Source organism: Pseudomonas flexibilis (assembly GCF_000806415.1).
Taxonomy (GTDB): Bacteria; Pseudomonadota; Gammaproteobacteria; order Pseudomonadales; family Pseudomonadaceae; genus Serpens; species Serpens flexibilis.
Genome location: NZ_JTAK01000004.1, coordinates 622,732 through 678,940, shown reverse-complemented (window position 1 = coordinate 678,940; position 56,209 = coordinate 622,732). Strand labels below are relative to the sequence as shown.

51 protein-coding genes and 2 pseudogenes (2 of these 53 running past the window's edge) are annotated in these 56,209 nt (G+C 66.5%); 19 read left to right on the top strand and 34 right to left on the bottom strand.

All coding sequences use genetic code 11. The features are described 5' to 3' along the window. The 21 genes and pseudogenes from PT85_RS12270 to PT85_RS12175 form a co-directional block, all read right to left on the bottom strand. On the bottom strand, positions 1-728 hold the 5' portion of the coding sequence (locus PT85_RS12270) for a PP2C family protein-serine/threonine phosphatase (RefSeq protein ID WP_027590245.1). It extends 13 nt beyond the left edge of the window; 728 of the gene's 741 nt are visible here — the first part of the coding sequence; it begins with the start codon at positions 726-728; its stop codon lies off the left edge, out of view. Continuing rightward, positions 728-4,192, bottom strand: coding sequence for a type VI secretion system membrane subunit TssM (tssM, locus tag PT85_RS12265; RefSeq protein ID WP_039606797.1), 3,465 nt, complete (start codon positions 4,190-4,192; stop codon positions 728-730). Before tssM ends, PT85_RS12270 begins: the two co-directional genes overlap by 1 nt. Before the next feature lie 7 nt (positions 4,193-4,199). Next, positions 4,200-5,072, bottom strand: coding sequence for a type IVB secretion system protein IcmH/DotU (gene icmH / locus PT85_RS12260; protein WP_039606764.1), 873 nt, complete (start codon positions 5,070-5,072; stop codon positions 4,200-4,202). Between the two features lie 5 nt (positions 5,073-5,077). Beyond that, on the bottom strand, positions 5,078-6,409 hold the full coding sequence (gene tssK, locus PT85_RS12255; RefSeq protein WP_039606763.1) for a type VI secretion system baseplate subunit TssK: 1,332 nt from the start codon (positions 6,407-6,409) through the stop codon (positions 5,078-5,080). A 1-nt stretch (position 6,410) separates the two neighbouring features. Then, the gene (gene tssJ, locus PT85_RS12250; protein ID WP_027590241.1) at positions 6,411-6,878 is read right to left on the bottom strand and encodes a type VI secretion system lipoprotein TssJ; all 468 of its coding nucleotides are present in this window, start codon (positions 6,876-6,878) and stop codon (positions 6,411-6,413) included. A 5-nt stretch (positions 6,879-6,883) separates the two neighbouring features. After that, positions 6,884-8,044, bottom strand: coding sequence for a type VI secretion system-associated FHA domain protein TagH (gene tagH, locus PT85_RS12245; protein WP_039606762.1), 1,161 nt, complete (start codon positions 8,042-8,044; stop codon positions 6,884-6,886). 13 nt (positions 8,045-8,057) lie between these two features. Further along, positions 8,058-8,186: a type VI secretion protein gene (locus PT85_RS18055; protein ID WP_139182011.1), complete on the bottom strand. Its 129-nt coding sequence runs from the start codon at positions 8,184-8,186 to the stop codon at positions 8,058-8,060. Between the two features lie 27 nt (positions 8,187-8,213). Further along, positions 8,214-8,864, bottom strand: a complete 651-nt coding sequence (locus PT85_RS12240) for a DUF2931 family protein (protein WP_027590239.1) — start codon at positions 8,862-8,864, stop codon at positions 8,214-8,216. Then, a complete protein-coding gene (gene tssI / locus PT85_RS12235) occupies positions 8,861-12,358 on the bottom strand; it encodes a type VI secretion system tip protein TssI/VgrG (protein ID WP_039606761.1) in 3,498 nt (1,165 codons plus the stop codon). The genes PT85_RS12240 and tssI overlap by 4 nt, the downstream gene beginning before the upstream one ends. A gap of 14 nt (positions 12,359-12,372) precedes the next feature. Continuing rightward, positions 12,373-13,845, bottom strand: a complete 1,473-nt coding sequence (locus PT85_RS12230) for a sigma-54 interaction domain-containing protein (protein ID WP_039606796.1) — start codon at positions 13,843-13,845, stop codon at positions 12,373-12,375. Positions 13,846-13,864: 19 nt separating this feature from the next. Further along, positions 13,865-16,411 (bottom strand): type VI secretion system ATPase TssH, encoded by a 2,547-nt coding sequence (gene tssH, locus PT85_RS12225; RefSeq protein ID WP_039606760.1) that lies wholly within the window; start codon positions 16,409-16,411, stop codon positions 13,865-13,867. A 4-nt stretch (positions 16,412-16,415) separates the two neighbouring features. Next, positions 16,416-17,414, bottom strand: coding sequence for a type VI secretion system baseplate subunit TssG (gene tssG, locus PT85_RS12220; protein ID WP_039606759.1), 999 nt, complete (start codon positions 17,412-17,414; stop codon positions 16,416-16,418). Continuing rightward, the gene (gene tssF / locus PT85_RS12215) at positions 17,378-19,162 is read right to left on the bottom strand and encodes a type VI secretion system baseplate subunit TssF (RefSeq protein WP_039606758.1); all 1,785 of its coding nucleotides are present in this window, start codon (positions 19,160-19,162) and stop codon (positions 17,378-17,380) included. The genes tssG and tssF overlap by 37 nt, the downstream gene beginning before the upstream one ends. Before the next feature lie 16 nt (positions 19,163-19,178). Beyond that, positions 19,179-19,448, bottom strand: a pseudogene (locus PT85_RS12210) (PAAR domain-containing protein); the annotation flags it as partial. Between the two features lie 14 nt (positions 19,449-19,462). Then, the gene (tssE, locus tag PT85_RS12205) at positions 19,463-19,873 is read right to left on the bottom strand and encodes a type VI secretion system baseplate subunit TssE (RefSeq protein ID WP_039606757.1); all 411 of its coding nucleotides are present in this window, start codon (positions 19,871-19,873) and stop codon (positions 19,463-19,465) included. Positions 19,874-19,876: 3 nt separating this feature from the next. Next, positions 19,877-21,355, bottom strand: a complete 1,479-nt coding sequence (gene tssC / locus PT85_RS12200; RefSeq protein WP_039606756.1) for a type VI secretion system contractile sheath large subunit — start codon at positions 21,353-21,355, stop codon at positions 19,877-19,879. Between the two features lie 22 nt (positions 21,356-21,377). Next, positions 21,378-21,863 (bottom strand): type VI secretion system contractile sheath small subunit, encoded by a 486-nt coding sequence (gene tssB, locus PT85_RS12195; RefSeq protein ID WP_039606755.1) that lies wholly within the window; start codon positions 21,861-21,863, stop codon positions 21,378-21,380. A 16-nt stretch (positions 21,864-21,879) separates the two neighbouring features. Next, complete coding sequence (gene tssA, locus PT85_RS12190) at positions 21,880-23,388, bottom strand: type VI secretion system protein TssA (protein ID WP_039606754.1); 1,509 nt, start codon at positions 23,386-23,388, stop codon at positions 21,880-21,882. Positions 23,389-23,660: 272 nt separating this feature from the next. Beyond that, positions 23,661-24,557: a D-hexose-6-phosphate mutarotase gene (locus PT85_RS12185; RefSeq protein ID WP_039606753.1), complete on the bottom strand. Its 897-nt coding sequence runs from the start codon at positions 24,555-24,557 to the stop codon at positions 23,661-23,663. A gap of 91 nt (positions 24,558-24,648) precedes the next feature. Further along, positions 24,649-26,025 (bottom strand): TRAP transporter large permease, encoded by a 1,377-nt coding sequence (locus PT85_RS12180; RefSeq protein ID WP_039606752.1) that lies wholly within the window; start codon positions 26,023-26,025, stop codon positions 24,649-24,651. Beyond that, on the bottom strand, positions 26,018-26,572 hold the full coding sequence (locus PT85_RS12175) for a TRAP transporter small permease subunit (protein ID WP_039561356.1): 555 nt from the start codon (positions 26,570-26,572) through the stop codon (positions 26,018-26,020). The genes PT85_RS12180 and PT85_RS12175 overlap by 8 nt, the downstream gene beginning before the upstream one ends. Before the next feature lie 195 nt (positions 26,573-26,767). On the opposite strand from PT85_RS12175, the gene PT85_RS12170 reads away from it, so the two are divergent. Beyond that, entirely contained in the window at positions 26,768-27,865 is a 1,098-nt protein-coding gene (locus tag PT85_RS12170) for a TRAP transporter substrate-binding protein (RefSeq protein ID WP_027590227.1), read from the top strand. 116 nt (positions 27,866-27,981) lie between these two features. On the opposite strand, the gene PT85_RS12165 is transcribed toward PT85_RS12170, so the two are convergent. Continuing rightward, the gene (locus tag PT85_RS12165) at positions 27,982-28,380 is read right to left on the bottom strand and encodes an acyl-CoA thioesterase (protein ID WP_039606751.1); all 399 of its coding nucleotides are present in this window, start codon (positions 28,378-28,380) and stop codon (positions 27,982-27,984) included. A 171-nt stretch (positions 28,381-28,551) separates the two neighbouring features. On the opposite strand from PT85_RS12165, the gene PT85_RS12160 reads away from it, so the two are divergent. From PT85_RS12160 to PT85_RS12135, 6 genes are all read left to right on the top strand, one after another. Beyond that, entirely contained in the window at positions 28,552-29,520 is a 969-nt protein-coding gene (locus PT85_RS12160; RefSeq protein ID WP_027590225.1) for a phosphate ABC transporter substrate-binding protein PstS, read from the top strand. Positions 29,521-29,673: 153 nt separating this feature from the next. After that, complete coding sequence (locus PT85_RS12155; protein WP_039606750.1) at positions 29,674-31,956, top strand: ABC transporter permease subunit; 2,283 nt, start codon at positions 29,674-29,676, stop codon at positions 31,954-31,956. Between the two features lie 9 nt (positions 31,957-31,965). Beyond that, positions 31,966-33,654, top strand: a complete 1,689-nt coding sequence (gene pstA / locus PT85_RS12150; protein ID WP_162172921.1) for a phosphate ABC transporter permease PstA — start codon at positions 31,966-31,968, stop codon at positions 33,652-33,654. 58 nt (positions 33,655-33,712) lie between these two features. Beyond that, the gene (gene pstB / locus PT85_RS12145; protein ID WP_039606749.1) at positions 33,713-34,546 is read left to right on the top strand and encodes a phosphate ABC transporter ATP-binding protein PstB; all 834 of its coding nucleotides are present in this window, start codon (positions 33,713-33,715) and stop codon (positions 34,544-34,546) included. A gap of 143 nt (positions 34,547-34,689) precedes the next feature. Then, positions 34,690-35,415: a phosphate signaling complex protein PhoU gene (gene phoU, locus PT85_RS12140; protein WP_027590221.1), complete on the top strand. Its 726-nt coding sequence runs from the start codon at positions 34,690-34,692 to the stop codon at positions 35,413-35,415. A gap of 50 nt (positions 35,416-35,465) precedes the next feature. After that, a complete protein-coding gene (locus tag PT85_RS12135; protein ID WP_051587396.1) occupies positions 35,466-35,894 on the top strand; it encodes a DUF2269 family protein in 429 nt (142 codons plus the stop codon). A gap of 80 nt (positions 35,895-35,974) precedes the next feature. Here the strand turns inward: PT85_RS12135 and PT85_RS12130 are convergent, their stop codons facing one another. Next, positions 35,975-36,628, bottom strand: coding sequence for a histidinol-phosphatase (locus PT85_RS12130; protein WP_039606748.1), 654 nt, complete (start codon positions 36,626-36,628; stop codon positions 35,975-35,977). Between the two features lie 207 nt (positions 36,629-36,835). Between PT85_RS12130 and PT85_RS12125 the strand changes: the two genes are divergently transcribed. Continuing rightward, complete coding sequence (locus tag PT85_RS12125) at positions 36,836-37,315, top strand: RNA pyrophosphohydrolase (RefSeq protein WP_027590219.1); 480 nt, start codon at positions 36,836-36,838, stop codon at positions 37,313-37,315. A gap of 18 nt (positions 37,316-37,333) precedes the next feature. Then, the gene (gene ptsP, locus PT85_RS12120; protein ID WP_027590218.1) at positions 37,334-39,613 is read left to right on the top strand and encodes a phosphoenolpyruvate--protein phosphotransferase; all 2,280 of its coding nucleotides are present in this window, start codon (positions 37,334-37,336) and stop codon (positions 39,611-39,613) included. A 59-nt stretch (positions 39,614-39,672) separates the two neighbouring features. On the opposite strand, the gene PT85_RS12115 is transcribed toward ptsP, so the two are convergent. Continuing rightward, entirely contained in the window at positions 39,673-39,882 is a 210-nt protein-coding gene (locus PT85_RS12115) for a hypothetical protein (RefSeq protein WP_027590217.1), read from the bottom strand. Positions 39,883-40,155: 273 nt separating this feature from the next. Here PT85_RS12115 and PT85_RS12110 point away from each other — a divergent pair, with 273 nt between their 5' ends. From PT85_RS12110 to PT85_RS12100, 3 genes are all read left to right on the top strand, one after another. Next, positions 40,156-40,416, top strand: a complete 261-nt coding sequence (locus tag PT85_RS12110) for a DUF4212 domain-containing protein (RefSeq protein ID WP_027590216.1) — start codon at positions 40,156-40,158, stop codon at positions 40,414-40,416. A gap of 6 nt (positions 40,417-40,422) precedes the next feature. Then, the gene (locus PT85_RS12105; protein ID WP_039606747.1) at positions 40,423-42,174 is read left to right on the top strand and encodes a sodium:solute symporter family protein; all 1,752 of its coding nucleotides are present in this window, start codon (positions 40,423-40,425) and stop codon (positions 42,172-42,174) included. A 224-nt stretch (positions 42,175-42,398) separates the two neighbouring features. Further along, positions 42,399-42,770, top strand: coding sequence for a hypothetical protein (locus PT85_RS12100; protein WP_197058170.1), 372 nt, complete (start codon positions 42,399-42,401; stop codon positions 42,768-42,770). Between the two features lie 15 nt (positions 42,771-42,785). Here PT85_RS12100 and mtgA read toward each other — a convergent pair whose 3' ends face one another. Then, positions 42,786-43,523: a monofunctional biosynthetic peptidoglycan transglycosylase gene (gene mtgA, locus PT85_RS12095; protein ID WP_051587395.1), complete on the bottom strand. Its 738-nt coding sequence runs from the start codon at positions 43,521-43,523 to the stop codon at positions 42,786-42,788. A gap of 42 nt (positions 43,524-43,565) precedes the next feature. Between mtgA and PT85_RS12090 the strand changes: the two genes are divergently transcribed. The 5 genes from PT85_RS12090 to PT85_RS12070 all read left to right on the top strand — a co-directional run bounded on the left by PT85_RS12090 (position 43,566) and on the right by PT85_RS12070 (position 47,316). Continuing rightward, the gene (locus PT85_RS12090) at positions 43,566-43,937 is read left to right on the top strand and encodes a DUF423 domain-containing protein (protein WP_027590212.1); all 372 of its coding nucleotides are present in this window, start codon (positions 43,566-43,568) and stop codon (positions 43,935-43,937) included. A 68-nt stretch (positions 43,938-44,005) separates the two neighbouring features. Further along, positions 44,006-44,206 (top strand): sulfur carrier protein ThiS, encoded by a 201-nt coding sequence (thiS, locus tag PT85_RS12085; protein ID WP_027590211.1) that lies wholly within the window; start codon positions 44,006-44,008, stop codon positions 44,204-44,206. Positions 44,207-44,282: 76 nt separating this feature from the next. Beyond that, positions 44,283-45,077 carry a thiazole synthase gene (locus tag PT85_RS12080; protein ID WP_039606745.1) on the top strand — a complete coding sequence of 265 codons (795 nt, stop codon included), beginning with the start codon at positions 44,283-44,285 and terminating at the stop codon, positions 45,075-45,077. A gap of 56 nt (positions 45,078-45,133) precedes the next feature. Next, positions 45,134-45,838, top strand: a complete 705-nt coding sequence (gene trmB, locus PT85_RS12075; RefSeq protein WP_027590209.1) for a tRNA (guanosine(46)-N7)-methyltransferase TrmB — start codon at positions 45,134-45,136, stop codon at positions 45,836-45,838. A gap of 137 nt (positions 45,839-45,975) precedes the next feature. Further along, on the top strand, positions 45,976-47,316 hold the full coding sequence (locus PT85_RS12070; RefSeq protein ID WP_039606744.1) for a DUF1329 domain-containing protein: 1,341 nt from the start codon (positions 45,976-45,978) through the stop codon (positions 47,314-47,316). A 48-nt stretch (positions 47,317-47,364) separates the two neighbouring features. Here PT85_RS12070 and PT85_RS12065 read toward each other — a convergent pair whose 3' ends face one another. The 7 genes from PT85_RS12065 to ilvA form a co-directional block, all read right to left on the bottom strand. Further along, on the bottom strand, positions 47,365-47,688 hold the full coding sequence (locus PT85_RS12065; RefSeq protein ID WP_027590207.1) for a DUF3392 family protein: 324 nt from the start codon (positions 47,686-47,688) through the stop codon (positions 47,365-47,367). Positions 47,689-47,873: 185 nt separating this feature from the next. Further along, on the bottom strand, positions 47,874-49,040 hold the full coding sequence (gene hemW / locus PT85_RS12060) for a radical SAM family heme chaperone HemW (RefSeq protein ID WP_039606743.1): 1,167 nt from the start codon (positions 49,038-49,040) through the stop codon (positions 47,874-47,876). Beyond that, entirely contained in the window at positions 49,037-49,630 is a 594-nt protein-coding gene (gene rdgB, locus PT85_RS12055; RefSeq protein WP_027590205.1) for an RdgB/HAM1 family non-canonical purine NTP pyrophosphatase, read from the bottom strand. Before rdgB ends, hemW begins: the two co-directional genes overlap by 4 nt. Beyond that, positions 49,627-50,043 (bottom strand): DUF4426 domain-containing protein, encoded by a 417-nt coding sequence (locus PT85_RS12050; protein WP_039561337.1) that lies wholly within the window; start codon positions 50,041-50,043, stop codon positions 49,627-49,629. The genes rdgB and PT85_RS12050 overlap by 4 nt, the downstream gene beginning before the upstream one ends. 26 nt (positions 50,044-50,069) lie before the next feature. Further along, positions 50,070-50,690, bottom strand: coding sequence for a methionine biosynthesis protein MetW (metW, locus tag PT85_RS12045; RefSeq protein WP_027590203.1), 621 nt, complete (start codon positions 50,688-50,690; stop codon positions 50,070-50,072). A 10-nt stretch (positions 50,691-50,700) separates the two neighbouring features. Beyond that, entirely contained in the window at positions 50,701-51,840 is a 1,140-nt protein-coding gene (metX, locus tag PT85_RS12040) for a homoserine O-succinyltransferase MetX (RefSeq protein ID WP_027590202.1), read from the bottom strand. 118 nt (positions 51,841-51,958) lie between these two features. Continuing rightward, positions 51,959-53,473, bottom strand: a complete 1,515-nt coding sequence (ilvA, locus tag PT85_RS12035) for a threonine ammonia-lyase, biosynthetic (protein ID WP_039606742.1) — start codon at positions 53,471-53,473, stop codon at positions 51,959-51,961. A gap of 148 nt (positions 53,474-53,621) precedes the next feature. Between ilvA and rpiA the strand changes: the two genes are divergently transcribed. Beyond that, a complete protein-coding gene (rpiA, locus tag PT85_RS12030) occupies positions 53,622-54,296 on the top strand; it encodes a ribose-5-phosphate isomerase RpiA (RefSeq protein WP_039606741.1) in 675 nt (224 codons plus the stop codon). 241 nt (positions 54,297-54,537) lie between these two features. After that, positions 54,538-54,873, top strand: a complete 336-nt coding sequence (locus PT85_RS12025) for a YegP family protein (protein WP_027590199.1) — start codon at positions 54,538-54,540, stop codon at positions 54,871-54,873. 67 nt (positions 54,874-54,940) lie between these two features. Here the strand turns inward: PT85_RS12025 and PT85_RS18595 are convergent, their stop codons facing one another. Together PT85_RS18595 and PT85_RS18590 are read right to left on the bottom strand one after the other, a co-directional pair. Beyond that, positions 54,941-55,654, bottom strand: coding sequence for a methyl-accepting chemotaxis protein (locus PT85_RS18595; RefSeq protein ID WP_407681094.1), 714 nt, complete (start codon positions 55,652-55,654; stop codon positions 54,941-54,943). A gap of 141 nt (positions 55,655-55,795) precedes the next feature. Beyond that, positions 55,796-56,209, bottom strand: a pseudogene (locus PT85_RS18590) (methyl-accepting chemotaxis protein); its annotated part runs 654 nt beyond the window's last position; the annotation flags it as partial.

Genomic DNA, 56,209 nt, shown 5'->3' with positions numbered 1-56,209 from the left:
CCCGATGGCATCTTGCGGACCACCACGGCACTCAGATTGTCGCGCGCCGGGCCCTGCATAACGAAGTCGATCAGAAGATCTGCCGCCCGCTTCGGTGTCGGCGCCTTCAACGCCGCACCGAGTACCGCAGCCGGCGATGCCTGATGGATGCCATCACTGCACAGTAGGAAGCAATCGCCCGGGCGGACGTCGAACTCCACTGTGTCCAGTTCCAGATCGTTCGTTGCGCCCACGGCGCGGGTCAGTGCTTGGGAGGCTGGATGCTGGGCGGCCTGTTCGGCGCTGTATCGGTGTCTGTCGATCAGTTGCTGGGCCAGCGAGTGATCTCGCGTCAGCTGAAAGAGCCGCTGGTCCCGCCAGAGGTAGCATCGGCTGTCGCCTGCCCAAAGGCAGGCCCCGCGTACTCCTTCGACCAGCAGCACGACCACGGTACTGCCCATGATCGAATCCTGCTGATCGGCCGCCAGGGTCAGATCCTGGCTCAGCCGCTGATTCAGTCCGACCAGCTCGGTACGCACCTGGGCAATGCGCTGTTCAAGCGTGCCGTTCAACTGCAGTGCCGACAGTCCCTCGATGATGCTGCGGCTGGCCAGTGCCCCATTGGCATGCCCACCCATGCCGTCGGCAATGGCCCACAGACCCTGATCAGCGGCCGCCAGCAGCGCATCCTCGTTGCGCTGGCGTACCTTGCCGGTTTCGCTGCGCGCCGCGCTCTGCCATCCGCTCATTACAGGACCGCCGGCAGCTTGAAGCTGCGCAACAGCGACGGATCGAAGGGATTAGGCGAGCGCTGGCTGTGCAGCAGATACTGAGCGCGGCGTTCTTCCAGATGCGCCTTGAGCAGAAGCACATCCCTCCCGCTGTGGTGCTCCACCTGCAACTGATCGATCAGGCGGAACAGCGACCAGTGACCACTGTTCTTCTCCACGGCGAGGCGGCGGCCCCCGATCTCCTCGATCAGCACACTGGCCCTGCCGTCCAGGGTATGGTCTGGCCAGCGGAACGAGGTTTGCGCGATCGGACCATGGCGGTACTCGTGCTGCTGATTGCCCAAGCGGAACTCCGCGCGGCGCATGTTCGAATCGAGCAAATAAGATTCCAGCTTGAACTGCAGGCTGGGCTCCTCGGGATTATCGGCGAAGAAGCTGCGGCGGATGTCCTCCGCCTTGCCCAGCTGAGCTAGGAAATGCGGGGAAATGGGCAGGCCACGACCATCGACCAGTCGCAATTTCAGTTGGTTGCCGCTGCCGGTCACGAAGGGGCGCACATAGCCCTCGAAGAAGCGGTCAGCCACCCCCTTGCTCTTGAAAAACTCGCGGAAGTCGGCCAGGGAGACTTCGCTCTGGCTACGGGCCTCGAACGGGTAACGCTGCCTCAGGGCGCCCTGGTAGAAGGCGTACAGCTCGGCCTGGTAGCGCTGGTTCAGGTGGTGCTGGGCTTCGCTGAGGATCAGCATCCAGCTGTCATCGGCCAGCAGTTCCAGCCAGCGCCCGATCGGCTTGGGCATCCGCGCCGCATTGCTGCGCAGCTGACTGAGGGCGTCGCTACGGCCGTTCATGCGCTGGCGAGCCAGTTCGAATGCGGTCTGTTCCGGCTGGCTGGCCTGAGCCAGTGTGCTGAGCAGGGTGTGCAGATCATCCAGGGCCTGCAAGCTGTTGGCGAGTTCGGGACCGGCTGCGCCGTCGCCGTCCAGCAGCCGATGCAGGGGCGCGAAGTGGCGTTCCATGGCCTTGCGAGCACTGTCCGGTACGGCGCTGGCGAGCGGTGTACCCAATGCTGTGGCGGCGGACAACAGCTCGCCGGCGGTTGCCGTGCTTGCCGCCAGCCCACTGAATAGCGTGTTTTCCCGTAGCTGAACCAGCAGCTGCAGCAGCGGCGAGCTGGGCGAGCCCAACCCGGCGACCAGACGTGCCCCCTGCGCGGCATTGCCCACGGGCTCTGGCTCCATTTGCTCCAGCGCCTGCGACCAGTGGTAGGCGTAGTCGCGGAAGTACAGCTGCTCCACGTCGGCCAGCAGGCGGCCCAGATCATGCGGACTCAGGCCCGCGCTCTCACCCAGCACCCAGTTGTCGCGCAGGATCTCCTCCATTCGGCGTGGCCCTTGGGCGAGCAGGTAGTGTCGATAGCCGCGTTGGGTGTAGAGGCCGGGTATGGCATGGTCGCTGCCATTGAGCAGGGTGGCCTGCGGGCCGAGATGCTGGTGGAAGCGGTACTCTGGCAATTGCTGGGCCTGTTCGCGCAGTGCGCGGTACACCACTTCGGCCAGCGACTCGCTGCGCAGCGTCTGGCGAGCCTGGGCCACCAAGGCCGCGTCGATCGGTTGTGCGGCAAACGGCTCGGCCAGCAAACGTTGAAAGTGACCGTTCAGGGCTGCCTGTACGGTCGCCTCCCCCGGGTGGCGCCGTGACCACTCCGCCGCCAGCCGGTCGGCGAGGAAGCCGGCGTCCCGCCGCTCGGGCAGATTGAGCATCAGGTAGGCGCGCAGGCTGGCCAGCAGGGCATCGCGGTCTGTCCGCTGCACCAGCTGTGTTTCCAGAAGCTGGCGCACCCGAGGCAGCAGCAGGCGTTCCAGGTCACGTCGATAGTTGTCGGTCACCACCGGCTCCGCCTGGCTGCGCTGGTACAGGCCGCCGCGCTGCACCAGGGGCACCTCGCTGCTGTCGGGGAAAACCTGGGTAGCGGCATGACTGATGTCCAGTACTTCCAGCAGGCGATGGATGTCGTCATGGGCGTCCAGTTGCTCGCGGGCGGGCAGCAGGCTGTCGGCAGTCTGCCGCAGACGCTCGAGGCGAGCCTGGTTGTCCGAGAAGGCGTTGGCCCAGAGGACGGCCATTGCCAGCACACTGCCCAGCGCCGCGGCATAAAGCCCTCGTTGCCCCCAGGCCATGCGCCGCGCGGTCTGGCCGTCGAGGCTGGCCAGCGGCGCCTCGGGGAAGATCACCTTGGCAAACAGATCATGGATGAAGCGGGGCTTGCCGGTGTGCAGGCTGGGCAGCAGGCTGCCGGCCAGACCGAGCTGCTGGCCAATGCCGAGGGTCACCGGATCGAGCCCGCCCGCCAACTGCGGTGCACTTATGAAATAGAGGCCACGCAGCTGGCTGGCCCGCTGGTAGCGATTGCCGGCGAAGGCCAGCTCGACGAACAGGCACAGCTGCTCGCCCAGCTGGCCAAGCTGATGGGGAAAGTCGAGGATGCGCCCGCGCCGCACCGTATCCCGCTCTTGATGCATGCGTGGAATCACCTGGTGATTCAGCCGTCGCAGCAGTGTTTCGAGTTCCGCGCGTAGGGTCGCCTGCTCGGTGGCGGACTGCCCCGGACGGAAGGTCATGCCCAGTACCTGGTCGGCCTCCTCGCGTGACAGCTGATCGAAGGACTCGGCGAAGCCCGGCACCTTGTCCGCCTTGCCGAGCACCAGGTACACCGGCACGTCGACGCCCAGTTGCTGATGAATCTCCTGCAGGCGCTGGCGGGTCTGGCGCGCTAGGTATTCAAGCGCCAGTTCGTCGCCGCTCTGCAGCACATCCACCGGCAGGTTCACCAGCACGCCATTGAGCGGCCGGGTGCGACGCCGGCGCAGCAGGTGCAACAGCGTCTGCCAGCCCAGGCTGTCCACCGCCGGGTCGGGTTGGCTCAGATAGCGGCCGGCCGTGTCGATCAGCACCGCCTGTTCGGCGAAGTACCAGTCCGCGTACAGGGTGCCGGCGACTTCCCGAGTCAGACGCTGCTCCGCGCCCTGATTGAGCGGGAACTCCAGTCCGGAGAAATCCAGCAGGCTGGTCTTGCCGCTGCCCTGCGGGCCGATCAGCAGGTACCAGGGCAGCTCCTCGCGCCATTTTCCGCCGTGCCCCTTGAGCGTGCGCAGGGCCTCGCGATAGCGATGGCGCAATTCGGCCTGCTCCTCGCCGATGAGGCTTTGCTGACGTAGCGACTCCTGGGCTTGCTCGGCGCTCTGCGCGCGGCGCTGGCGCTGTTTGCCGCGCCAGTCGGCGAACGCCAGGGCCAGCCCCCACAGCAGCACCAGCAGGCCGATGCTGGCCAGACGGCTGAGCGGCGAGGCCCAGAAGCGCTGCTCGGCAATCGCCAGCAGCGGGCCGACGAACCAGATCAGCAGGCTCGCCAGCAGCACCAGCAGCAGGCTCCAGACCCAGGTCCGCGCCAGGAAACGGCCGATCCGGGCCGCGTATTGCTTGATGTCCATGTCACTTCATCCCTGACTGCGTGGAAAACTCAATTGCCGCGTCCGTGCCCAGGTAGGGCTGCAGCGCGTGGTCGCGCTGCGCCCCCAGCGCCCAGGCGAAGCTCACATACAGCACGCCCAGGCAGGCCACGGCGGCCAGCGCCACCTTCCAGGCCGGCACGTTGAACAGCGGCCGCCGCTGGCCGCCCGTCAGTCCCTCCCAGTGCGGCGAAAGCTCGCGCGGCACATCGCCGTGCAGCTGGCGAATCTGCCGGTACAGCCCGTCGCGTACCGCCTCCAGCTCGAGCATGCCGCGCGGCAGCACGCGATAGCGGCCCTCGAAGCCCAGCGCCAGGCACAGGTACAGCAGTTCGAGCATGGCCAGGTGCTTGACCGGGTTGCGCGCCAGGCGTTCGAGCAGCTGGAAGACCTTCTCACCGCCGAAGGTCTCGTTGTGAAAGCCGCTCAGCAGGCTCAACTGCGACCACTCGCCGGCCACGCCCCAGGGCGTGGTCACCACGGCTTCGTCCAGTACGCTGCACAGTACGTAGCGGGCCGCCATCACCTGCGCGCTTTCCACGCCGTCCTGCAGGGCGCGGTACTCGAACTGGCGGATGGCGGCGCCCAGTTGCGCCTGCAGCGCGTGCAGGTCTTCGCCGTGCGGATTGCTTCTGATACGTACTGCCTCGGACAGCAGCGGCGCGGCCGCCGCCACCAGCGGGTTGAGGCTGACGCTGAAGGACTCGGCCGGCCGCACGCGCGCGGCGAAGACCATGCGCGCCTCCAGCTCGTCGTACCTGGGGGTGGCCCCGGCGTCGCTCAGCAGGCTGTCCGCCGCCGGCGGCTGGCCGTTGTGGCTGAGCACGACCGTCCTGTCGCTCGCTGTGTAATCCATCTCTCTCAATCCCTGATCGCCCAGAATTTCAGTTCCAGCCCGGTGAATTCACCGGACGCATGCAGCGCGAAGCCGCCCGAACGCTTCATCTGCTCCTGCTCGTCGGGGGTCAGCTCCAGCGCGAAGTAGGTCTTGCCGGCATGGAAGGGGATCTGCCGTGGCGCCACCGGCAGCGGACGCAGGCGGATGCCCGGCAGGTGCAGGTTGACCAGTTGGCGGATGTGCTCGACCGGGCCGATCTTCAGATGCGCCGGCAGGCGCGTGCGCAGCGACTCCGAATCGCACTCGGCGCTGGCGGCCAGCACGAACACCGCGCTGTCCAGCAGGCTGGCATCGTGCAGCGGCGTCACCTGAATGCCGTACTGCCGCTGCTGCAGCGGCAGCTCGATGGCGTGCTGCTCGAGCACCATCGACAGCACCTGGCGCAACGCGTCCAGCAACTGATGGAAGCTGGCGCCCTGGTCGCCATGCTGGTAGCGGCCCTCCAGGCGCGGGCGTTTGCTCTCGGCTGAGAAGGTCGCCAGCTCGCCGAAGAGGCACAGCAGTTCCCGGTAGATCTGCACAGGATGCACCTGATCGACGCCCAGGTAATGGCGCAGCAGCGGCTCGTAGCGGTTGATCAGCTGCAGCATCATGAAATCCCCCACCTCCGCGCCGCCCACCTTGCCGGTGACGCGGATGCGCTCGGCCAGGGTGTCGCCCCGGTGCGCCAGCATGGTGATCACTTCCTTGAGGCAGGACAGCAGGTAATCGCTGGCATGGAAGTGCAGGAAGCTGGGGATGAACGCCGCATCCAGGCTGATCACGCCGTCGGGCGTGGTATCCAGTACCTGGCACACCTTGAGCTTCACGAACAGCGCGTCGTTGTGCTGATCGCCCAGCTGCAGGCGGAAATCCGGCTGGCCGCAGCCGACCTGGCCGAGGCCATTGTCGCCGGCGTTCGAGTCGGCCAGGTCGCGTTCCAGGGTGACGAAACGCGCCAGCACGTCCTTCTGCTCGGCCCGGCGGCTTTCGATGTGATTGCCGGTGGCCAGCGGCAGGGCCACATAGACCGGCGTGCCGGTGGTGTTCGGCGCGATGTCCAGCACCAGCGGCGGCTGCTCGGGGCCGATGTCGAACAGCGTGCCGTCGGGCAGCAGACCGCTGGCCCGGCTCAGCACCAGCTTGCCCATGTTGAGGAACTGCCGGTCGATCTCCAGGCCGAAGAAACCCCACGGATAGTGCCCCAGGCGCTGGGTGCGGCTCTTCAGCTGGTGGTCGTGATAGCGGTCGTTCTGCTGGAAGTGCTGCGGCTTGAGCAGCATGCCTTCCTGCCAGATCACCTTGTCCAGGGCCATGTCAGTCGTCCTCCGGCTCGGGGGTATCCAGGCGCCGCACGCCCTGGTCGTCGAGATGCAGGCGCACCTTGTGCAGCGCCTGCTCCTCGAGCGGAATGACCTGGCGCCAGCGGGTTTCCTGCAGGTCGCGATAGGCGGCCAACACGCCGACGTAGCGGCTGCCGGGCTGCACGTGCACCTTCAGCGCACGCCAGCTGCCCGGGCGCAGCTCGAACTCTTCCTGGGTGACGAAATCCGGCGCCAGCGCCTGGCGCGGGTTCTGGTAGAGGGCGAAGAAATCCGCGTTCTCGAAGGCCGCCGGATGGCGCAGCTCGATCAGCCGCACCACGATCGGCGACGGCCGGCCGCCGAGATCGGGGTTCAGGCTGTTGCTCGCGGTGGCGAACATATCCAGCTTGGTCAGCGACGAGGAGCAGCCGCCCAGGCACAGCAGGGCGCCGAGCAGGACCAGGGGAGCGAGGCGAAACATGGACATCATCCTTGCGAGTCGGTGTTCAGGGTGGCGATCAGACGGACCTGTTCTTCATAGGCTTGAGCGAAGTCACGGGCGAACAGGCGCTGGCCCCAGTCGCCGTTCTGGTCCAGTTGGCGATGCTCGTGGCAGTACGCGCGCCAGCGGCTGCCGGCCGTGACCGGCCAGGGCTTGCGTTCATGGTCGCTGCGCGCGGCGATCCGCTGCGGTGCGAAGTGCTCGAACATGGCCTGCACCGCGGCGCGGCTGGCGGCCAGCATTGCCACCTGATGGGCCTGCAGGTCACGGAAGGCGTTGGCCACCGCCTGCTCGCCCTTCAACTGGCCGGATTTGGGGGCGCGCAGCAGGGCCTGCATTGCTTCCTCGCTGTTGACCGCGTGCTTGAGCGGGTTGTTGCCGGCGCTCTGCACGGTGGTCTGTTGCAGGCGCAGTTCGCCCTTGAGCTCGCTGCGGGTGCGCAGGCTCTGCTGCAACTGACCGACACACTGGCGCAGCAGGCGGGCGGCCTGCAGTGCCACGGCCTGACGGGCCGGTTCGTCGAACGTCTCCAGCGGCATGCCCAGCGCTTCGCCCAGCTGCTGCCAGAAATCATCCCGGCTCGCACGGACCGGCGCCGGCGTAGCGGCTGGCGTGGCGGCGGTCGCCGGCACCAGCCGCGGCACCAGCAGGCTTTCCGCCTCCACGGCGGCGTAGTCCCGCTGCGGCGCCTCGCTGGCGGCGAGGGACAGCGACAGATCGAGGTCATGGGCCGCCGTTTCCGCTGCCGTGGCGTCCAGCCCGGCCAGCGGGTCAAGCTCCAGAAAGGCATCGTCCGGAATGATGCTGGCGCTCGTCAGCAGCGCGTCCTCCTCCATCCCGGGCACCAGGCGGGCACGAATCTCCACATCGCCCAGGCAGAAGATGGCGCCATGTTCGATCTTCTGCGGCACACCCTTGATCAGGCTGGCGCCGTTGTCCTTGAGGCGGATGCCGTTGCTGCTGGTGTCGGTGAGGAAATAATCACCGTCCCGGTGAGTCACCCGGGCATGTCGCCCCGAGATGACCCGCTTGCTGTCGGCAATCACCCAGTCGCAGTCCGCCGCCCGCCCGATCACGCCGCCGCGCGCGGTGAAGCGGGCGCTGGAGGCCGGCCCGGCCCCGACCCTTTCGAAAACCAGTTCCATGGTTTGCACTCCCTTACTTGCGTTGAGCCGCCTGGGGTTCGCCCAGCGGGCGGTAGTCGCTGTCGCTCCAGCGCGGGTTGGCGCAGCCGGCGAGGGTCAGCACGGCTAACAGCCAGACGATTGAACGTGCGCGTATCGACATGGGATTCCTCCTTGAATGGATGAGCGGCTACCAGGAGCCATAGGGCACTCCGTGCCGCTCGATATAGGCTTTGGAAATTTCGTTGAGCGGGCGGTGTTTTCCGCCGGACTTGCCGCCGTAAGGTCCGACCTTGCTGACCGAGGCCTGGTAGCGGGTGATTTCGATATCGCTCAGGCAGGGGCCGGTCAGCCACGCCTTGACGATGCCGCCGGGCGCCAGGCCGAGAGTGATGCTGTCGCGGTACAGCCCATCGACCTCCTGGCCATCGAATTGGCAATAGGCCCGGTGCGGCTTGAGCATTTCCTCATGCACCCACTCGGGAATGCGGATGCGGGCGTTGTAGGTCTGGGGTTCAACCAGCGACTGCCAGGTTACGAAGATCAATTCGGGCAGGTCGATGCCGGTCATATGGCGGCCGGAGCCGAGGCCGACCTGTTTGGGCCACCCAGCGGGCTTGCCGTTCAGCAAGGGCGGGCGGCGCATGGAACTCACCCCCCCGGACACGTCCTCGTATACCCAGCCGTGGCGGTCGACCACATCAATGTGCTCCACCCAGGTGTCCATGTAATCGGGGGCCATAGTTCCGACAAACCAGGCGTCGTAGGGAAGATCGGGGCGGCTGGGCAGGTTTGAGCAGCCCGCGAGCACGCAGGCTAGGAGTAGCCAGAGGGGTTTCATGCTGGGTGGTCCTTCTGAGGTTGGTTGCCGTAAACCAGGCGGCCTTTCGGAGCGGGCTTGTTGATTAGCAGGCCCTTGAGGGGTGTCCAATGCGCGGATAGGTGGATGTAGCGAGCGTACAAGTGGCGCTCCTCCTCAAACGACAGGTTGAGGGCGGAGCCTTGTGCCGCAGCCAGAAGTTTTTGAGCAATGGCACCCAGATCGGCCGAAATCGCAAGGCGGGTATCGGCTGGGTCCAGTGGCTCCAGTGGGACGTCATTTGCGGTGGCGATCTGGTGCATGGCCTGCAAATACACTCGCGCCAGCTCACCCCTGACCTGGCGGTTCACTTCCAACAGCACCAGATGCCGCTCGGAACTGGCCGTCGAGCGCTGGCGCGAGGGCGACAGCGGTCGGGTGCCGATGCGCAGGGAGCCGGCCGGCAATCCTTGCAGTTCCAGTTGCTCGGCCTCGGCGAGGGCTTCCTGCCAGGCTTTGCTCTGCTCGGGCGAGCGGCCCCAATAAAGCAATACGGGTCTGGGTTTGCCGATCAGCAGCCTTTCGGTCATCAGCGGCGGATAGCCACCGCCGATATCCGAATGGGCGCCCGGCAACTCGATCTCCTGATGACCTGGCGCAACGCTGTTGAGTGCAAAATTCCAGCGCTTCTCGTCACGGGCGGTCAGGTGCACCACCTTGCGCGCGCAATCGGGGGGCAGATACAGATTGAGTCCCGGATTGTCATCGTTGGCCGGGCTGAAATCGCCCTCCAAGGGGGCCACCAGGGCGGCCACGGTATCGAACAGGCCGATGAAGTTGAGGCGTACCCGGTTCCAGCTGAAGTCGGGAGCAAAGCCGGCAGTCTGGGGGCTAAGCAGCCCGGCGAGCACGCCTTTTTCAGCCTTGAGCACTTCGTTGGCGAAATGCCGGGCGGCGGCGCCGCCGCGGCTGAAGCCGAAGATGTCGAACTCAACTGCGTCGACCAGGAGCGCGGGATTTTTTCTCAACAAGTCCCGCAACTGGCGGCTGATGTGCGTGGGGCTGTCTTGCACCCTGGCCAGCACGCCGGTTGTCCCGCCCCCGGTGCCCTGGCCAATCAGTGAGTCCGCATCACCGCTGGTTGTACCGATACCTTCCAGATACGCCTTGATGCACGCCGAGGTCTCGCCCGCACTCAAGGCGCGGTTGGCATCGTCCTGATACAAGCGAAACAGTTCAGCCACATTGCTGTGGGCATTGCCGTAGCTGTTATCCGGCGTGCGACGAAACACGCCGTTTTCATCCGGGTCGTCAAAACCGAACCTGCGGCAATAGTCGATGGCGCCCTGCAGCGTGTCTGGATCGAGCAGCGTCTGGTCATCCCGACGGCATTGTTCGGTCAACCCGGAATTTGCTGTGTTGTTTCCAGTGCCATCGAAAAACACGCCAATGCGCAACGTGATGCGCTGCTCGGCGGTTTCTTCCGGTTGCACCCGCTCCTCTTCCTGCGCTTCGGTTTCTTCTTCCAGTGACTCGGCTTCCTCTTCTTCCCAGCGCGCTTCCTGCGCTTCGATCTCAGGCTGCGAGGCGGGAGGTTGAGCGGGGGCCTGCAGTGATTTGCTGGGCTGCGCCGTCCCTGGAATGCTCGCCAGCACCGGCATCAGAACCTGCGCGCCGGAGCCGTGGCCCGCATTGCCGCCCGAGTTGAGGCGAATCTGCACGCCGCTCAGGCTCACGCCGGAGGGGTCGAGTTTCAGCCAGCTGCCCCCGGCGGCGAGGCTCATTTCCTGGTCGGCATCGATAACCAGCTTCTTGCCCGCGAACAGATGGATTTCTCGCCCCGCGTCGACGAACCGGCCTTCGCCGACCTTCACATGCTGGCTGGCGCCCACGGTCAGGTGATCATCGGCCTTCAGCTCGGTCATGCGAGCCTGATGGACCAGGCGGTGCTCCTCGCCCTGCACCTCCAGAAGACAATTGGCACCGATATGCTCATGCTGCTCATGGCCCACGTAGAGATGATGGTCATGGCCGATGTGCTGCTCCCAATCGCGTTGCGCGTGCAGGTAGATCTGCTCCGCGTCCTTGCGGTCATCGATGCGTACCTCGTTGAAGCCTTCGCCACCGGGTGTGCTCTGGCTTCTGAACACGCTGCGGGTCTTGTGCTCCGGGAGGGGATAAGGAGCCGGAAGCTCCGCGTGGTAGAGGCAACCGGTGACCAGTGGCTGGTCGAGATCACCTTCGAGAAAACTGACCAGTACCGACATGCCCACCCGCGGCACAGCCAGGGCGCCGTAGCGGTCACCCGCCCAACCGGATGCGACCCGCAGCCAGCAGGAGCTGTGTGCGTCGTTCTGGCCGTCACGGTCCCAGTGGAACTGCACCTTGATCCGGCCCAGCGCGTCGCAATGAATCTCCTCGCCTACCGGCCCGCATACCACGGCGCTCTGGACTCCTGGCAGTCGCGGCCTGGAAAGTGCCTGGGGGCGGAACGGGGTATCCCAGGGTGTCGCCTTGAAGCGGTTGCGGTAGCCCGGAATGGCCCCGTCGCGCACCGCATCGCCATAGGCTTCCAGTACCTGTGGCTGACGCCCTTCGTGTTGTATTTCGGTGAGCAGCCACAGCTGGTTCCAGTCCCGGCGGGGATGTTCCTGCAGGTCGAGAAAATAACCGCTGGCCAGCTGCGGCTGATCGCTTTCGCCCTGGGCCAGCACGACATCATGGAGGTGTGCTTCCAGAGCACGTTGAGCCAGTTGGCGCCCGCGATCCCGGTCGCGGAATCCTCCCGGATAGCGATAGTCCTCGCGCTGCCCGCGTTGCGCGGTGCTTTCCAGGTGCAGGCGGGGCTGCAGGAAATCGTGATCGCGCAGGGCCACCGTCTCGGTGCGCGACTCCAGGCGCACCGAGAACGCCTGGATGGTGGGCTTCCCGCATGCCTGGCCCGAACCCGGGACATAGGGGGCCGGCTGGCCGAGGCAGGGAAAGGCAGTCTGATCATCGCCAAACACCAGCCGGTGGCCATCCGTGCTGTGTTCGAAGTGATAGTGCAGGCCTTCCTCGGCACACAGGCGCTGCAGGAAATCGAGGTCCGTCTCGGCGTACTGCACGCAGTACTGGCGCGCCGGGTAGTGGCTGCCCAACTGGAAGCCCCGGCGATCAGCCGGAATACCATGCTCGTCGAGCAGCGTTTCCAGGATCTGCGGGACCGTGCGCTCCTGGAAGATGCGGCAGTTGCGGCGCAGGGCGAGCCGCAGCAGGTGGGGTCCCAGGTCGAGTCGATAGTGACTCAGCGCCGGGCTGCACGCCGTCTGCTCGATGCGTTGCACCAGGCCGTGAATGCCCCTGCCCTGCGCCGTATCCAGGCACAGAAAGGCTGGCTGCTGCAGCAGCGCCGCGAAATCCACATCAGGGTTGGGGCTGACCAACTCCAGGCTGAAGCGGTAGGGCTGGCTGACGCCTTCGTGTCCGACGAAGGCGAGTACCTGCAGGTCGTCGGCACCATTGGCAAGGTGCAGGGTGAAATCGGGGTGGGCCATGACTCCTCCGTGACTCACAGCCGCGCCGGGCCGATGCCTAGGCGTTCCATGCGATACAGCAGCGTGCGGCGCGGCAATCCCAGCTCCCGAGCCGCCTGGCTCTGGTTGCCGCCGGTGCGGCGCAGGCAGTCGAGGACCAGGCTGCGCTCCACCTGCTCCAGGCGCTCGCGCAGGGTCTGGGCGGTGCGCGGACTCGCCGGGGCCAGGTTGAGATGCTCCGGCCGCAGCTCGTTGCCCTCGCAGAGCAGCACGGCCCGTTCGACCAAGGCCTTGAGCTCGCGCACATTGCCCGGAAAGTCATGCCCGCTCAGTGTGGCCAGGGCATCCTCGCTCCAGCGGGAGGCATTGCGCTGCAGGAAGGCGCAGGCCTTGTCGGTGAAGTGCCGGGCCAGCTTGAGCAGGTCGTCGCCGCGCTCGCGCAGCGGCGGCAGGTCGATGGGAAAGCTCGCCAGGCGATAGAACAGGTCTTCCCGGAAGCGTCCCGCGGCCACTTCGCCCGGCAGGTTCCGGTGGCTGGCGGCGATGATGCGCACATCCACCCGGTGCGTCCGCGTGCTGCCCAGCGGGCGCACCTCGCCCTCCTGCAACACGCGCAGCAGCTTGGCTTGCAGGCTGAGCGGCATGTCGCCGATCTCGTCGAGGAACAAGGTGCCGCCATCGGCGGCATCGAACAGGCCCCGGTGGTCGCGGTCGGCGCCGCTGAAGGCGCCTTTGCGGTAGCCGAACAGCTCGCTTTCCAGCAGGTTCTCCGGCATGGCCGCACAGTTCTGCACCAGGAACGGCTGGCTGCGTCGCGAACCGTGGTCGTGGATGGCGCGGGCCACCAGTTCCTTGCCGGTGCCGGTTTCCCCGCGCACCAGCACGGTGATCGGCACGTGCAGCACCTTGCCGAGCAGCTGGTAGACGCGGCGCATGCCGGCACTGTCGCCGATCAGGCCGTAGGCGTTGCCGGTAACGGTCGGGCCGCTGGCGGCGGCCGCGCTGGCCGCCTCCGTGCGGACCGGCTCGGCCCGTTGCAGCAGGCGCAGCTGGTTGATGACGAAGCCGCCCAGCTCGGCCAGCAGCGCAGCGGCGGTCAGATCGCGGCGCTGGCGGCTGGCGCTGACCAACAGGCCCGCCACCTGCCCCTGGGCATCCGGCAGCGGCAGGCACAGCAGGCTGCGCCAGGGCCGCAGGCTGGCGGGCAGGAACCCTGTGGCGTGCAGGCTGGCGTCCAGTTCGTCGAGGGCCAGGGTGCGGTTCTGGCACAGGCAGTACTGCAGTAACTGCTCGCCGCGGTAGTCGCTGGGCAGGCTGGTGGCCGAGTGAACGGACACTTGGCCATCGAGGGATTCGGCGCTGAGCGTCAGGCGCGTGTGGCTGTCGTCGAGCAGGTACAACTGGCTCAGCTCGCTGCCGGCCAGCCGTGAGCTGGTGTCGACCAGCGTCTCCAGCAGCGCTTCCCGGCTGGCGCTGCGGGCCAGGCGGATCAGCGAGAGCAGCGGCATATCCGGCTGCGTCCAGGCTTCAAAGGCACTCACAGTTCAGCCCTCCGTCGTGGTCCAGGCCGACATGCAATTGTTGCAATGACGCACCGGTGGCCAAGGCCTCCAGCAGCTGGTTGACCACCAGCGGCTGCAGGTGCCGGTCGAGCAACTGATCGATCAGCCGGGCACCGCTGTCGCCCTGCTTGCAGCGCTCGGCCAGCTGCGTCACCAGCGCGGGGCTGTGGCTGAAACGCACCTGGCGCGCGGCCAGGCGTGCGCCAAAGCGCGCCAGCTTGAGTTCGATCAGCTCGTGCAGCAGCGCGTCGGACAGTGGGTAGTAGGGCACCACCTGCATGCGCGCCAGCAGCGCTGGCTTGAAGTGCCGGGATAGCGCCGGGCGAATGGCCTGTTCCAGGCTGTCGGCATCCGGTCGCTGTGTGTCGTCCGCGCACCGCTCGGCGATCTGCTCGCTGGCCAGGTTCGAGGTCAACAGGAACACGCAGTTGCGGAAGCTGATCTCCCGCCCCTCGCCGTCGTTGGCCATACCCTTGTCGAAGATCTGGTAGAAGAGGTTCAGCACGTCCGGGTGGGCCTTCTCCACCTCGTCGAGCAGGATCACCGAGTAGGGCTTCTGGCGAACCGCCTCGGTCAGCCGGCCGCCCTCGCCGTAGCCGACATAGCCGGGCGGCGCGCCGATCAACTGGGACACCGTATGGCGCTCCTGGAACTCGGACAGGTTGAGGGTGGTGAGGAAACGCTCGCCGCCGTACAGCAGGTCGGCCAGCGCCAGGGCGGTTTCGGTCTTTCCCACGCCGCTGGGACCGACCAGCAGGAAAACCCCGGTTGGCGCCTCCGGGTTGCTCAGCCCGGTGGCGCTGGCGCGCATGGCGCGGTCCAGCGCCTGTACCGCCTGTTCTTGGCCACGGATGCGCTGGCGCAGGTCGTCGGCGAAGCTGGCGATGCGGGTGTTGTGTTCCTGGGCCAGCTGCGTGGCGGGAATGCCGGTCCAGTGGCTGATCACCTCGGCCACCAGGCGCGGGCTGACTTCGTGGCTGACCAGCAACTGCTGTGCCTGGGCGACGGCCAGCTCGGCCTGCGTGGCAGCCAGCGCCGCGCGGGTCTCTTCATCCGGCGCTTCAGCGCACTGCTGGCGCAGGTCCAGCAGGCGACTGGCCAGCTGGCGTTGCTGTTCCCAGCGGTCGGCCAGCTGGCGTTCCTCCTCGGCCAGGCTCTGCAGCTGTTGCCGCAGACGCTCCAGAACGTCCGAATCGGCAACCAGGCCCGCCGCCTGGTCGCGCTGCTGCGCCTCCAACTGGCGCTGCCCGGCCGCCTGCTCGGCGCGCAGCCGCTCCAGCGCCTCGGGCGGCGTGGCCAGGCTGATGCGCACCCGAGCGCAGGCAGTGTCCAGCACATCCACGGCCTTGTCCGGCAACTGGCGCCCGGTCAGATAGCGGGCCGACAGCTCGGCCGCGGCCTGCACCGCATCGTCGCGCAGGTAGACGCCGTGGCTGCCGGCATACACCGGCGCCAGGCCGCGCAGGATGGTGACTGCCTCGGCGACGGTGGGCTCGTGGACCTGCACCGGCTGGAAGCGCCGGGCCAGCGCCGGGTCCTTCTCGAAATACTGCTTGTACTCGCGCCAGGTGGTCGCCGCGATGGTGCGCAGCTCGCCCCGCGCCAGGGCTGGCTTGAGCAGGTTGGCGGCGTCGCTACCGCCGGACTGGGCGCCGGCGCCAATCAGCGTATGGGCCTCGTCGATGAACAGGATGACTGGCGTGGGCGCGGCGGATACCTCGTCGATCACCGCCTGCAGGCGGCGCTCGAACTCGCCCTTGAGGCTGGCGCCGGCCTGCAGCAGGCCGAGATCCAGGGTCAGCAGCTCGACGCCGTGCAGCGCGGGCGGCACCTCACCCTGCACGATGCGCAGGGCCAGGCCCTCGACCAGCGCGGTCTTGCCCACCCCGGCCTCGCCGACCAGGATCGGGTTGTTCTTCCGTCGCCGGGTGAGGATGTCGATCATCTGGCGCAGCGCGGCGTCCCGACACAGCACCGGATCGAGCCGGCCGGCGCGGGCCTGGGCGGTGAGGTTGTGGGTGAAACGCTGCAACGCCGTATCGGCCGCGTGGCTTGGGCTGCTGGCCTGGGCCCGGGTGAACTCCAGCAGGCGCTCGACGTTCAGGCGCGCCAGCAGCGGCTGGTAACGGGTGCCGGCGTGGCGCAGCGGGTTGCGCAGCAGGGCCAGCAGCAGGGCCGCCTGGTCGATGTGCGGCCGGCCCAGCTCCAGGGTGGCGAGCATCAGCGCGTCCTGCAGCCATTGCACCAGGCTGGCGCAGAACACCGGGTTGCGGGTTTCCTCGCGCTCGCCGCGCGGTTGCAGGGTGGCGGCCAGCTCGCCGGGTTCCACCCCGGCATCCTGCAGAGCGCGCAGCAGCAGGCTGTCGCCGCGCTCCAGCAGGGCCAGCAGCAGGTCCTCCACCAGCACCTTGCCGCCGGCGCGGGCCACGCAGCGTTCGGCGGCCTGTTCCAGGTCGCGCTGGCTGTCGGCGTCCAGCGCGCGGATGAGTTGTTGCAGGTCGACGGTCATCATCTCTCTATCCTTGAGAAGGGCTTAGGGTCACTTCAGCGGCGGAGCGGGGCTGGCCGAGCCAGCTGGTCCAGCCCAGGCGGCAGGGGTTGTGAGCGCCCAGGCCGAGTGCCGGACGGTGGTCCGTCTGCAGTTCCAGGCGGATGTCGTAATCCAGCGGGTCGCGCAGGGTGAAGCGCACCAGCGCCAGCAACGGCGCGTAGTGCGGGCCGTTGGGCAGGAATTCGTGGAAGCGTTCCCAGGACAGCTGACGCACATGAATGCGGAACTTGCCGCTGCGGTCGCGCACCGAGTCGCCCAGCACCAGGTCGCTGCCCAGCCGGCTGTTGGCCTGGCCCAGGCGGCTCTGCTGCTCGGCGAGAATGCTCACCCGGCGCTCCAGACACTGCTCGATGTGCACCGCCGGATGCTTGAAGTAGTAACGCAGTACCGACTCGATCAGCGCCGCCGAATGGGCGCGCAGGCTGAGCAGGCCCAGGTAGGGCAGCAGGCGTTTCCAGTTCAGCGCGGCGCTGGCGCGGATCGGCTCGCCGCCCAGGCCGATCAGCGCGAACAGCCGGGCGGAGAAGGGGTCCGTGGCGCCGGGGCGAAAGCGCGCGTGGTAGCGGTACTTCTCCCAGATCGGCAGCAGCAGCCGGTACAGGCGCTCGTTGAACAGGTCGAGGAAGTCGCGGGTCGGGTTGTCCTCGCCCAGCGCCTGTTCCGCGTAGAAGGCCGGCAGCGGCGAGCCGCTGCCGAACAGCCCCGGCAGGTTCACCTGCAGGCGCGCGCGCAGCTCGCCGTGTTCCTCGAAGAACTGCACCTGTTCGATGTCGGCGCCCGGAAAGCCCAGGCTGGGATTGGCCTGGAATTCAAGGCGCTGGTACAGACCGTCCTCGTCCAGCTGCGGATGCTGTTCACGCAGCCGTTCCAGCACCAGGCGCACAGCCTGGTAGAGGCTGTACTCGCGGATGCCACGGCTGAGCGCGGTCACAGCAATGGCTGCTGACCCATGCGCGGCGTCCATTGATACACCTCTCCCTGTGTGCTCTGCACGCGCAGCTCGTGGTACGAGTTGAGGCTGGTGTACAGGGCAAAGAATTCGTTGAGCACGGAGGCGAAGAGGAACAGCTCCCCCTCGCCGAGAAAGCCGTCCGCATCGAGCGTCAGCTCGGTGCGCACGCCGCGCACCGGCAGGCCGCGCAGCAGGCGGTCGACGTGCTGGTGGCGGATCTGCTTGAGTCCTTCCAGGCGGCGCTGGCTGACCCGCGCGGCGTGCTGGTCGTAATGGCGCGGCAGGTCGTAGGTGTCCAGGATCACCCGCAGCGCCTGCACGTCGGCCAGCGACAGGTAGTTGAGCGACAGGTTGGAAATCAGCTTCCACAGGTAGTCGCCCTGCAGTGGCGGTGCGTAGCAGGGCGTCACCGCGCCGATGTTGCGGAAGGTGAGAAACTGCGGCGTGCCTTCGCTGGGCAGGCAGATGTCGCCCGGCGCCAGCTCGCGCGGCAGGTCCTGGTTGGTGCAGGTCAGCTCGACGGACAGCGTCTCGTGGCGGTCCAGCCGGCGCGGGCTGAAGGCCAGCCAGGTTTCCAGGCCGTCGCCCACCGGCGAGGGGTGCTGGCGCACGCTGTACCAGGGCCGCGCCGTCGGGCTGTCGAAGCTGGCGTCGTGCTCGAAGGACTCGAACGGCACGTAGTCCTCGTAACCCAGGCCGCCGGGTTTCCAGCCGGTGACCCGCTCCACGGCGAACACCCCGCAGTGCTTGGCGGCGAACTCGGCGGGGCGCAGCAGGTAGCGGTCCTGGCGGCCGTCCAGGCGGATCGGCATGGCGTCGTGGGCGAACAGGTTGACCACCGGTGTGCAGTACAGGCGCACGTTGTCCAGGCTCGGCCGGATGCGCTGCACGCCGGTCTTCTGGATATCGAAGCCGAGCAGCAGGCCGCGCGTGCGCTGGCGGGTCTCCTCGGGCAACTGGGCCAGGCGCTCGAGCCCGCCCACGTCGACGAACAGGAACTTGTCCGCAAAGGCGAAGAACTCCTGCAGGTGGCGGTAGCCGCGGAAGCTGTTGAGCGGGTAGGGCACCAGCGCCTCGTCCTCGCCGAAACCGGCCGGCTGCACGGCGTCGGTGTCCAGACGCACAGGCGGCAGCGGCTCGCCTTGCGCGTCCTGCAGCGGCTGCCCCTGTTCATCCAGCAGCACAACGTCGAGGCCGCCCAAGTGGCGCAGCAGGCTCAGGTACAGCAACTGGCTGATATAGCGTTCCCCGCTCAGGTGCAGGCGCAGGCGTTGCAGCGGCCATTCGCCCAGCTGGCCGGCGGTGAGGTCCAGACGCAGGTTGAGCCGCGCCCCCTGACCCTGGATGGCATAGTCGAGCCGGCTCAGGGCCAGCGGCAGCACCTCGATAGCCGCAGTGGTGCGAAAGCGACAGCTCACGCCGTGCAGCGGCCTGGACTCGACCGCCGTGCCAGCCGCCACCGGCTGGCTGGCGGCACGGCGCAGCGGATCGAACTGCAGCATGCTGAAGGCCGGCAGCGGACGCAGGTAATTCGGCCAGAGCAGCTGCATCAGCGAATGGGTCAGCTCCGGCAACTCGTCGTCGAGCTTCTGGCGCAGCCGTCCGCCGAGGAAGGCAAAGCCCTCCAGCAGCCGCTCGACATCCGGGTCGCGGCCACTCTGCCCGAGGAACGGCGCCAGCGCCGGATTGCGCTCGGCAAAGCGCTTACCGAGCTGGCGCAGGGCGGTGAGTTCGCTCTGGTAGTAGTGGTTGAAGGACATGGGCGTGGTCCGCTCAGCCGATGAGTACGGTGGGCGAGCCCGCCGTCACCGTATTGCCATGGCTGCCGATGGCGCCCTGCACGGCCGCCGGCTGCCCATTGATCAGTACGGTCGCCGAGCAGCCGGCCGCCAGCGTGGCGCCGCAACCCGTGGGATCGCCCAGGCGCGCGGCCGGCTGGCCGTCGAGCAGCACATCCGGCGAGCCGGCGTTGATCGGCGTGCTGTCGTGGCCCGGCAGCGGGCAGACGGTGGAGTCGCCCAGGCGGGCGGCGGGTTTGCCTGACATGTTCGTGTACTCCCTTACTCGACCTGCATCTGGCCGCTGCCTTCCAGGCTGGCGGCGAAGCGCACTTCGCGCTGCACCCCGGCCACGTCCAGGCGCGCTTCGATGGCGAAGGCCAGGCGCTGCGGATCGCCGTGCCGGGGCAGGGCGGCTACCCGCACCTGGCTGAGGCGCGGCTCGTAGGCGGCGATGAAGCGTTGGATGGCGATGCGCGCCTGCTGCAGCGTGTCGTGCAGCGACAGGCGTTGATCATTGAGATCCGGCAGGCCGTAGTCGGGCAGCGTCTGCACGCCACCGGCGCGGGTGCTGAGCATCCGCGCCAGATGGGCCGCCACGGAATCCATGACGGCTTGTTCCTGGCTCCAGCCGTTGCGACGCCGGGCGCTTTCGCCGTCCAGGCGCTCGAACAGGCTGCCGTATCCCGACATCGCTTAGTCCTTGTCCAGCTTGCCGACCAGCGACAGGGTGAAATCGGCGCCCATGTACTTGAAGTGCGGCCGCACATTGAGCGTCACCCGGTACCAGCCCGGCTCGCCGGCCACCTCGTTGACCACCACCTGGGCGGCGCGCAGCGGACGGCGGCTGCGTACTTCCGGATTGGGGTTCTCCTGGTCGGCGATGTACTGGCGAATCCAGGTGTTCAGCTCGCGCTCCAGGTCGGAGCGCTCCTTCCAGGCGCCGATCTGCTCGCGCTGCAGCACCTTCAGGTAGTGGGCCAGCCGATTGACGATGAACAGGTAGGGCAACTGGGTGCCGAGCTTGTAGTTGAGTTCGGCCAGCCGGCCTTCCTCGCTGGTGCCGAAGAACTTGGGTTTTTGCACCGAGTTGGCCGAGAAGAACGCGGCGTTGTCGCTGCCCTTGCGCATGGTCAGGGCGATGAAGCCCTGTTCGGCCAGTTCGTACTCGCGACGGTCGGAAACCAGCACCTCGGTGGGAATCTTGGTCTCGATCTCGCCCATGCTCTCGAAATGGTGCAGCGGCAGGTCATCCACCGCGCCGCCGTTCTGCGGGCCGATGATGTTCGGGCACCAGCGGTACTTGGCGAAGCTCTCCGTCAGGCGGGTGGCCATGGCGTAGGCGGTGTTGCCCCACAGGTAGTGCTCGTGGCTGCCGGCGACGTTCTCCTTGTAGACGAAGCTCTTCACCGGGTTTTCCTGGGGATCGTAGGGCGTGCGCAGCAGGAAGCGCGGCAGCGTCAGGCCCACGTAGCGAGCGTCTTCCTGCTCGCGGAAGCCCTGCCACTTGGCGAATTGCGGGCCTTCGAAGTGGTCCTGCAGGTCCTTCACGTCGGGCAGGCCGGTGAAGCGCTCCAGGCCGAAGAAGCCCGGACCGGCCGCCGCGATGAACGGCGCGTGGGCCATGCTGGCGACACTGGCCACGTATTGCAGGGTCTTGATGTCCGGGGCGCTGGGATCGAAGGAATAGTTGGCGATCAGCGCGCCGACCGGCTGGCCGCCGAACTGGCCGTACTCGGCGGTGTAGACGTGCTTGTACAGGCCGGACTGCACCACCTCGGGGCTGTCCTCGAAATCCTCCAGCAGGTCCTGCTTGGAGGCGTTGAGGATCTCCAGCTTGATGTTCTCGCGGAAGTTGGTGCGCTCGACCAGCAGCTGCAGGCCGCGCCAGGCCGATTCCAGCGCCTGGAACTGCGGGTGGTGGAGGATCTCGTCGACCTGCTGGCTGAGGGTGGCGTCGATCTCGGCGATCATGCGATCGACCAGTGCCTTCTTCACCGGCTCGTTTTCGTTCTGCGGCTTGAGCAGTTCGGCGATGAAGGCGGACACGCCGCGCTTGGCGATGTCGTAGGCCTCGTCATCGGGGCTCAGACGAGTCTGCGCGATGATGCGGTCGAGAATGCCGCCATCGGCGGACGTGGCGCCGTCGCGGACGGCGGCTGCGGGAGTGGTCATCGTGTGGCTTCCTTGTCGGTGATCAGGCGTCCAGGCTCAGCTCGTTCAGTACGCGGTCGCGGGCGTCCGGATCGGCCAGCACGCTTTCGATGGCCTTGCGAAAGGCCGGCGCGTTGCCCAGCGGGCCCTTCAGGGCGACCAGCGCCTCGCGCAGGGCCATCAGCTTCTTCAGCTCCGGCACCTGCTCGACCAGGCTGGCCGGGTTGAAGTCCTTCATGGAGTCGATGCGCAGCTGCACGGCCAGATCGTCCTCCGCGCCTTCCTGCAGGCGGTTGGGTACGCTGAAGGTCAAGCTCAGCTCCTGCTTGGCCAGCACATCGTCGAAGCTCTGCTTGTCGATGCTGATCGGCTTGCGGTCCTCGAGCTTGCGGTCGTCCGCGCGCTGGGTGAAATCGCCCAGCACCAGCAGCTTGAGGGGCAGTTCCTGCTCCTCCTGGGCGCCGCCGGTGGCGGGCTTGAAGGTGACGTTGATGCGTTCCTTGGGGGCTACCGAGCCTTCCTTGGCCATGCGTTTCTCCTTGTTTTCAATTCAGTGCCGCGTCTAGGTCGAGGCGGCATAACCGGCGATACAGCTCTTCCTTGCGTTCGCGCAGGCCCTGCTGCTCGTAGCAGCCATGCAGCTGGCGGGTGATCGCCAGGGCCAGCTCGGGCTCCCAGTGCTCCAGGCCATGGGTGCGCAGATCCTGATCCAGGGCTTCGAGCAGTGCCCTGGCCAGTTCGTGGCGGCCGGCCTGACGGCACAGGCGCGCCTGGGCCAGTTCCCAGTAGGCCTGCTCGCGCAGGCCGCGTGCCGTCTGCTGACCAGTCCGCAGCCACTGCACGGCAGCCCTGAGTCCCTGGTCGTGCAGCAGGGTCTGCGCCTGCCGAAGGCCGGCTTCCCAGGGCGCATCAGTGGCGGTGACGGGCGGCTCGCTGGCTGCGGGCGCGCTCGACAGCACATGCCCGCCCATCCAGGCCAGGGCCGCGGGGCCGGCGAACGGCGTGCCGTCGTGGAAGCGCAGCGCCTCCAGGCCCGGCAGGCGGCGCAGGAGGGCTGCGAGTTCGCTTTCCAGCGCCTGCATGGCCGCCTTGGCGTTGAGTGACTGCAAGCACTGCCAGGCGAGGTACTGGCCATCCAGCCAGAAGGGTGCACGTGCCAGGCTGATTTCCAGCTGGATCAGCAGCTCGGCATGGCGGCCCTGGTTGATAAGGTCCTGGAAGTGATTAAGCCGCTCCCCTGGCAGACCGCGTAGCGTGGTGACCTTGTCTTGGTTGCAGGGTGGCAGGGCCTCGATGGGCAGCCAGAGCAGACAGCGGGACAAGCGTAGGGCGCGTGAGTCGGTCGGGTTCCGGCTCAGCCACCAGTCGCACAGCACGCGGGCCTGTTCCTGCAGGGTGCGCAGGGTTTTCTGGGCGTCCTTGTCGTTCTGCGGTGCCCTGCCGGGGCTGGCTGTGGGGGCGGCTGGCGTGACAGGTGTGGGCGCCGGGCTCGCGGGTGGGGCCTGCCGGCGCAGTTCCTGAAGCTGACGACGCAGCGGCAGCAGCGTGGGCGCCTGATCGCCCAGCCGTTCGGCCAGGCAATCGTCGAGCTGCCGCAGCAGGCCGTCCAGTTGCTCCGGCAGGGCGGGATCGACGGCCGCGTGCGGCTCGCCAAGGGCCTGTTCCAGGCGTGGCAGCAGCCAGCCCAGGGCCGCCAGACGGGTGCGCGGCTTGCCGGGAAACAAGCCATCCCATTGCTGGCTGCAGAGTTCCAGCACCAGGCCAAGGCCCGCGTTCAGGCCGTCAAGCGCATGTAGCCGGTACAGCGCCCAGGTCAGCCAGGCGGCCACGCGCAAATCCTTGGAGTGTTCGCGCAGCAGCGTCTCGCAGCCGCTGCGCACCTGCTCCCAGTCGACTTCACCAGCGGCGTACAGGGCGCTGCTCTTGCCCAGTTCGCGTTCCAGCCGCTCATATTCCGGGGAATAACGGATATCCGTCCCGAAGGGATTTTCAGCCATGATGGGTATGCGAGCGAGATGCAAATAAGCATCCGCGCCAATGGGCAGGGGAGTCATTCCTTGACTTGCCTTTAATTGTCCAAAACAAACTTGGCTTAGTTGTGCAATTTCTTGCGCATAACAGGCGGGTGCCATGGCGCCCGCGAAGTTGGCGGGCATCCTAGGAAGAGATGTCGCACCGGGCAAGTTTGACGGAGAGAACCCGGTATCGTTTTTATCAATTGATTGGCCAGTGCACCTTCTATGGATAAGAGGGGTCTTGAAGTTGTTGTCTCGAATAAAAAATAAAGCCCGATAATTATCGGGCTTTATTAGAGTAATTATTCAAGTTAGTCGAGCGGACTTTCCCATAGACTCAAGCCGAGCGTATGTGCGCCTTGGGGGGGCAGCTCGATGCGATCCTCCAGCACGTTGGCCGTCTCGATGCACAGCATGCCGGTCCAGGCATCCTCGGCGAACTGCGATAAATATCGGCTTTTTCCTATCCACGGGTTCCACACCACCGCCGAGTGTGATCCGCTGCTCAGCAGGTGAATGCGACGCTGCCACCGGGGATCGCGAATGCTGAGCTGCGAGGGGACCCCCAGGTAGATGCGGTCGGTCTCCCCGTTGAAGGTCACCGGGCCCTGCTGCAGACGTGCCTGCCAGTCTTCCAGGGTTTCGATGTAGCGGCAGCCATGCAGGCCTTCCACCTGAACCTGGTGGATATCGCTGACCGCGAAGTAGCTGTGCAGGGCCTGGCTGATGAACAGGGGATGAGTGCCGTGATTGCGGCTGGTGAGCTGCAGGTGCAGGCGCTGATCGAGGCGGATCATCAGGCGCAGTTCCACGGCGTGCGGCCAGTCAGGCAGTGGCTGCTCGCGGCTGTCGAAGACGAACTCGATGCTGACCGTGTCGTCGTCCTGGCGGATGTCCTCCAGGCGCCAGTCGAGGGTGCGCACCAGACCGTGGGCTGGCGCGGAGCGGCCGCGATATTGCGCCTGGATCTCTTCGGGGTTGCGCTCCAGCGCGCCGAACCAGGGCCAGCACACCGGCACGCCGCCGCGCAGGCCCTGGCCGCGCCGGTATTCCGCCTGCTCGCTGAGCCAGATCAGCGGCGGCGCGTCATCGCGTTGGTAACTGAGCAGCTGCGCACCCTGCTCGGCGATCAGCAACTGTGCGCCCCGGTGGCGGATGCGCCAGCAGGCCAGCTCGCCAATCTCCTGATGTTCGATCTGTGCGGCCATGGCAAATCCTCTGGGGGCGGGGGTGGAACAGGATGGTTCCACAAAGCAAAACGCCCGTCGAGGACGGGCGTTTTGTGTGGCAGGCGCCTTTTTACGGGCCGTACACGGTTTCCGGCAGCCAGGTGATCAGCTGCGGCCATATGTAGGCGATCACCAGCATCGCCAGCTGTATGAAGATGAAGGGGATCACGCCCCGGTACATGGTCATGGTGGTCACCGAGGCGGGAGTCACGCTGCGCAGGTAGAACAGCGAGAAGCCGAACGGCGGGGTGAGGAACGAGGTCTGCAGGTTGATGGCGATCATCACGCCCAACCAGACCGGGTCCAGCCCCATGGCCAGCAGGATCGGGCCGACAATCGGCACCACCACGAAGCAGATCTCGATGTAATCGAGGATGAAGCCGAGGATGAAGATCACCAGCATCACCAGGAAGAAGGCGCCCATCACGCCGCCCGGCAGGTTATGGAGGACCTCCTCGATCACCGCCTCGCCGCCGAAGCCGCGGAACACCAGGGAGAACAGCGAGGCGCCGATGAGGATCAGGAACACCATCGCGGAGATCGAGGTGGTGCTGAAGGTGACGTCCTTGAGCTGCTGCAGGTTCAGCTTGCGCTTGCTCAGCGCCAGCAGGGTGGCGCCCACAGCGCCCACGGCGGCAGCCTCGGTGGGCGTGGCGAAGCCCATCAGGATGGAACCCAGCACCAGGCCGATCAGCAGCAGCGGCGGCAGCAAGGCGCCGAGCAGCTTGCCCCAGTTCACCGTGCCCAGCTCTTCCTGGGGCATGGGCGGCAGCTTGGCCGGCTTGATGATCGCCATGACGACCAGGTACAGGACGTACAGGCCGATCAGCACCAGGCCAGGGACCAGCGCGCCCATGAACAGGTCGCCCACCGACACGGTCTTCGGCGAGAAGATGCCCATCTTCAGCTGCGCCTGCTGATAGGCGCTGGACATCACGTCGCCCAACAGTACCAGCACGATGGAGGGCGGCACGATCTGGCCGAGGGTGCCGGTGGCCGCCAGGGTTCCGGTGGAGATCGCCGGATCGTAGCCACGGCGCAGCATGGTCGGCAGGGCCAGCAGGCCGAGGGTGACCACGGTGGCGCCGACGATGCCGGTGGAGGCCGCCAGCAGCGCGCCAACCAGGCAAACGGAGATCGCCAGACCGCCCGGCTTGGCGCCGAACAGGCGGGTCATGGACTCCAGCAGGTCATCGGCGATGCGCGACTTCTCCAGCATCACGCCCATGAACACGAACAGCGGCACGGCCAGCATGGTCTGGTTGTTCATGATGCCGAAGATGCGGTTTGGCAGCGCCGACAGGTAGCTGCCATCGAACGCGCCGATCATTACGCCGATACCGGCGAACAGCAGCGAGACGCCGCCCAGCACGAAGGCGACCGGGAAGCCGGTCATCAGGAAAACACAGATGCCCAGGAACAGCAGAAGGGCCATCGTCTCAGCCATGCTGCACCTCGGCTTGGTCTTCGAAGGGGAGGCGGCCGGCCAGACGGTAGGCGCCCTTGATCAGGTTGGAGATCGCCTGCAGCAGCAGGCTGATGACCAGCACCAGGATGATGCTCTTCTGCAGGTAAACGAACGGCAGGCCACCGGCTTCCGGCGAGCCCTCGAGGCTTGCCCAGGCGGCGCCGACGTAGCTCCAGCTCAGCCAGAGCAGGAAACCGCAGGTGGGCAGCAGCAGCACCAGGGTGCCGAACATATTGACCACTTCCTTGGTGCGCGTCGAAAAGCGCTGGTAGAGGATGTCTACCCGCACATGCGCGCCCTGTTGCAGCGCCCAGGCGGCGGCACCCATGAAGACCAGGGCATGGCCATACATCACCGCTTCCTGCAGGCCAGTGGCGCCGATGCCGAAGCCGTAACGCAGAATCACGACAACGGCGGTACCAACCACCAGGAAAACCGGTAACCAGGCACAGATGCGACCCAGCCAGGCGTTTATCGAATCGATAAGGCACGCGAAGGCCACGAGCGGGGGTGTTTTTGCGGACATGGCGAGTCCTTTATAGGAATGAAAAGCAGGCGGGGCGCGATTCTAGGCCTCGTGGTCGGCCAGGGGCAACGGCGGCGCGACTTTGGTCGCAGTGACGAAGCTGGAAACAAGGCGGCAGCCTATGCTAGTCGGGTCATAAAGCGCCTCGACGACTCGCCCCTCGCGATAGACATAACAACAACAAGGAGTTACTCCATGAAACGTCGTGACATTCTTGCCGCCGCCGGTGTTGGTCTGGCGGCCACCGCCCTGGCCGGATGCAAGCAGGAAACCGCGCCCGCCAGCACCGGCGAAACCACCCAACAGCAGCGTTTCAACTGGAAGATGGTCACCTCCTGGCCGAAGAACTTCCCCGGTGTGGGGGTGGGGGCGGAGCGCTTCGCCCAACTGGTCAACGAGATGAGCAATGGCCGGCTGACCATCAAGGTCTACGCCGCCGGCGAGCTGGTGCCGGCCATGGAAGTGTTCGACGCGGTCTCCCGCGGCACCGCCGAAATGGGCCATGGCGCGCCCTATTACTGGAAGGGCAAGGTCCCGGCCGCCCAGTTCTTCTGCGCCCTGCCGTTCGGTCCGAATGCCCAGGAAATGAACGCCTGGCTGCACCGTGGCGGCGGCATGCAGCTTTGGGAAGAAGTCTACAAGCCGTTCGGCATCCTGCCGCTGGCCTGTGGCGCCACCGGGGTGCAGACCGCCGGCTGGTTCAACAAGGAAATCAACAGCGTCGACGACTTCAAGGGCCTGAAGATGCGTACCCCCGGCCTGGGCGGCGAAGTGCTGACGCGCATGGGCGGCACCGTGGTCAACCTGCCGGCCGGCGAGATCTTCACCGCCCTGCAGACCGGCGCCATCGACGCCACCGAGTGGATCGGCCCGTACAACGACCTGGCCCTGGGCCTGCACAAGGCGGCCAAGTACTACTACACCCCCGGCTGGCAGGAACCCAACGTCACCTTCGAGCTGGACATCAACCTCAAGGCCTGGGAAACCCTGCCGGCCGATCTGCAGGCCATCGTCCGCGCAGCCGCCCGCGATGTGAACGGCGACATGCTGGATGACTACAACGCCAAGAACATGGAAGCGCTGGAGCAACTGCGCGAGCAGGGTGTGGAAGTGCGCGAGCTGCCCGAAGCGGTGCTGGCGCGCCTGAAGGAAGTTGCTGCCCAGGCGGTGGAAGATTCCGCCGCTGCCGACCCCGCCGCGGCGAAGGTCTGGGCGCAGCAGAAGGCTTACATGGAACGCCTGTACGCCTACGCCGAGCTGAACGAGAAGAAGGTCTACAACATGCGTGGCTGACGCCGGCGCCGGTAACGAAACGCCAGCCCTCGGGCTGGCGTTTTGGTATGTGCCGCACAGAAACCTGTAGGAGCGACTTCAGTCGCGAGTTTCTGGGTGGACCCGCACGAAAGGCGTCAGCGGCTCGCCGGAATCGCCCGGGTACGGCGGCTGTCATCGATGGCCACGAACACGAACACCGCCTCGGTCACCTTGCGCCACTCCTCGGACTGCGGATCGTCGCTCCACACCTCGACCAGTATGCGTACCGAGCTGCGGCCGATGTGCTGCGTCTGCGTATAGAAGGACAATTGCGCGCCGACCACCACGGGGGTCATGAACGCCATGCGGTCGATGGACACCGTGGCTACGCGCCCGCAGGCCAGGCGGCTGGCCATTGCCGTGCCGGCCAGGTCCATCTGTGCGACCAGCCAGCCGCCGTAGATGTCACCGAAGCCGTTGGTGTCGCGGGGCAGGGCGGTGATCTGCATGGCCAGGTCGCCCTGGGGGGTGGGGTCGAATTCTTCGTTCGTCATGGCGGGCTCAGGCGCGGGATGGGCGTGCCGCGCAGTATACCGGCCGGAGTAGCGCGGCGAAGCGGCATGCGTCATGGTCATCCAACTGTCACATGCGCTTCATAGACTTGTCATGGGGCCTGCCAATACTGGCCACCGTTGCACATCACACCCTCAGTCCAGGAGCAAGGAATGAAAGTGAAGCGTTTGATGGCGGCCATGGGCCTGGCCGCAGTGAGCGTCGCCTCGACCGGCGCACTGGCGGCTGTCGATCCGGCACTGCCGAGCTATACCAAGACCTCCGGCGTGTCCGGCAACCTGTCCAGCGTCGGTTCCGACTCGCTGGCCAACCTGATGACCCTCTGGGCGGAAGAGTTCAAGCGCAACTACCCGAACGTCAACATCCAGATCCAGGCCGCCGGTTCCTCCACCGCACCGCCGGCGCTGACCGAGGGCACCGCCAACATCGGCCCGATGAGCCGCCCGATGAAGGACAGCGAAAAGCAGGCCTTCGAGCAGAAGTACGGCTACAAGCCGGTCGAGATCCCGGTCGCCATCGACGCCCTGGCCGTATTCGTCCACAAGGACAACCCGATCAAGAGCCTGGACATCGCCCAGGTCGACGCCATCTTCTCCAGTACCCGCCTGTGCGGTGGTGAGCAGGACATCAAGACCTGGGGCCAGCTGGGCCTGACCGGCGAGTGGGCCAACAAGCCGATCCAGCTGTTCGGTCGCAACTCGGTGTCCGGCACCTACGGCTACTTCAAGGAAGTGGCGCTGTGCAAGGGTGACTTCAAGCCGAACGTCAACGAGCAGCCGGGCTCCGCCTCGGTGGTGCAGTCGATCTCCAGCACCCTGAACGCCATCGGCTACTCGGGCATCGGCTACAAGACCTCCAGCGTGCGCGCCGTGCCGCTGTCCAAGAAGGGTGGCGAAGCCTTCGAAGCCTCGGAAGCCAACGCCCTGGCCGGCAAGTTCCCGCTGGCGCGCTTCTTCTACGTCTACATCAACAAGGACCCGAACAAGGCGCTGTCGCCGCTGGAGGCCGAATTCCTCAAGCTGGTGCTGAGCAAGCAGGGTCAGGACGTGGTGGTCAAGGACGGCTACATCCCGCTGCCCAAGAAGGTGGTCGACAAGGCGCTGAAGGACCTGGGCCTGTAAGCCTCGATCCTCCCCTCGTCCAGCGACCCGCGCCCCGGCGCGGGTCGTTGCGTTTCAGCCACGTGTCCGCGCGTCACGCGGCTGTAATCTTTCTGTCACACGGCGGTTTTAAAGTGCGCTCGGGCCCCTCCGAGCCGGCCCCGGATGTAATTCATGAACGATATGGCTGAACACGACATGAGCGCTTCTTCCCGGGCGCCGGGGCTGGACTTCGATACGCCGGCCCTCAAGCGCAAGCGGCGCGTGCGCGCCCTCAAGGATCGCCTGGCCCGCTGGTACGTCTCCATCGGTGGCCTGGCGGTGCTGGGTGCGATCACCCTGATCTTCTTCTACCTGGCCCACGTGGTGCTGCCGATCTTCCAGGGCGCCGAACTGGGCGCCACGCAGGAACAGCGCCCGGGCTGGCTGGCCGAGCGCCAGCCGCCCCTGCTGCTGGCCATCGAGGAACAGAACCAGGTCGCCATGCGTCTGGACGCCAGTGGCCAGGTGCAATTCGCGGATGTGCACGCGGGTACGCTGCTCAGCGAAACGCGCCTGGCGCTGCCGGAAGGCCGGCGCATCGTCGCGCTGGGTGAAGACACTCCCGGCAGCCGCCGCTTCGTGGTCGGCCTGGACGATGGCAGCGCCCTGGTCGCGCAGCACGAATACCGGCTCAGCTACCCCGGCGGCGTGAAGACCATCAGCCCGGAGCTGATCTACCCGTTCGGCACCGAGCCCATTGCACTGGACACCCAGGGCCGCGCCCTGGAAAAGCTGGCCATCAGCGTCAACGGCGCCAGCCTGCAGCTGGCGGCGGTCGCCGGTGGCGAGCTGAGCACCCTGCGCCTGGAGCGCGAAGAGAACCTGTTCACCGGCGAGGTGAGCCTCAGCGAGCAGCGCTACAAGCTGCCGGCGCTGGGCGAACCGATCGTGGCCCTGCAGCTGGAGCCCCGCCAGCAGTGGTTGTATGCCTTCGGCGAGCGCGCCGAGGTGCAGGTCTTCGACCTGCGTCGCCAGGTGCTCAACGGCCGCTACAAGCTGGCCGGCGGCAACGCCCGCATCACCGCCGTGAGCCCGTTGCTTGGCGGCATCTCGCTGATGGTCGGTGACTCCAGCGGCGGCATCGGCCAGTGGTTCATGGTGCGCGATGCCGATGGCCGCCACGAGCTGAAGAATGTGCGCAACTTCCGCCTGGGCGATGCGCCGATCCGCCAGATCCTCCCGGAAGAGCGCCGCAAGGGCTTCCTGGCCCTGGACGATGCCGGTCGCCTGGGCATCTTCCACAGCACCGCGCACCGCACCCTGCTGGTCGAAGCGGTGAGCGACGGTGCGGCCGTGGGCGCGCTGTCACCGCGCGCCGACCGCCTGCTGGTCGAACGTGACGGTCTGCTGCGCAGCGTGGCAGTCGACAACCCGCACCCGGAAATCTCCTGGAGCGCGCTGTGGGGCAAGGTCTGGTACGAAAGCTACGACGAGCCGAAGCACGTCTGGCAGTCCACCTCGGCCAACACCGACTTCGAGCCCAAGCTGAGCCTGGCGCCGCTGGCCTTCGGCACCCTCAAGGCGGCCTTCTACGCCATGCTGCTGGCCGCGCCGCTGGCCATCTGCGCCGCCATCTACACCGCCTACTTCATGGCCCCGACCCTGCGCCGCAAGGTCAAGCCGGTGATCGAGCTGATGGAGGCGCTGCCCACGGTGATCCTCGGCTTCTTCGCCGGCCTGTTCCTGGCGCCGTACGTGGAAGGCCACCTGCCGGGCATCTTCAGCCTGCTGCTGCTGATGCCGGTGGGCATCATCGGCGCGGCCTGGCTGTGGAGCCGCCTGCCGGAAAGCATCCGCCTGCGCGTGCCGGACGGCTGGGAAGCGGCGCTGCTGGTGCCGGTGGTGATCGGCGTCGGCGCCTTCTCGCTGGGCATCAGCGGCAACCTGGAGAACTGGTTCTTCGGCGGCGACATGCGTCTGTGGCTGTCCAACGAGCTGGGCATCCCGTTCGATCAGCGCAACGCGCTGGTGGTCGGCCTGGCCATGGGCTTCGCGGTGATCCCCAACATCTACTCGATCGCCGAGGACGCCGTGTTCAGCGTGCCCAAGAGCCTCACCTACGGCTCGCTGGCCCTGGGCGCCACGCCCTGGCAGACGCTGACCCGCGTGGTGATCCTCACCGCCAGCCCGGGCATCTTCTCGGCGCTGATGATCGGCATGGGCCGCGCGGTGGGCGAGACCATGATCGTGCTGATGGCCACCGGCAACACGCCGATCATGGAAATGAACATCTTCGAGGGCCTGCGCACCCTGGCCGCCAACGTGGCAGTGGAAATGCCCGAGTCCGAGGTGGGCAGTACCCACTACCGCGTGCTGTTCCTCGCCGCCATGGTGCTGCTGCTGTTCACCTTCGTGATGAACACCCTGGCCGAACTGATCCGCCAGCGCCTGCGCGGCAAGTATGCGTCGCTGTAAGGGGGCGCCATGAAAGGTTCCGATACCGTGAAACAGCAAAACCTGAAAACCTGGTTCAAGAGCGGCACCCCCTGGGTGTGGCTGAACGCCGGTGCGGTGTCCATCGCCGTCATCATGACCCTCGGCCTGCTGGCGGTGATCGCCAGCCGCGGCCTGGCGCACTTCTGGCCGGCCGATGTGATCGTCGCCGACTACCAGGTGCCCGGCCAGGCGACGCGCCTGCTTGCCGGCGAAGTGGTGGAAATGGAAGAGGTGCCGCGCGCCCGCCTGGCGGCCAGCGGCCTGCCGGTGAACGCCGAGGGCGGCGAGTTCATGACCCGCGAACTGCTCAAGGTGGGCAACCGCGAGGTCTACGGCGCCGACTTCAGTTGGGTGGTCGGTGAATGGCTGAGCAACATCCGCACGCCCGCCGAGCTGGTGGCCATCGAGCGCCGCGAATGGGGCAACTTCTACGGCTTCCTGGTCAACGTGAAGGAAGAGGGACGTCTGGTCGCCGAAGGCGACGCCGCCTGGCCTGAGCTGCAGCGACGCCTGCAGCGGGTCGATGCGCTGCACGGCGAAATCAAGGATGTCGAGAAGCACCAGATCGGCCGCATCAACCATGGTCTGGAACGCCTGCGCCTGAAGACCCGCAAGCTGGAACTGGAAGGTCGCCTGGACGCCGCCGCACAGGCCGATCTGGCCGCCGAGAAGGCTCAGTGGGATGCCGAGTACCAGGTGCTGGAAGCGCGCCTGGGCGAGCTCTACCAGGCGTTCAACCGTGACAGCATCCGCGTGCGCACCGCCGATGGCCAGGAACTGGACATCAGCCTCGGCAAGGTGGTGCGCGCCTACCAGCCCAACGGCATGAGCCAGCTGGAGAAGATCGGCCACTACTTCGCCAAGCTCTGGGAGTTCGTCAGCGACGAACCGCGCGAGGCGAACACCGAAGGCGGCATCTTCCCGGCCATCTTCGGCACCGTGCTGATGACCCTGATCATGGCGGTGATCGTCACCCCGTTCGGCGTGCTGGCGGCGGTGTACCTGCGCGAATACGCCAGGCAGGGCGTGCTGACCCGGGTGATCCGCATCGCGGTGAACAACCTGGCCGGCGTGCCCTCGATCGTCTACGGCGTGTTCGGCCTGGGCTTCTTCGTCTACGTGCTGGGCGGCTCGCTGGACCGGCTGTTCTTCCCGGAATCCGCCCCGGCGCCGACCTTCGGCACCCCGGGCCTGCTGTGGGCCTCGCTGACCCTGGCGATCCTCACCCTGCCGGTGGTCATCGTGGCCACCGAGGAAGGCCTGGCGCGCATTCCGCGCGCGGTGCGCGAAGGTTCGCTGGCCCTGGGCGCCACCAAAGCCGAAACGCTGTGGAAGATCGTCCTGCCCATGGCCAGCCCGGCGATGATGACCGGCCTGATCCTCGCCGTGGCGCGCGCCGCTGGCGAAGTGGCGCCGCTGATGCTGGTCGGCGTGGTCAAGCTGGCGCCGTCGCTGCCGCTGGATGGCAACTACCCGTACCTGCACCTGGACCAGAAGATCATGCACCTGGGCTTCCACATCTACGACGTCGGCTTCCAGAGCCCGAACGTGGAAGCGGCGCGGCCGCTGGTCTACGCCACCGCGCTGCTGCTGGTGGTGGTGATTGCCACCCTGAACATGAGCGCGGTCTACATCCGCAACCACCTGCGCGAGAAGTACAAGGCGCTGGAACACTAATTCCGGAGGGCAGGCCGACGTCGGCCTGCCGCCGAGCAGTTTCGAACGGAGTGAGCCTATGCAATCCGAATCCCATACCCACGGCATCGATCTCGCCGCCCTGGGCCGCAACAAGCAGAGCCTGTCGCTGGCCGACGAGACCGTGGCCCTGGAAGTGCCCGGCCTGAACCTGTTCTACGGCCAGAAGCAGGCGCTGCACAACGTCAGCATGAACATCCCCAAGCAGCGCGTGACCGCCTTCATCGGCCCGTCCGGCTGCGGCAAGTCGACCCTGCTGCGCTGCTTCAACCGCATGAACGACCTGGTGGACGGTTGCCGCGTGGACGGCGAGATCCGTCTCGACGGCCAGAACATCTACCGCAAGGGCGAGGACGTGGCCGAGCTGCGCCGCCGCGTCGGCATGGTGTTCCAGAAGCCCAACCCGTTCCCCAAGAGCATCTACGAGAACGTGGTCTACGGCCTGCGCATCCAGGGCATCAACAAGAAGCGCACGCTGGACGAAGCCGTGGAATGGGCGCTCAAGGGCGCCGCGCTGTGGGACGAGGTCAAGGACCGCCTGCATGAGTCCGCGCTGGGCCTGTCCGGCGGTCAGCAGCAGCGTCTGGTGATCGCCCGCACCATCGCCGTGTCGCCGGAAGTCCTGCTGCTCGACGAACCCTGCTCGGCCTTGGACCCGATCTCCACCCTCAAGGTGGAAGAGCTGATCTACGAGCTGAAATCCAAGTACACCATCGTCATCGTCACCCACAACATGCAGCAGGCGGCGCGGGTTTCCGACTACACCGCGTTCATGTACATGGGCAAGCTGATCGAATACGGCGACACCGATACCCTGTTCACCAACCCGGCGCAGAAGCAGACGGAGGACTACATCACCGGCCGCTACGGCTAGCCGGCCATGGCAAATCGCGCTGCGCGTTGTCGGCGGCGCTTGCCGTACTCGTTTGTACTGTCTGCGCGCCGCCTCCTGGCGCAACACGATTTGCCAAGGGCCGGCCTGTCCGGCGAGAGAAAACAGTTCGCAAGGGTTAGAACATGATCAACAAAGACAGCCACACCCAGCACATTTCCCAGCAGTTCAACGCCGAGCTGGAGGAAGTGCGCAGCCACCTGCTGGCCATGGGCGGCCTGGTGGAGAAGCAGGTCAACGATGCGGTCATCGCGCTGATCGAGGCCGATTCCGGCTTGGCCCAGCAGGTGCGCGACGTGGACGACCAGACTAACCAGATGGAGCGCGACATCGACGAGGCGTGCCTGCGCATCCTCGCCCGTCGCCAGCCGGCGGCCTCGGACCTGCGTCTGGTGATCAGCATCTCCAAGTCGGTGATCGACCTGGAGCGCATCGGCGACGAGGCCTCGAAGATCGCCCGCCGCGCCATCGAGCTCTGCGAGGAAGGCTCCGCGCCGCGCGGCTATGTCGAGGTGCGCCACATCGGCGATCAGGTACGGCGCATGGTGCGCGACGCGCTGGACGCCTTTGCGCGCTTCGACGCCGAGTTGGCGCTGTCGGTGGCGCAGTACGACAAGACCGTGGACCGTGAGTACAAGACCGCGCTGCGCGAGCTGGCCACCTACATGATGGAAGACCCGCGCTCCATTTCCCGGGTGCTCAGCATCATCTGGGCGCTGCGCTCGCTGGAGCGCATCGGCGACCACGCGCGCAACATCGCCGAGCTGGTGATCTATCTGGTGCGCGGCACCGATGTGCGCCACATGGGTCTCAAGCGCATGCAGCAAGAGGTGCAGGGCAAGGCCGACTGAGCCACCGGCGACTCTCGGTCTAGACTCCTGCCGTCGACAGGGGGAAGACCATGGACACCGTGCTGAGCTTGCAGATACTGCTGGGCCTGCTGGCGCTCTCGTTGCTGGCGCTGACCGGCGCGCTCGCTGCGTTGCTCTGGCAGCGCTGGCGCGCCGACACCTGGCCTCGCTGGGCCGGGCGGGCCCGGCGGTTGCGCCTGGCGCCACCGGCTTTGCTGTTCCTCGTGCTGGCGGCGCCCGTGGTGGCCTGGTGGCTGTTGCACCTGCAGGCGGTGCCGTTCGGCGAAACCTGGGTGCTGGCCGGCGCCTGTTTGTATCTGCTGGCCGGCATCGCCTGGCTGCTGTTGGCGACACGCTTGTGGGCGCTGGGCAATGGCGCCGCGCAGGCGGCGCACGCTCTGCCGGTCGCCTTCGGTTCGGCTGTGGCGGCGCTGGTGCTGCAGGTGGTGATCTTGGGACTGATGGCGGTACGGCCGTAGGCAGAAGCCCTGTTCCAGGCTGACTTCCGTCGCAAGCACGGCGACCAGGGCGACGCTGACCGCCCCACAGGCTTGGGGTCTCAGCGCAGCGAGATCACCGGCCAGCCGCGGGCCTCGGCCTCGGAGCGCAGCACGGCGTCCGGGTCCACCGCCACCGGGTTGCTCACCCGGAGCAGCAGCGGCAGGTCGTTGCGCGAGTCGCTGTAGAACCAGCTGCCCTGCAGATCCAGCCCGTTCTCCGCCAGCCACCGCTCCAGGCGCACCACCTTGCCTTCCTGGAAGCAGGGAACGTCGACGCTGCGGCCGATGTAGCGGCCATCCTCCATGCCGCACTCGGTGGCCAGCAGGGTCTCCACGCCCAGCCGGGCGGCAATTGGCCCGGTGATGAAACGGTTGGTGGCGGTGATGATTACCACCCGGTCGCCCGCTTCCTGGTGGCGACGCAGCAGCGCCTCACCCTTGGCCAGGACGATCGGCTCGATGAACTCGGCCATGAACTCGCGATGCCAGGATGCGAGCTGGGCCATCTCGCTGCGGCCGAGGAGTTCCTGGCAGAAGTCCTGATAGGCTTGCACGTCGAGGCAGCCATCCAGGTAATCCTGATAGAAGGCATCGTTCCGGGCACGGTAGCTGTCGACTTCCACCAGGCCGCGCCGGCAGAGGAACTCGCCCCAGGCATGGTCGCTGTCGCCGGCCAGCAGCGTGTTGTCCAGATCGAAAAGAGCCAGGGCCACGAATCACCTCGGTACGGGAGCAAAAAGGCTGCAGAGCATAGCGGGTCCGCTCGCCACACTGAAGGGATGCACGGCCACCCCGCAACCCGTGCGCCGAGCGGCGTCGAACGCGGCGCCAACGAAACGGTGACAGAGCCAAGGCTTTGCTTTCAGGGCTCTTCGGTTTTATGGAACAATGCCGCCACTTGATTGGCGAGGTGATCCCAGGTGATCGACTCCGATGGTTTCCGCCCGAATGTCGGCATCATTCTGACCAATGATGTCGGTCAGGTGCTATGGGCGCGCCGCATCAACCAGGACGCCTGGCAGTTTCCCCAGGGTGGCATCAATCACCAGGAAACCCCGGAACAGGCGCTGTACCGGGAACTCAACGAAGAGGTCGGCCTGGAGCCGGAGGATGTCCGCATCCTGGCCTGCACCCGGGGTTGGCTGCGCTACCGGCTGCCGCAACGCCTGGTGCGCACCCACAGCCAGCCGCTGTGCATCGGCCAGAAGCAGAAGTGGTTCCTGCTGCGCCTGCTCAGTGACGAAACGCGGGTACGCATGGATCTGACAGGCAAGCCGGAGTTCGACGGCTGGCGCTGGGTCAGTTACTGGTACCCACTGGGACAGGTGGTCACCTTCAAGCGCGAGGTCTACCGTCGCGCCTTGAAAGAGCTGGCCCCGCGCCTGCCCGCGCGGGACTGACACGGAGAGCCCACCAGCATGCTGAATACGCTGCGCAAGATCGTCCAGGAAGTGAATGCCGCCAAAGACCTCAAGGCGGCCTTGGGCATCATCGTGCAGCGTGTGAAGGAGGCCATGGGCAGCCAGGTCTGCTCGGTCTACCTGCTCGATCCCGAGACCAACCGCTACGTGCTGATGGCCACCGAAGGCCTCAACAAGCGCGCCATCGGCAAGGTCAGCATGTCGCCCAACGAGGGCCTGGTCGGTCTGGTGGGCAGCCGCGAGGAGCCGCTGAACCTCGAGCATGCCTCCGAACACCCGCGCTACCGCTACTTCGCCGAAACCGGCGAGGAGCGCTACGCCTCCTTCCTCGGCGCGCCGATCATCCACCACCGACGGGTGATGGGCGTGCTGGTGGTACAGCAGAAGGAACGCCGTCAGTTCGATGAGGGCGAGGAAGCGTTTCTGGTGACCATGAGCGCACAACTGGCCGGGGTGATCGCCCATGCCGAGGCCACCGGCTCGATTCGCGGCCTGGGCCGCCAGGGCAAGGGCATCCAGGAAGCACGCTTCGTCGGCATTGCCGGTGCGCCTGGCGCGGCCATCGGCACTGCGGTGGTGGTGCTGCCGCCGGCGGACCTGGACGTGGTGCCGGACCGTCCGGCCGAGGACGTCGAGGCCGAACTCAAGCGCTACCAGACCGCCCTGGCCGCGGTGCGTGAGGAATTGCAGACCCTTTCGGCGAAGCTGGCCAACCAACTGCGCCCCGACGAGCGGGCACTGTTCGATGTCTACCTGATGATGCTCGACGACGCCGCGCTCAGTAAGGACGTGGTGCAGCTGATCAAGGGTGGTCAGTGGGCACAGGGCGCGCTGAGTCAGGTCATTCGCGCGCACGTCGATCGCTTCGAGCAGATGGGCGACCCCTACCTGAGCGAGCGCGCCTCGGACGTGCGTGATCTGGGGCGCCGGCTGCTGGCCCACCTGCAGCAGGAACGTCAGCAGACCCTCGTCTATCACGACAACACCATCCTCGTCAGCGAGGAGCTGACCCCGGCGATGCTCGGCGAAGTGCCGGAGGGCAAGCTGGTCGGCCTGGTGTCCGTGCAGGGCTCGGGCAACTCCCATGTGGCGATCCTGGCGCGTGCCATGGGCATTCCCACCGTGGTCGGCGCAGTCGACCTGCCGTATGCCAAGGTCGACGGCATCGAGATGATCGTCGACGGCTACCACGGCGAAGTGTTCACCAACCCCGGCGCGGTGCTGCGCAAGCAGTACGGCGAAGTGGTGGAGGAGGAGCGCCAGCTGACCCAGGGCCTGGAGTCGCTGCGCAGCCTGCCCTGCGTGACCCTGGACGGCCAGCGCATGCCGCTGTGGGTCAACACCGGCCTGTTCGCCGACGTGGCGCGCGCCCAGCAGCGCGGCGCCGAGGGCGTCGGCCTGTACCGCACCGAAGTGCCGTTCATGAGCAACGAGCGCTTCCCCAGCGAGAAGGAGCAGGCAGCCATCTACCGAGAGCAGCTGGCTGCCTTCCACCCGCAGCCGGTGACCATGCGCACCCTGGACATCGGCGGCGACAAGTCGCTGTCCTATTTCCCGATCAAGGAACAGAACCCCTTCCTCGGCTGGCGCGGCATCCGCGTCACCCTCGACCATCCGGAAATCTTCCTGGTGCAGGTGCGCGCCATGCTCAAGGCCAGCGAGGGCCTGGAGAACCTGCGCATTCTGCTGCCGATGATTTCCGGCGTGCTGGAACTGGAGGAATCGCTGCACCTGATCCATCGCGCCTGGAGCGAGGTGCGCGACGAGGGCGTCAACGTGCCCATGCCGCCGCTGGGCGTGATGATCGAGATTCCGGCGGCGGTGTACCAGATCCGCGAGCTGGCCAGCCAGGTCGATTTCATCTCGGTCGGTTCCAACGACCTGACCCAGTATCTGCTGGCGGTGGACCGCAACAACCCGCGTGTGGCCGACCTCTACGACTTCCTGCACCCGGCGGTGCTGCAGGCGCTGCGCCAGGTGGTCGACGGCACCCATGCGGAGGGCAAGTCGGTGAGCATCTGCGGCGAAATGGCCGGCAACCCGCTGGCGGCGGTGCTGCTGCTGGCCATGGGCTTCGATAGCCTGTCGATGAACGCCACCAACCTGCCCAAGGTGAAGTGGTTACTGCGCCAGATCACCGCCAGCAAGGCCCGCGAGCTGCTGGACGAGGTGATGCGCATCGACAACCCGCACGTCATCAACAGCACCCTCAATCTGGCGTTGCGCAACCTGGGCCTGGGCCGGGTGATCAATCCCGCCGCTGCCGTACAAGCCTGAGCGAGCCCCTATTGGGCCGGCTTCATACCGGCGCCTGTCCCAGCCTTCGCCAAGCCCTTCTAGATCCCCTCGTCGTGCTGAAAATCCTCGGTGGCGCGCGCCACCATGCGTCGCCAGTCGCCCGAGGCCGCGCCGAGCTGGCGTACGGCCTCCAGCAGAGTGAGGAAGGCGGCGTGCTGCAGCTGGGCGTCGCCCTGCGCGGCGGCCTGGTCGGCCTGTTGGCGGGCCTGTTGCAGCAAGCGCTCGAAGTGCTCGGAATCGAAGGGCATGGCAGTTACTCCGCGACGGGCTTCTGCGACCAGTAAAGCGAAGGAATGCTCCCGTTGGTCGTAAAGCCGATGGACTGCCTGAATTTGACTCCGGAGGCGGTCGCCTTTGCCTTCGGTCAGGGTGTCGAACGACGCGTCCGACCCTTGGTCGGAGCCGGCAAAGCCGCGTGGTAGCGCGCTTACGGCAAGACTAAGGTAGTAGACGTCGCGAAAACCGACTTCTGTACGATGTAGCTGCCTGCCCCCCAATAACAACAATGTGAGGAACATTAAATGGCAGATCACAAGTCAAACGCCGAAGCCTATTGGTCGGCTAACCTCCGCCTCATCCTGGGAAGCCTGGTTATCTGGGCCCTGTGTTCTTACGGATTCGGCATCATCCTGCGTCCCATGCTGTCGGGCATCATGATCGGTGGTGCCGATCTTGGCTTCTTCTTCGCTCAGCAAGGCTCGATCTACGTCTTTATTGCGTTGATCTTCTTCTATCGCTGGAAGATGAACAAACTCGATAAAGAATTCGGTCTCGAGGAGTAAGCCGGAATGAGCCAATTTGCAATCAACATGCTGTTCGTGGGGGCGTCGTTCGTCCTCTACATTGGTATTGCGCTCTGGGCGCGTGCGGGCTCCACCAAGGAGTTCTACGTCGCCGGCGGCGGTGTCGGGCCGATCCCCAACGGCATGGCCACCGCGGCGGACTGGATGTCCGCAGCCTCCTTCATCTCCATGGCCGGCCTGATCTCCGTCGGCTACGTCAACTCCTCGTTCCTGATGGGCTGGACCGGCGGCTACGTGCTGCTGGCCATGCTGCTGGCGCCTTACCTGCGCAAGTTCGGCAAGTTCACCGTGCCGGACTTCGTGGGTGACCGCTTCTACAGCAAGGGTGCCCGCCTCGTAGCGGTCATCGCCCTGCTGCTGACCTCCATCACCTACGTGATCGGTCAGATGAGCGGCGCCGGCGTGGCCTTCGCCCGCTTCCTGGAAGTGAGCAGCAGCACCGGTATCTGGCTCGCCTCGGCGGTAGTGTTCGTCTACGCCGTGATCGGCGGCATGAAGGGCATCACCTACACCCAGGTGGCCCAGTACGTGGTGCTGATCCTGGCCTACACCATCCCGGCCATCTTCATCTCCCTGCAGCTGACCGGCAATCCGATCCCGCAGATCGGCATGTTCGGCGAGCACACCGAGTCCGGTATGCCGCTGCTGCAGAAGCTGAACGAAGTGGTACGTGACCTGGGCTTCCAGGACTACACCGCCGACGTGTCCAACAAGCTGAACATGGTGCTGTTCACCCTGTCGCTGATGATCGGTACCGCCGGTCTGCCGCACGTGATCATCCGCTTCTTCACCGTACCGAAGGTTGCTGACGCCCGTTCCTCCGCTGGTTGGGCCCTGGTGTTCATCGCCCTGCTGTACACCACCGCTCCGGCCGTGGCTTCCATGGCTCGCCTGAACCTGCTCACCACCGTGTACCCGCAGGGTGTTGAACAGCCGGCACTGGAATACTCCGAGCGTCCGCAGTGGGTGAAGACCTGGGAAGAAACCGGTCTGATCAAATTCGAGGACAAGAACAACGACGGCCGCATCCAGTACTACAACCCGACCGCTGACTTCAGCGACCGCGGCTGGGCTGGCAACGAGCTGACCGTGAACTCCGACATCCTCGTACTGGCCAACCCGGAAATCGCCAACCTGCCGGGCTGGGTGATCGGCCTGATCGCCGCAGGCGCCATTGCTGCCGCACTGTCCACCGCAGCCGGTCTGCTGCTGGCCATCTCCTCGGCAATCAGTCATGACCTGATCAAGACGATCATCAATCCGAACATCAGCGAGAAGGGTGAAATGCTCGCCGCGCGGATCTCGATGGCCGTGGCGATCCTGGTGGCGACCTACCTGGGTCTCAACCCTCCCGGCTTCGCCGCGCAGGTGGTGGCGCTGGCCTTCGGTATCGCCGCGTCCTCGATCTTCCCGATGCTGATGATGGGTATCTTCTCCCGTCGCATTAACAGCGTTGGCGCGATCTCGGGCATGGTTGCCGGTCTGGCCTTCACCGTGATCTACATCTTCATGTTCCTGGGCTGGTTCTTCATCCCGGGTACCAACAGCCTGCCGAACACTCCGGACAACTGGCTGTTCGGTATCTCCCCGCTGTCCATCGGTAGCGTGGGTGCGGTCATCAACTTCGTCGTGGCCTTCGCCGTGGCGTACATGACCGCTCCGCCGCCGAAGGAAGTTCAGGACCTGGTGGAAAGCGTTCGCTTCCCGAAGGGTGCTGGCGCTGCTGTTGCTCACTGATTGACACGGCGTGACGAACCGGGACATGTTCCCGGTTCGGTTTGATCCAGGCGGGCTTCCCTTCAACAAGGAAGCCCGCCTTCATTTCGGGGATTCCTATGATTTGGCATTTGGTTGCATTGGGAGTGGCTGGCCTTGGCGCGGGTGGCATCGCCTACCTGTTGCGCAGGCTGAGCCGTAACAGACTGCCCGCCTGGTTTGTCCCGGCCCTGGCCGGTTTTGGGATGCTGGCCTACCAGATCAACTACGAATACGACTGGGCCGCGCACAAGGAGAGCCAGTTACCCGCAGGCTCAGTGGTGGTCGCGCAGGAGGAAGAACAGCAGATCCTGCGCCCCTGGACCTACCTGGTGCCACTGACTGTCGGGCTGACCGTGGTCGACACCACCAACATCCAGCAGCTCGAGCAGGACGGACAGCGCATCCGGCAGTTCATCCTCTACCGCTTCGAGAAGGAATATGTGGACCGTCTGGACCACCAGCCCCACCTGCTCAACTGCGATACCGCCGAACTGGTGCCGATCACCGGCCAGGGCGCGGGCGCGCTGCGGCAGCTGGAGCGCGACGACGCGCTGTACCGCGCCGTTTGTCAGTAATACCCTGCGCGCCGCTCACAGGCGCAGCAGGTAATCCGCACCGCCCAGCTGGCGCATCTGCTGGCGAATCCAGAAGGCCCGCCGGTCTATGTAGGCGCTGGGTCGGCCGGCGCTCCAGCGCCGCGGGTTGGGCAGGGTGGCTGCCAGCAGGCTGGCCTGGCGATCGCTGAGCCGGGCGGCCGACACCCGGAAATGGTGCCGGGCAGCCGCCTCGGCGCCGAACACACCGTTCCCCCATTCCACGCTGTTCAGGTACACCTCGAGGATGCGCTGCTTGGGCCAGAGCGTTTCCACCAGCAGGGTGAACCACACCTCCAGGCCCTTGCGCACCCAGCTGCGCCCCGACCACAGGAACAGGTTCTTGGCCACCTGCTGGCTGAGGGTGCTGGCGCCACGCAGGCTGCCGCCGCGCCGGTTGTGTTGCAGGGCGTCGCGAATCGCCGGCAGGTCGAAACCCCAGTGCTCGGCGAAGCGCTGGTCCTCGGCGGCGATCACCGCCATCTTCAGGTTGTTCGGCAGGCGCTCCCAGGGTTGCCACTGGCGTTGCAGGTCCAGCGTGTCGCCCGCGCGCCAGGCCTCGATCTTGCGTTCCACCATCAGTGCCGTGCCCGGCGGCGGCACCCAGCGAAACACCAGCACCAGCGCCACGCTCAGCCCCAGCAGGCCGAGCGCCAGCAGGAACAGGCGCCGCAGCCAGCGCCGCACTGCGCCAGCGCGCCCGAGACGCGGGAAATTGGAGGGTCGGCGAGGCATCATAGGCGCCTTTGATTCTCTGACTGGCAAGGAGTTTGGCTCATGGGTCGCGTCTACCTGTTCCTGGCGGCGTTCTTCGGCTTCACCGGCGTGGCGCTGGGCGCCTTTGCCGCTCATGGTCTGCGCGGGCGTCTGACCGCCGCCCACCTGGAGGTGTTCCAGACCGGTGTGCATTACCAGCAGATCCACGCCCTGGCGTTGCTGGCCGTGGTGTTGCTGGCCGCGCGCGGCACCAGCCGTCTGCTGGCCGCCACCGGCCTGTGCTTCAGTCTGGGTATTGTGCTCTTTTCCGGCAGCCTGTACCTGATGACCCTGGCCGGGCTGAAACTGGGCCTGGTCACCCCGCTGGGCGGCGTGCTATTCCTGATCGGCTGGGCTTGCCTGGGTCTGCTCGCCTGGCGACGCACTGCCTGATGGCGGCTTGGTCGCTGCCGGGGATCGGGCTAGAATGCCCGGCCCTTGCCCGCTGACAGCACACGACCATGCGCATCCATCTCAATGGTGAAGCCCGCGATACGCGCGACGGCCTGAGCATCGCCGACCTGCTGGCCGAGCTCGGCCTGACCGAGCGCCGCGTGGCCGTCGAACTCAACCTCGACATCGTCCCGCGCAGCCTGCACGCCGACACCCGCCTGCGGGAGGGCGACCGCCTGGAAATCGTCCACGCCATTGGCGGCGGCTAGCGATCGCGTCGCCAGGCCGCTCGTCCCATCACCGTCCGCGCACGACGCGGGCGTCTGTCCCCTGGAGGAACCCGCGATGACCCTCGCCGCGCATGACCAACCCTTCACCCTTGCCGGGCGCACCTACCAGTCGCGCCTGCTGGTGGGCACCGGCAAGTACAAGGATCTGGAAGAAACCCGCCAGGCCATCGAGGCCTCCGGCACGGAGATAGTCACCGTCGCGGTGCGCCGCACCAACATCGGCCAGAACCCCGGCGAACCCAACCTGCTGGATGTGATCAGCCCCGAGCGCTACACCATCCTGCCCAACACTGCCGGCTGCTACACCGCCGAGGAAGCAGTACGCACCTGCCGCCTGGCCCGCGAGCTGCTGGATGGCCACAACCTGGTGAAGCTGGAAGTGCTGGCCGACCAGAAGACCCTGTTCCCCAACGTGGTTGAAACCCTGGCCGCCGCCGAAACGCTGGTCAAGGAAGGCTTCGACGTGATGGTCTACACCAGCGACGACCCCATCGTCGCCCGTCGGCTGGCCGAGATCGGCTGCATCGCGGTGATGCCGCTGGCCGGCCTGATCGGCAGTGGCCTGGGTATCTGCAACCCATACAACCTGCGCATCATCCTGGAGGAGTCGCCGGTTCCCGTGCTGGTGGACGCCGGTGTCGGCACCGCCTCGGACGCCACCATCGCCATGGAACTCGGTTGCGCCGCCGTGCTGCTCAACAGCGCCATCGCCCACGCCCAGCACCCGGTGCTGATGGCCCAGGCCATGAAGCACGCCGTGGAAGCCGGCCGTCTCGCCTACCTGGCCGGGCGTATGCCGAAGAAACTCTACGCCAGCGCCTCCTCACCCCTGGAAGGCCTGGTTCGCTGATCCGTCCCGCCCGGGGATGAGCCCCGGGCCCGCTTTTTTTCTCTGCCGGAAACACCATGACTGACACCGCCGATCTCCCGCCCGAGCACCGCCGCACCATTAAGAGCTTCGTGATGCGCGCCGGACGCATGACCACCGGCCAGCAGCGCGGCCTGGAACTGGGCTGGCCGAAATTCGGCCTGGAACTCGAGGGCGGCCTGCTCGATCTCGACCAGTTGTTCGGCCGCCAGGCGCCGCGTACCTTCGAGATCGGTTTCGGCATGGGCCAGGCCACGCTGGAGATGGCCGCCGCCGCCCCCGAGCAGGACTTCATCGGCGTCGAGGTGCACAGGCCCGGCGTCGGCGCGCTGCTCAACGGCCTGCTGCTGCAGAACCTCACCAACGTGCGCGTGTACAGCTGCGATGCGCTGGAAGTGCTGCGCACCTGCATTCCCGACGCCAGCCTGGACCGCGTGCTGCTGTTCTTCCCCGATCCCTGGCACAAGGCGCGACACAACAAGCGGCGCATCGTGCAGCCGGCCTTCGCCGAACTGGTTCGCCAGAAGCTCAAGGTCGGCGGTGTGCTGCATATGGCGACTGATTGGCAACCCTATGCGGAACACATGCTCGAAATCTTGAGCGCCGCCCCCGGATATGCCAACCTCGCCGGCGACGCTGGCTATGTGCCACGCCCGGAGGAGCGCCCGGTGACCAAGTTCGAACGGCGCGGCGAACGCCTCGGCCATGGCGTCTGGGACCTGAAGTTCCAGCGAACCGCCTGAGACGGCCTCCAGCAGGACGGAAAACAACAACAACGCCGGAAGCACCGGCGCGCTGATTTTTCCTCACAGACAAACAATGGACGACGGCACGCCTGGCCGTCCCGCAGGACGGCACGCCATGTGCCAGGGAGCGAACTGTGTTGAAACCTATTGCCATGCTGTTATTGGCCGGCTGCGTGCTGCAGGCGCAAGCCGCCGTGTCGCCGGCCCAGGCCGAGCGTCTGGGTCGGGAGTTGACACCGCTGGGTGCCGAACGCGCCGGCAACCCCGAAGGCACCATTCCGGCCTGGACTGGCGGCATCACCCAGCCGCCGGCGGGCTACCAGCCGGGCAGCCACCATCCGGATCCCTACGCGGGCGACCAGCCGCTGCTGATCATCGACAAGCACACCCTCAACAACCACCGCGACCGGTTGCCAGAAGGGATGCAGCGTTTGCTGACCCTCTACCCGGACTACGCCGTGCGCGTCTACCCGACCCGCCGCAGCGCCGCGCTGCCGGAGCGCCTGTATACCGCCACCCGCCAGAACGCCACCCAGGCGCAGCTGATCTCCGGCGGTAACGGCATCCAGGGCGCCGCCGCCGGCGTGCCCTTCCCGCTGCCGCAGAATGGCCTTGAGGCCATCTGGAACCACATCACCCGCTACCGGGGCGAGCAGCTGCGCATGCTGACCAACCAGGCGGCGGTGTTGAGCAACGGCAGCTACAACCTGCTCAAGCTCGACCGGGAAATCTACTTCGTCTACAACCGCGAAGGCATGACCCCCGGCGAGCTGGACAACACCCTGTTCCACTACAAGTACAAGATCACCGCGCCGGCCAAGCTGGCCGGCTCGGCGCTGGTGGTGCAGGAAACCCTCGACCAGGTGCTGGCGCTCCGCAAGGCCTGGCGCTTCAACCGCGGCGAGCGCCGCGTGCGCCGCCTGCCGTCGCTGGCCTACGACTCGCTGCAGCCGGACACCAACGGCATGGCCACCGCCGACATGGTGGACGCCTACAACGGCGCGCCGGACCGCTACGAGTGGAAGCTGCTGGGCAAGCGCGAGATGATCGTGCCGTACAACAGCTACAAGGTGCACCAGCAGCGCATTCCCTACGATGAGATCCTCGGCGCCAAGACGGTCAACTCCGCGCTGCTGCGCTATGAGCTGCACCGTGTCTGGGTGGTCGAGGCCGACCTGCGTATCGGCTTCAAGCACCCCTATGCCAAGCGGCGCTTCTACATCGACGAGGACAGCTGGCAGATCCTGGCGGTGGACCTGTACGACGAGTCCGGCGAGCTGATCGGCCTGCAGGAAGCCCATCCGATCAACTATTACGAAGTCCCGGTGTTCCTGAGCACACTGGAGACCGTGTACGACTTCAAGGGTGGCCGCTACTTCGTCGACGGGCTGGACAACAACGAGCCGCCCTACGATTTCGGCGTGCGCCTGACGCCGCGCGACTTCTCGGCTCAGGCCCTGCGCCTGGGTAACTGACCCCCGGCGGGCAAAAGGAACGGCGCACTTCGGTGCGCCGTTTTCGTTTCAGCGCCGGTCCGCCGCCACGCCCAGCAGCAGGAAGGCCACCAGCACCACCGGCGCCAGCGTGTAGTTGTTGAAGTAGGCCAGGCCCTGGGCCAGCCAGGGGCTGGTGAAGACCAGGCCGAAACCGTAGACCAAGGCGCAGAACACCACGAACAGCAGTGTGCGCAATACGAAGTTGAGCCCGCCGATGGTGCGCTGCAGCCAGGCGTTGAGGTGCGGGCCGAACAGCACCAGCAACGTGGCCAGCAGGGCCAGGGCGATCTCGCTCAAGTGGCCGCGACACCAGCGCGACAGGCTGATGATCAGGTCCAGAAACATGTCCATCGGTTACCGCTCCGTGAATGACGAAGGCGCCTTTATAACCGCTCTGGAACGCACTCCGAAAGCCAAGCGGTCTCGAGCCCCGCTTTTCTAGGCGCGGCTTCAGCCGCGATGCTTTTTCGCGCGCGCATCCCAAAGCTCGCGACTGATGTCGCTCCTACAGGTTTGGTGCGCTAGCGAAGCGGCTGCTACGGCAGGAACAGCTGAAGCAGGTCGTTGAGGAACAGCTGGCCCTGTGTCGTGGCCACCAGGCGCTGGGCGTCGGGGCTGAGCAGGCCGCGGCGCTCGGCTTCGCGGCGGGCTTCGTTCAGCTCCCGGAGGTCGAGGCCGGTGCGTTCGGTGAACAGCGTCGCTGGCACGCCCTGGGTCAGGCGCAGGGCGTTCATCAGGAACTCGAACGGCAGTTCGTCCGGCGCCAGGACGCGGCGACCGGCCTCGAAGGCCTTGTCCGGGTCCAGATAGTCCTTGGGCAGGCGGGTGTTCCAGGTGCGGTGGATGACCCCGTCGGTCCCGCTGAGCTTGCCGTGGGCACCGGCGCCCAGGCCGAGGAAGTCGCCGAAGGTCCAGTAGTTGAGGTTGTGGCGTGCCTGACGGCCGGGCTGCGCGTAGGCGGAGGTCTCGTACTGGGCATAGCCATGTTCGGCGAGCAGTGCCTGGCCGGCCTCCTGGATGTCCCAGAGGGTGTCGTCCTCGGGCAGCTGTGGCGGCTGGCTCCAGAACACCGTGTTCGGCTCCAGGGTCAGCTGGTACCAGGAAAGGTGCGTCGGCTGCTGGGCGATGGCGGTGCGCAGGTCTTGCAACGCGTCATCCAGGCTCTGCTCCGGCAGGCCGTGCATGAGGTCGAGGTTGAAGTTGTCGAAGCCGGCCGCCCGCGCCATGTCGGCGGCGCGGATGGCTTCCTCGCCATCGTGGATGCGCCCCAGCGCCTTGAGCTTGTCGGCCTGGAAACTCTGCACGCCGATGGACAACCGGTTGATGCCCAGGCTGCGGTAGTCGCGGAACTTGGCCTGCTCGAAGGTACCCGGGTTGGCCTCCAGGGTGATCTCGATGTCCGGCGCGAAGCCCACGCGTCGTTCCAGGCCGGCGATGATGCGTTCCAGCGCCTGGGGCGAGAACAGGCTGGGCGTGCCGCCGCCGAAGAACACCGAGACCAGCTTGCGGCCATGGACCTGGTCCAGGCGCTGGCCAAGCTCGGCCAGCACGGCGTCCACGTACTCACGCTCCGGCAGTTGCGGGCCGGCGGCGTGGGAGTTGAAGTCGCAGTAGGGGCATTTGCGCACGCACCAGGGGATGTGCACATAGGCCGCCAGCGGCGGCAGCCGGAAACCGCTGGCGTGGTCCGCAGTGCCGCTCATAGGCCCAGGCGCGCGCGCAGCTGCGCCATGGCGCGGGCCCGGTGGCTGAGCTGGTTCTTTTCCGCGGGCGGCAGCTCGGCGCTGGAGCATTCGCGCTCCGGCACCCAGAACAGCGGGTCGTAGCCGAAGCCGTGCTCGCCACGGGCCGCGTGCAGGATGCTGCCGTGCCACAGACCTTCGCAGAGGATCGGCAACGGATCGTCGGCATGCCGCACCAGCGCCAGGGCACAGACGAACTGGGCGGTGCGCTGCTCGTCTGGCACGTCGCGCAGGACCTCGAGCAGCTTGGCGTTGTTGGCCGCGTCGCCCGCGCCGCCGGCGTAGCGCGCCGAGTAGATGCCGGGCGCGCCGCCCAGGGCGTCCACCGCCAGGCCGGAGTCGTCGGCCAGCGCCGGCAGGCCGCTGATGCGCGCCGCATGGCGCGCCTTGAGGATGGCGTTCTCGACGAACGACAGGCCGGTTTCCTCCGGCTCGACCGTGGAGAACTCACCGATCGAGCGTACCCGCACCTGCGCGCCCAGCATGGCTTGCAGTTCCTTGAGTTTGCCGGCGTTGTGGCTGGCCAGCACCAGTTCGCTGAAGAGGCTCATCGATCGGGGAAGAATTCCTGGTTGAAGGAGAAACTGTTGCGCGGCCCGCCGGCGCTCTGCACGTTGACCGTGAAGCTGAGGGTTTCCTCGCCGATGGGGAATTGCGCCAGGTAGTAGACCGCCTCGCCCTCGCGCACCTGACGGAAACTGAGGTTGGTGATCTGGCCCATCAGGTTGCGCACCTGACCGCTGACGGTGGCGGTGATCGGCTTGCCGGCCTTGAGTACGGCGATGTTCAGCACGCCCTGGTTGCCGGCACGGGTCAGCCCGGCGGCGGCGGCGATTTCCGGCTGCAGGAAGCTGGAGTTGAACGCGCTGTAATGTACGTCCAGGTCATCGAAGCTGTACTTGCGTTCGGCCAGGGCCGGCAGCGCCAGGCAGAGGCTGAAGAACAACAGGAATAGACGGCGCATGGTGAGGTCTCCTCGGAAACGTGGGGTCAGGGGGCGACCGGGTGATCCTGCAGGCCGGGGCTGCTGAGCCGGTAGATGCCGATCTCACCCAACAGATTAGGCCACAGGCGGCTGCCCCAATCGTGGCGGTGCTGGCGATCCACAGCCAGGCGCTCGAGCACCCGCGCCTGGCGCTCGCGGCACAGCTGCTCGAAATCCTCGAAGGTGCAGAAGTGGATATTCGGTGTGTTGTACCAGGTGTACGGCAGGAACTCGGACACCGGCATGCGGCCCTTGGTGGTGAGGTACCAGCGGCAGCGCCAGTGGCCGAAGTTGGGGAAGGTGACGATGCAGGTCTTCCCCACCCGCAGCATCTCGTCGAGGATGCGGTCCGGGTAGTGCACGGCCTGCAACGCCTGGGTCATCACCACCACGTCGAAGCTGCCGGTGGCGAAGTTGCCCAGGCCCTTGTCCAGGTCCTGTTCGATGACATTGACGCCACGCTCGACGCAGCGGGCGATGTTGTCCGGGTCGATCTCCAGGCCGTAGCCGGTGACCTGCTTGTGGTCACGCAGCCAGGCCAGCAGTTCTCCGGTGCCGCAGCCGAGGTCGAGCACCCGGCTGCCGGCGGGAATCCACTCCTGGATGATGTCCAGATCGGCGCGCATGGGGACTTCCTCAGATGGCAATGCGGTTCATGTAGCTGCTGAACACCTGCTGATAGCGCGGCACCGGCAACAGGAAGGAGTCGTGGCCCTGGGGCGCGTCGATCTCCACGTAGCTGACGTTCTTGCGCGCCGCCAGCAGGGCGTCCACCAGCTCCCGCGAACGGGCCGGGGAGAAGCGCCAGTCGGTGGTGAAGGACATCAGGCAGAAGTCCGCCTTGGCCACCGCCAGCGCCCTGGCCAGGTCGCCGCCATGCGCGGCCGCCGGGTCGAAGTAGTCCAGCGCCTTGGTCATCAGCAGGTAGGTGTTGGCGTCGAAGCGGGTGGAGAACTCGTCGCCCTGATAGCGCAGGTAGCTTTCCACCTGGAATTCCACACTGTGGAAGTCGTAGTTGAGGCGATCGGTCTTCAGCTCGCGGCCGAACTTGGCACCCATCGCGTCATCGGACAGGTAGGTGATGTGGCCGACCATGCGCGCCAGGCGCAGGCCGCGGCGGGGCAGCACGTCGTGCTCGTAGAAGTGGCCGCCGTGGAAATCCGGGTCGGTGAGGATCGACTGACGCGCCACCTCGTTGAAGGCGATGTTCTCGGCCGACAGGCGCGGCGCCGAAGCGATGCACAGGCAGTGGCGCACGCGCTCGGGATAGCTCATGGTCCATTGCAGCGCCTGCATGCCGCCGAGGCTGCCGCCGACCACCGCCGCCCACTGTTCGATGCCGAGCCGATCGGCCAGGCGTGCCTGGCTGTTCACCCAGTCCTCTACGGTGACCACCGGGAAATCGGCGCCGTAGGGCTTGCCGGTAGCCGGATTGAGGCTGGCCGGGCCGGTGGAGCCGTTGCAGCCGCCCAGGTTGTTGAGCGCCACCACGAAGAAGCGGTTGGTGTCGATGGGCTTGCCCGGCCCGATGCAGCTGTCCCACCAGCCCGGCTTGCGGTCTTCGGGGCTGTGGTAGCCGGCGGCATGGTGATGGCCGGACAGGGCGTGGCAGATCAGCACCGCATTGCTGTGTGCGGCGTTGAGCGTGCCATAGGTTTCGTAGATCAGCTGGTAGTCGGCCAGTTCGCGTCCACAGGCCAGGGCCAGCGGCTCGGCGAAATGTGCAATACGGGGCTCGACCAGACCCACGGAATCTTCGGGAAAGACAGACGACATCGACCCGGCTCGTGTGCAGGAAGGGAAGCGGCACAGTCTACTGTGTGGCGCGCCGCAATTCACCCTTGGCGCGGCAAGGGCAGTGCAGGCCGGCACGCAGCCGGCCATGCCGGCGGCCTCAGCCGAGGAACAGCTGGTAGGCCGGGTTGTCGCTTTCGTCCCAGAAGGGGTAGCCGATGGCCTCCAGTGCCGCCGGCAACAGGTGCAGCTCCTCTTCCGGCACCTGCAGCCCGGCCAGCACGCGGCCGTCGGCGGCGCCGTGGTTGCGGTAGTGGAACATGCTGATGTTCCAGCGCCCGCCCAGCTTGTTGAGGAAGTTGAACAGCGCGCCCGGCCGCTCGGGGAACTCGAAGCGCAGCACCCGCTCGCCGCGCACGCCGTTGGCGCGCCCGCCGACCATGTGCCGCACGTGCAGCTTGGCCAGTTCGTCGTCGGTCAGGTCCAGCACCGGGAAACCTTTCTCGCGCAGGCCGTCCACCAGCGCCTCGCGCGGGTCGTGCTCGGGGTGGGTCTGCACGCCGACGAAGATGTGCGCCTCGCTGGAACTGTTGTAGCGGTAGTTGAACTCGGTGATCTGCCGCTTGCCGATCGCCTGGCAGAACTGCTTGAAGCTGCCGGGCTGCTCGGGAATGGTCACCGCGATGATCGCCTCGCGCTTCTCGCCCAGCTCGGCCCGTTCGGCCACATGGCGCAGGCGGTCGAAGTTGATGTTGGCGCCCGAATCGACCGCCACCAGCACCTGCCCGGCCACGCCTTCGCGGGCCACGTACTTCTTGATGCCCGCAACGCCCAGGGCGCCGGCCGGTTCGGTGATCGAACGGGTGTCGTCGTAGATGTCCTTGATCGCCGCGCACAGCTCGTCGGTGCTGACGGTGATCACCTCGTCGACGAAGTGCCGGCACACCGCGAAGCAGTAGTCGCCGATCTGCGACACCGCCACGCCGTCGGCGAACAGGCCCACCTGCGGCAGCACCACCCGTTCGCCGGCCGCCATGGCCTGTTGCAGGCAGTTGGAGTCCTCCGGCTCGACGCCGATCACCTTGGTCTCGGGGCGCAGGTACTTCACATAGGCCGCGATGCCGGCGATCAGCCCTCCGCCGCCCACCGGCACGAAGATGGCGTCCAGCTGGTTCTGCTGCTGACGGAGGATCTCCATGGCCACGGTGCCCTGGCCGGCGATCACCTCCGGATCGTCGTAGGGGTGGATGTAGACCAGGCCCTTTTCCTCCACCAGCTTGAGCGAGTGGGCCAGCGCCTCGGGGAAGGCGTCGCCGTGCAGCACCACCTTGCCGCCCCGCGCACGCACGCCCTGCACCTTGAGCTCCGGCGTGGTGCGCGGCATGACGATGGTCGCCTTGATGCCCAGGTGGCGCGCCGCCAGCGCCACGCCCTGGGCATGGTTGCCGGCCGAGGCGGTGACCACGCCGCGCGCCCGTTCTTCCTCGGTGAGCTGCGCAATGCGGTTGTAGGCGCCACGAATCTTGAACGAGTACACCGGCTGCAGGTCTTCGCGCTTGAGCAGAATCTGGTTGCCCAGGCGTTCCGACAGCTGGCGAGCGGGTTGCAGAGGGGTTTCCTCGGCGACGTCGTAGACGCGCGAGGTGAGGATCTTCTTGACGTACTGTTCGAGCATCGTGGCGGTCTTGAGCGGCGGTTGCGGGAGCCGGGAAGTCTACTCCTCCGCTTCGTCGGGCGCACCGTCCGCGCCGGCCGGCTCCTCGCCCGCCGTGGACTTGGGGGTATAATCCGCGCCCTCCCGTCTCTCCCCCAGGCACCTCGCGATGACCCAGGATCAGCTCAAGCAGGCCGTGGCCCAGGCCGCTGTCGATCACATTCTTCCCCGCCTCGAACGCAACAGCGTAATCGGCGTGGGCACCGGCTCCACCGCCAACTTCTTCATCGACGCCCTGGCGCGCCACAAGATGGACTTCGACGGCGCGGTGGCCAGCTCGGAAGCCACCGCCCAGCGCCTGAAGAATCATGGCATTCCGGTGTACGACCTCAATTCGGTGGCCGAGCTGGAGTTCTACGTCGATGGCGCCGACGAGGCCAACGACCGCCTGGAGCTGATCAAGGGCGGCGGCGCGGCGCTGACCCGCGAGAAGATCGTCGCCGCCGTGGCGCGCACCTTCATCTGCATCGCCGACGCCAGCAAGCGGGTGCCGGTGCTGGGCAACTTCCCGCTGCCGGTGGAGGTGATTCCCATGGCGCGCAGCCATGTGGCGCGTCAGCTGGTCAAGCTGGGCGGCGACCCGGTGTACCGCGAGGGTGTATTGACCGACAACGGCAACGTGATTCTCGATGTGCACAACCTGCACATTATTGATGCGGTGAAGCTGGAAGCCGACATCAATGCCATCGTCGGCGTGGTCACCAACGGCCTGTTCGCCGCGCGCCCGGCCGACCTGCTGCTGCTTGGCACTCCGACCGGCGTGCAGACCCTGACCCGGGCCTGAACGCCGGGCCTGCCGTAGGGTGGATCGCGCTTCATCGATCCACCAGCGCGCTGCGAGGCGCGGCCGGCCAGGCGCGCCGTGCCGGCGCGATGGCGGGCAAGGAAAACGTTGTCCACCCTACGGTGCTGCGCCCCCACCGCACAACGTTAGGGCCACCGTGGCCGGCTGCTACCGACGAAACGCAGCCGTGCGCGAAGCGGCCTACGCTTGTTGGCAGGCACACAGCACAGGAGGTGTCGCCATGCCGCCCGGCAAGTTCCATCTGAAGAAGGTCAGCAATGGCCAGTTCCACTTCAATCTGCTGGCCAGCAACGGCCAGGTCATCCTCTCCAGCGAACAGTACAAGGCACGCGACTCGGCGCTCAACGGCATCGATTCGGTGCGCCGCAACGCCAAGCGCGACGGCGCGTTCGAAGTGAAGGAGAGCAGCAACGGCAAGCACTACTTCGTGCTCAAGGCCAGCAACGGCCAGGTGGTCGGCCAGAGCCAGATGTACGCCAGCCTGGCCAGCGCCGAACAGGGCTGCGAATCGGTCCGCCGCTATGCGCCCGAGGCCCTGCTGACCGAGGACCTGTGAGCAGGCTGTGAATGAAAAACGCCGCGCTCCGAGGGGCGCGGCGTTTTTCCAGAGTGTCGGCGTGCGATCAGATGCGGAAGCGGCTGACCATCGCGGTCAGCTGGTTGCCCAGGCGCGCCAGCTCGGTACTCGACTTGGCGATTTCCTGCGAGGCGACGGTGGTCTGCTCGGTCACGTCGCGCACGCTGATCACGCTGCGGCTGATCTGCTCGGCCACCACGCTCTGCTGCTCCGCGGCGGCGGCAATCTGCTGGTTCATCGACTGGATATTGGAGACACCCTTGTTGATGCTGCCCAGCGCGGCACCGGCCTTGCGGGTCAGCTCCACGCTGCTGCCGGCCAGGCTGTGGCTGCTGTGCAGGCTGCTGGCGACCCGCTGCGTACCGTTCTGCAGGCCGGCGACCAGCTCCTCGATCTCCTCGGTGGACTGCTGGGTGCGCTGCGCCAGGGTGCGCACCTCGTCGGCGACCACGGCGAAGCCGCGTCCGGCTTCGCCAGCCCGCGCGGCCTCGATGGCGGCGTTGAGTGCCAGCAGGTTGGTCTGCTCGGCGACCGCCTTGATCACGTCCATGACGCTGCCGATCTTGTTGCTTTCATGCTCCAGCTGGGCCATGGCCTCGGTCGAACGATTGACCTCGCCGGCCAGGCGCTCGATCTGCGCGACGACCTCGTTGACCACCCGGTCGCCTTCGCGGGCCTGGCTGTCCGCTTCGTTGGCTGCCCTGGCCGCCAGTTCGGCGTTGCGCGCCACGTCCTGCACGGTGGCGGACATCTCGTGCATCGCGGTGGCCACCTGATCGGTCTCGGTCTTCTGTTTGCCGACGCCGGTGCTGGTCTGCTCGGTTACCACCGACAATTCCTCGGCGGAGCTGGCAATCTGCGTGGCGCTGTCGCGAATACGACCGATCAGCTCGCGCAGCGTGCCGGCCATGTCCTGGATACCCTGCTGCAGGACACCCAGCTCGTCACGGCGGGTAATGCGGGCATCGCTGGTCAGATCGCCGTCGGCGATGCGGCGGGCGATCTCCAGGGTCTCCTGCAGGGGTTGGGTGATCTGGCGAGCAATCAGCGTGGCGGCGATGACGCTCAGCACGAGGGCCGCAAGGGCACCGAGGAGCTGGAAGGAAATGGCCTGGGTGCTGTCCTCGTCACGCAGGCTGAACTGGATGTTCTGCAGCTCTCCGGTGAGTTTCAGCAGCGCGTCGGCCTGCTGGGTCATCTCATTGCCAATGACGGAGACCTCAAGGATGTGTTTCTTGTAATCATCCAGGGGCGAGAAGTAGCGCTGCAAGGCGGTCTTCAGGTCACGGAGCTGGGCAGGGAAGTGCAGATTGAG

Bases quoted from the DNA above. Each gene is read 5' to 3' on its own strand.
- tssI (WP_039606761.1), bottom strand. From the start codon at position 12,358: ATGGCCCACCCCGATTTCACCCTGCACCTTGCCAATGGTGCCGACGAC.
- tssG (WP_039606759.1), bottom strand. From the start codon at position 17,414: ATGGACGCCGCGCATGGGTCAGCAGCCATTGCTGTGACCGCGCTCAGC.
- tssB (WP_039606755.1), bottom strand. From the start codon at position 21,863: ATGGCCAAGGAAGGCTCGGTAGCCCCCAAGGAACGCATCAACGTCACC.
- PT85_RS18055 (WP_139182011.1), bottom strand. From the start codon at position 8,186: ATGTCGATACGCGCACGTTCAATCGTCTGGCTGTTAGCCGTGCTGACC.
- mtgA (WP_051587395.1), bottom strand. From the start codon at position 43,523: ATGCCTCGCCGACCCTCCAATTTCCCGCGTCTCGGGCGCGCTGGCGCA.
- trmB (WP_027590209.1), top strand. From the start codon at position 45,134: ATGACTGACACCGCCGATCTCCCGCCCGAGCACCGCCGCACCATTAAG.
- icmH (WP_039606764.1), bottom strand. From the start codon at position 5,072: ATGGATTACACAGCGAGCGACAGGACGGTCGTGCTCAGCCACAACGGC.
- PT85_RS12100 (WP_197058170.1), top strand. From the start codon at position 42,399: ATGCTGGCCTACCAGATCAACTACGAATACGACTGGGCCGCGCACAAG.
- rdgB (WP_027590205.1), bottom strand. From the start codon at position 49,630: ATGAGCCTCTTCAGCGAACTGGTGCTGGCCAGCCACAACGCCGGCAAA.
- rpiA (WP_039606741.1), top strand. From the start codon at position 53,622: ATGACCCAGGATCAGCTCAAGCAGGCCGTGGCCCAGGCCGCTGTCGAT.
- metW (WP_027590203.1), bottom strand. From the start codon at position 50,690: ATGCGCGCCGATCTGGACATCATCCAGGAGTGGATTCCCGCCGGCAGC.
- PT85_RS12170 (WP_027590227.1), top strand. From the start codon at position 26,768: ATGAAACGTCGTGACATTCTTGCCGCCGCCGGTGTTGGTCTGGCGGCC.
- hemW (WP_039606743.1), bottom strand. From the start codon at position 49,040: ATGAGCGGCACTGCGGACCACGCCAGCGGTTTCCGGCTGCCGCCGCTG.
- tssA (WP_039606754.1), bottom strand. From the start codon at position 23,388: ATGACTCCCCTGCCCATTGGCGCGGATGCTTATTTGCATCTCGCTCGC.
- pstA (WP_162172921.1), top strand. From the start codon at position 31,966: ATGAAAGGTTCCGATACCGTGAAACAGCAAAACCTGAAAACCTGGTTC.
- PT85_RS12065 (WP_027590207.1), bottom strand. From the start codon at position 47,688: ATGGACATGTTTCTGGACCTGATCATCAGCCTGTCGCGCTGGTGTCGC.
- pstB (WP_039606749.1), top strand. From the start codon at position 33,713: ATGCAATCCGAATCCCATACCCACGGCATCGATCTCGCCGCCCTGGGC.
- thiS (WP_027590211.1), top strand. From the start codon at position 44,006: ATGCGCATCCATCTCAATGGTGAAGCCCGCGATACGCGCGACGGCCTG.
- tssF (WP_039606758.1), bottom strand. From the start codon at position 19,162: ATGTCCTTCAACCACTACTACCAGAGCGAACTCACCGCCCTGCGCCAG.
- ilvA (WP_039606742.1), bottom strand. From the start codon at position 53,473: ATGCTCGAACAGTACGTCAAGAAGATCCTCACCTCGCGCGTCTACGAC.
- phoU (WP_027590221.1), top strand. From the start codon at position 34,690: ATGATCAACAAAGACAGCCACACCCAGCACATTTCCCAGCAGTTCAAC.
- PT85_RS12090 (WP_027590212.1), top strand. From the start codon at position 43,566: ATGGGTCGCGTCTACCTGTTCCTGGCGGCGTTCTTCGGCTTCACCGGC.
- PT85_RS12230 (WP_039606796.1), bottom strand. From the start codon at position 13,845: ATGCCGCTGCTCTCGCTGATCCGCCTGGCCCGCAGCGCCAGCCGGGAA.
- PT85_RS12110 (WP_027590216.1), top strand. From the start codon at position 40,156: ATGGCAGATCACAAGTCAAACGCCGAAGCCTATTGGTCGGCTAACCTC.
- PT85_RS18595 (WP_407681094.1), bottom strand. From the start codon at position 55,654: ATGCACGAGATGTCCGCCACCGTGCAGGACGTGGCGCGCAACGCCGAA.
- PT85_RS12135 (WP_051587396.1), top strand. From the start codon at position 35,466: ATGGACACCGTGCTGAGCTTGCAGATACTGCTGGGCCTGCTGGCGCTC.
- metX (WP_027590202.1), bottom strand. From the start codon at position 51,840: ATGTCGTCTGTCTTTCCCGAAGATTCCGTGGGTCTGGTCGAGCCCCGT.
- ptsP (WP_027590218.1), top strand. From the start codon at position 37,334: ATGCTGAATACGCTGCGCAAGATCGTCCAGGAAGTGAATGCCGCCAAA.
- tssH (WP_039606760.1), bottom strand. From the start codon at position 16,411: ATGATGACCGTCGACCTGCAACAACTCATCCGCGCGCTGGACGCCGAC.
- tssE (WP_039606757.1), bottom strand. From the start codon at position 19,873: ATGTCGGGATACGGCAGCCTGTTCGAGCGCCTGGACGGCGAAAGCGCC.
- PT85_RS12050 (WP_039561337.1), bottom strand. From the start codon at position 50,043: ATGCGCCGTCTATTCCTGTTGTTCTTCAGCCTCTGCCTGGCGCTGCCG.
- PT85_RS12080 (WP_039606745.1), top strand. From the start codon at position 44,283: ATGACCCTCGCCGCGCATGACCAACCCTTCACCCTTGCCGGGCGCACC.
- PT85_RS12240 (WP_027590239.1), bottom strand. From the start codon at position 8,864: ATGAAACCCCTCTGGCTACTCCTAGCCTGCGTGCTCGCGGGCTGCTCA.
- PT85_RS12180 (WP_039606752.1), bottom strand. From the start codon at position 26,025: ATGGCTGAGACGATGGCCCTTCTGCTGTTCCTGGGCATCTGTGTTTTC.
- tssK (WP_039606763.1), bottom strand. From the start codon at position 6,409: ATGGCCCTGGACAAGGTGATCTGGCAGGAAGGCATGCTGCTCAAGCCG.
- tssJ (WP_027590241.1), bottom strand. From the start codon at position 6,878: ATGTTTCGCCTCGCTCCCCTGGTCCTGCTCGGCGCCCTGCTGTGCCTG.
- tagH (WP_039606762.1), bottom strand. From the start codon at position 8,044: ATGGAACTGGTTTTCGAAAGGGTCGGGGCCGGGCCGGCCTCCAGCGCC.
- PT85_RS12105 (WP_039606747.1), top strand. From the start codon at position 40,423: ATGAGCCAATTTGCAATCAACATGCTGTTCGTGGGGGCGTCGTTCGTC.
- tssC (WP_039606756.1), bottom strand. From the start codon at position 21,355: ATGACCACTCCCGCAGCCGCCGTCCGCGACGGCGCCACGTCCGCCGAT.
- PT85_RS12115 (WP_027590217.1), bottom strand. From the start codon at position 39,882: ATGCCCTTCGATTCCGAGCACTTCGAGCGCTTGCTGCAACAGGCCCGC.
- PT85_RS12175 (WP_039561356.1), bottom strand. From the start codon at position 26,572: ATGTCCGCAAAAACACCCCCGCTCGTGGCCTTCGCGTGCCTTATCGAT.
- PT85_RS12165 (WP_039606751.1), bottom strand. From the start codon at position 28,380: ATGACGAACGAAGAATTCGACCCCACCCCCCAGGGCGACCTGGCCATG.
- PT85_RS12185 (WP_039606753.1), bottom strand. From the start codon at position 24,557: ATGGCCGCACAGATCGAACATCAGGAGATTGGCGAGCTGGCCTGCTGG.
- PT85_RS12160 (WP_027590225.1), top strand. From the start codon at position 28,552: ATGAAAGTGAAGCGTTTGATGGCGGCCATGGGCCTGGCCGCAGTGAGC.
- PT85_RS12155 (WP_039606750.1), top strand. From the start codon at position 29,674: ATGAACGATATGGCTGAACACGACATGAGCGCTTCTTCCCGGGCGCCG.
- PT85_RS12025 (WP_027590199.1), top strand. From the start codon at position 54,538: ATGCCGCCCGGCAAGTTCCATCTGAAGAAGGTCAGCAATGGCCAGTTC.